The sequence below is a fragment of the Micromonospora sp. KC723 genome, assembly GCF_004348595.1.
Classification (GTDB): domain Bacteria; phylum Actinomycetota; class Actinomycetes; order Mycobacteriales; family Micromonosporaceae; genus Micromonospora.
In genome coordinates, this window is sequence record NZ_SMKD01000026.1 from 1 (window position 1) to 52472 (window position 52472).

Below are 52472 nucleotides of genomic sequence, written 5' to 3' on the forward strand. Positions count from 1 at the left end.
GCGATCTCCGAACCGACGACCTTCTCCCAGGCGCCGAAGACCGTCGCCTCGGCGGCCGGCTGCTGCCAGCCGCGCGCCTTCATCAACCGTTCCAGCACCACCCCGAGCGGCTGCGGACGGAGGCGGGGTCAGCCGTAGGTGTCGCGGGGGCCTCGGCCCCGGACCCGGCGCGGGCCGCGTGACCAGGACGGCGCGGCCGGGCCGTGGATGTGCAGCTTGCGGACCACGTTGTGGCCCACCTCGCCGGCGATTCGCTTGAGCAGGGACCCGGCGAGCAGGCGCAGCTGGGTGGCCCAGGCGGTCGAGCGCGCCTCCACGGTCAGCTCGCCGTCCTCCAGCTTCACCGGCCGGCTGTGCTGGGCGATCTCCGAACCGACGACCTTCTCCCAGGCGCCGAAGACCGTCGCCTCGGCGGCCGGCTGCTGCCAGCCGCGCGCCTTCATCAACCGTTCCAGCACCACCCCGAGCGGCTGCGGATCGCGCGGGTCCGGCCCCGGGCCGGAGTAGCCGCGCAGCCGCCGCTCCCCGCCGTCCCCGGATCCCACGCTCCGTCGGCGGGCCTTCGCCGCCCCCTCCCGGCGGGCCCGGGCCGCGTCCAACACCGCCCGGGCGAGCTGCGGCCCGGACGCGCTCCCGGCCGGGGTCGCCGAACCTGCGCCGCCGGCCCCGGCCGAACCCGGCCCGCCCGACCCCGGCTTGGCGGCCTCGGCTGGATTCGGCGGAGTGGTCCGGCGGGCGCTGCCACCCGCCGCCGGGGCGGCGCCGGCCCGCCGGGTGGGTGTCTCGCCTTCGCCCTCGCGTCCCGGTTCAGTCGACACGTCGTACCGTCCCCTCGCCCACCGTGTACCGGATGCCCCGCAGTGCCGCCGGCACGTCGTCGTCCACCGCGCAGGTGACCAGGAGCTGACCGGCGCCGCCGACCAACTCCGCCAGCCGTTGCCGCCGGCCGGCGTCCAGTTCGGCGAAGACGTCGTCCAGAACCAGCACCGGCTCGATGCCGTCGGCGCGCAGCAGGTCGTACCCGGCCAGCCGCAGCGCCAGTGCGAACGACCAGGACTCGCCGTGGCTGGCGTACCCACGGGCGGGTAGCGGACCGAGAGTGAGCGTCAACTCGTCACGATGCGGGCCGACCAGGGTGGTGCCACGTTCGATCTCGGCCGACCGGGACTCGGCCAGCGCGGCGGTCAACGCCTCGGCCAGCGCGGCACGCTCGGTGGTCGGCTCCGCCAACTCCACCGACGGCCGGTACGCGATACCGGCCGCGCCCCGGCCGGCCGCCACCGCGTCGTACGCCTTCGTCACGTGCGGCGCCAGCGCCGAGACCAACTCCAGCCGGCCGGCCAGCAACTCGGCGCCGTGGCGCGCGAGGTGGGTGTCCCAGACCGCGAGGGTGGACAGGTCCCCGCCCCGCGCGCCGCCCGTCTTGCGGGCCAGGTACGCCGTCCGCAGCAGGGCGTTGCGCTGCTTGACCACCCGCTCGTAGTCGGCGCGCACCCCGGCGTACCGGGGCTGCCGGAGCACGAGCAGGTCGTCCAGGTAGCGGCGGCGTTCCGCGGGATCGCCCCGGACGAGTTCCAGGTCTTCGGGGGCGAAGAGCACCAGCCGCAACGCGCCGACCACGTCCCTGGCCCGGCGGGCCGGTGACCGCCCGATCCGGGCCCGGTTTGCCCGGCCGGGAACGATCTCCAGCTCGACCAGGAGTTCCCGGCCCTCGTGCACCACCGCGCAGCGGATCACCGCCGACGAGGCGCCCATCCGGACCAACGGGGCGTCGGTGGCGACCCGGTGCGAGTCCAGGGTCGCCACGTAGCCCAACGCCTCGACCAGGTTGGTCTTGCCGACGCCGTTGGCGCCGATCAGGACGTTCGGCCCCGGCTCCAGATCGACGCCGACCCGCTCGTACGAACGGAAGTCGACCAGTTCGAGCCGGCGGACGTACACAGGCGGTGGATACCGGTCAGCGCTTGTGGACGGCGTGCCCGCCGAACTGCTGGCGCAGCGCGGAGACGGCCTTCATCGCGGGCGAGTCGTCCTGCCGGGAGGCGAACCGGGCGAACAGCGCGGCGCTGATGACGTTCAACGGCACGGCGAGCCGGACCGCCTCGTCGACCGTCCAGCGGCCCTCGCCCGTGTCCTCGGTGTAGCCGCTCAGCTCGGCCAGCTCCGGGTCCTCGTCGAGGGCCCGGTCCAGCAGGTCGAGCAGCCAGGACTGGACGACGGTGCCGTCACGCCAGGACTTGATCACCCCGGGTACGTTCGTCACCATCTCGGCGGCGGAGAGCAGTTCGTAGCCCTCCGCGTAGGCGTGCATGAGGCCGTACTCAATGCCGTTGTGCACCATCTTGGCGTAGTGGCCGGCGCCGACCGGGCCGGCGTGCACGAAGCCGTACTCGCCAGCCGGCTTGAGCGCCTCGAAGACCGGCATCAGCCGCTCGACGTGCTCCTGGGCGCCGCCGACCATCAGGCCGTAGCCGTTCTGCCGGCCCCACACGCCGCCGGAGACACCGACGTCGAGGTAGCCGATGCCGTGCTCGGCGAGGCGCTCGGCACGGGGGGCGTCGTCGCTGAACCGCGAGTTGCCGCCGTCGATCACGATGTCGCCCTCGCCCAGCGCGCCGGCCAACTCGTCGATGGTGGCGTCGGTGACGGCCGCGGGCACCATCACCCAGACCGCGCGGGGGGACTCCAGCTTCCCGGCGAGGTCGGCCAGGCTGGCGGCGTCGCTCAGCTCCGGGTTGCGGTCGTAGCCGACCACCTCGTGCCCGGCGGCGCGCAACCGCTCGCGCATGTTGCCGCCCATCCGGCCGAGTCCTACCAGGCCGAGCTGCATCTGCTCCTACCTCCGTGCGTCTGGTCTGCTGGGGCTGCCGGTCAGCGCGACACGCGGATCGGCATGATGAGGTACCGGTACCCCGGGATGACCTCGCCATCCTCGCCGGCGGGAGAAATCACCGCGGGCTTGAAGGCGTCGACGAACCTCAGCAGTGCGTACTGGGCGCCCAGGTTGGCCAGACCGTCGATCAGGTACTGCGGGTTGAAGCCGATGGTCAGCGGGTCGCCGGTGAAGGTGGCCTCCATCGCCTCGCTGGCCCGCGCCTCCTCGGTGCCGCCGGCCTCGACCACGAGCCCGTCGGAGCTGAAACTCAACAGCACCGGTGTGGTCCGCTCGGCGACCAGCGCGACGCGCTTGACTACCTCGATCAGCGTGCTGACCGGCACCCGCGACTCGGCGTTGTGGGTGGCCGGGAAGAGCGAGCGCACCGGCGGGTAGTTGGCCCCGTCGAGCAGTCGGCTGGTGGTACGCCGGGTGCCGCCGGCGAAACCGATCATGCCCTCGCCGGCGGAGCCCTGGGAGAGTGCCAGGGTGACCTGCCCGCCGAGCGGACCGAGCGCCTTGGCGGTGTCGTGCAGGGTGCGCGCCGGGACCAGGGCGTTGAGGCTGACGTCGGGATCGTCCGGGTGCCAGTCCATCTCGCGCAGGGCGAGGCGGTAGCGGTCGGTGGCGAGCATGGCGAGCGTGCCACCGGTGAGCTCGAGGCGGACGCCGGTCATCATCGGCAGCGTCTCGTCCCGGCCGGCGGCGACGGCGACCTGGGCGACCGCGGCGGCGAAGGCGGCCGCGTCGACGGTGCCGGTGCTCTCCGGCATCTCCGGCAGGGTGGGGTAGTCCTCCACCGGCATGGTGGGCAGGGTGAACCGCGCGCTGCCGCAGACCAACTCCAGGTGAGCCCCGACGGCGGCGATGTCCACCGGTTTGGCCGGCAGCGCCTTGGTGATCTCGGCGAGCAGCCGGCCGGAGACCAGGGCGGCGCCGTCGGCGTCTCCCTGCACCTCGACGGTCACCTGGCTGGAGACCTCGTAGTCGAAGCCGGAGACCTGGAGGTTGCCGTCGGTGACGCGCAGCATCACCCCGGCGAGCACCGGTACGGACGGCCGGTTGGGCAGGCTCTTCGCGGTCCACGCCACCGCTTCGGCGAGCGCGTCGCGCTCCACTCGGAACTTCATCAATGCCTCCGCGTCGACGTCAGCGACAACTCTCTCATGCCGACCGCTGCCCACCGTCCCGCCCGACCGTGCGGGTACCCATCGCACCTTAGGGCGCGTGGGCATCGGCTGTGCGCCCGACCCCGGGAATCCAGGTGCCGGGGCGACCGCCGACGGCAGCGTTCCGGCCCGATCCACAGGAAGTCCAACGGTGATGATTGGTTTTTGTTGTTCAGAAGAAAAACCTCATCGTCTTCATCGCACCTGTGCAAACTGTGGAGAACCGGCGTCTGCCCAGCTCAAACAGGTTATCCACCGGTGGGTTGGCTGTGGAGAACCGGGGGGTAAACCTCCCTGGCGGTCCACAGCCCGAGTTGTCCCCAGACTTGTCCACCGTTGTCCACCGGTTGTCCACCGGTAATCCACCGGGTTTCTCCCCAGTGCTGTGGACAGCGACGACAAGGGTTCCGGACGTCGTCCCCAGAACCTTCCACAGGTCCCCCACAGGTCGACCGTCGACGGTGGACAACTCCACGGTCGTCCCCAGGCGTCCACAGCACTGTCCCCAGGGTTTGTCCACAGTCTGTGGGTAACCGGCTCCGGACCCAGCGTGGTTATCCACCGCCTGTGGAACAGGGGATGTGGACAACCGGACGGTCCTGTGGACGAACACGACCCCGGATCCTGGGCCCTCCAGCCGGTCGAGGGTCAACCCGCACCTGTCCACCGACACGAAGACGCCCGGCCGACGGTCCCGGCCGGGCGTCGCGGGTGCTGGCGACGTGGCGTACGCCTCAGGTGTTCTGCTTGATCCGGTTGGTCAGCTCGGCGATCTGGTTGTAGAGCGAGCGGCGCTCGGCCATCTGCTGGCGGATCTTGCGGTCGGCGTGCATGACCGTGGTGTGGTCCCGGCCGCCGAACGCCTGCCCGATGCGGGGCAGCGACAGGTCGGTCAGCTCCCGGCACAGGTACATGGCGACCTGGCGGGCGTTGACCAGCACCCGGGAGCGGGAGTGGCCGCGCAGATCCTCCAGGCTCACCCCGAAGTAGTCGGCGGTGGAAACCATGATCTGGTCTGCGGTGATCTCCGGACCGGCGCCGTCCGGGATGAAGTCGCGCAGCACCTCCTCGGCCAGCGACAGCTCGACGTTCGACCGGGTGAGGCTGGCGAAGGCGGTGACCCGGATCAGCGCCCCCTCCAGTTCCCGGATCGAGTTCGACACCCGGGAGGCGATGAACTCCAGCACGTCCGGCGGGGCGTACAGCCGCTCCTGGGCGGCCTTCTTCTGCAGGATGGCGATCCGGGTCTCCAGGTCCGGTGGCTGGATGTCGGCGAGCAGGCCCCACTCGAACCGGGTCCGCAGCCGGTCCTCCAGCGTCGCCAGCTGCTTCGGCGACCGGTCGGAGGTGATCACGATCTGTTTGTTGGCGTTGTGCAGGGTGTTGAAGGTGTGGAAGAACTCCTCCTGCGTCCGCTCACGGTTCTCCAGGAACTGGATGTCGTCGATCAGCAGGATGTCGACGTCGCGGTAGCGGCGCTGGAACGCGCTGGTCTTGTCGTCGCGCAGCGAGTTGATGAAGTCGTTGGTGAACTCCTCGGTCGAGACGTACCGGACCGAGCGGGCGTTGCCCAGCGTGGTGGCGTAGTGCCCGATGGCGTGCAACAGGTGGGTCTTGCCCAGCCCGGAACTGCCGTAGATGAACAACGGGTTGTACGCCTTCGCCGGCGACTCGGCCACCGCGACGCTCGCCGCGTGGGCGAACCGGTTGGACGAGCCGATGACGAACGTCTCGAACATGTACTTCGGGTTGAGCCGGTTGCCGCCGCCCTCCGCGCCGCCCGGGCGTCGGTCGGCCGTGCCGCCGGGACGCCGGTCCACCGCCGACCGGCCCGGGCCGCTGTCGGTACCCCCGTCGCGCGGACCGTGCGGGTCGCGCGACGACCGGGCGTCGCCCCGGTACGCCGGCTCGAACCCTCGCCCGTCGGCCCCCGGCGGGTTCGGCGCGGGGCGCTCGTCGAAGCCCCGCCGTTCCGCTGCGGGGTGGTTCACTCGCATCGACTCGGCGAAGCCCGCGCCGAACAGGGTGTCCTGACCGCCGTCCCGGCTCGCCGGGATTCGGTGCGGGCGGTGCCCGTCCTGGTCGGCCGGCTGCTCCGGCGGCCTCGACCCCTCGCCGTACGTGTCCGGATAGCCCGGCCCGGCCTGGGGCGCCTCCGGGAAACCGACCGCCGGGTCGGGAAAGGGCGCGGACCCGGCGGCGAAGTCGTCCCCGGGTGCCTCCGGCTGGGCCTCCGGGACGCTGCGGTACACGGTGCCGGCGGGGCGGCCGGAGACGTCCTCGGCGACCCGGACGGTGACCGCGACCTGGATGGGGCGGCCGAGCCGGCGGGTCAGCGCCTCGGTGATCGCCGGCCGGAGCCGGGACTCGATGACGTCCCGGGTGAAGGCGTCCGGGACGGAGAGCAGAGCGGTGTCCTCGACGATCGCTCGCAGCCGGGTCAGCCGCAGGTACGCGCGCTGCTGGGCGGAGATGATCTCGTCGGCGAGTTCGTCCGTCGCCGCGGTCCACACCGCGGCAAGGTCGGTCGTACCGGCCACCGTCGTGCCACCCCCTCGCCTCTGCTCCCGGCCGCCGCTGTGGTCCAGTCGGCCGTTCCGGGCCCGCCACCGCGTTCGAGCGGGTGGTTCCTCACCCCACCGGGCGGCTCACCGACCGGCATCCACAAGTTATCCACAGCCTGTGTGTACCGATGATTGTGCCGCCCGCCGGACGCGGGTCGGACCGTGCCCCCCTTGTGCCGAGGGGCGTTGAAGCGGGTTCACCGTGCCGAACGATTGACTGCCCCGTCCGGTCTTGCCCGTCAGCGACAACCCGGGTCCCGACGCTGACCGCAATCGCGCACGGTAACAGCGACGAAGGGCCGCCATCAACCGCCGTTGTCGTACGCCGGTTGTCGGCATCAGTGAAAAACGCCGGTTCGGTCGCCTCCCCGCCCTGCTCGTGCCCCGGTGCAGAGGTTTTGACGGTCATTGCTCCCCTGCGTAGGCTGGAGCGGCTGCTCTGTCGCCCTCTGCTAGGGTGATGGGTGCTTGCTGCCCGCGGTCGGATCCCCGCACCGTCGAGGTCCCGCGCCGCCGGGCAGCACCGATCGGAGGCCACCCGCCGAGGTGGCCTGGACCACCACACGACCCCGGCGATCCCGCGCCGTGGACGTACGAAAACGGAGAGCCTGACGTGAGCAAGCGCACCTACCAGCCGAACAACCGCCGGCGCGCGAAGACCCACGGCTTCCGGCTGCGCATGCGCACCCGTGCCGGCCGCGCCATCATCTCGACCCGTCGCGCCAAGGGCCGCGCCCGCCTGTCGGCCTGAGCCGACCGGGCCCGTTCCGGGGACGTGGGCAGTCGTGCTGGCGGTCGCACAGCGACTGCGGCGTAGCACCGACTTCGCCGCAGCGGTCCGGGGTGGTCGACGCGCCGGCCGTGGCGCCGTCGTCGTGCACCTGACTCTGCCGACCCCCGAACCTGCCGCGACGACCTCGCCGAAGCCGGCGCGGGACGCCGGCGCGGAGCCGCCCTCCGCGCCGACCCGCGCCGGCTTCGTCGTGTCCAAGGCGGTGGGCCCGGCCGTGGTCCGGAACAGGGTCCGCCGCCGGCTGCGGCACCTGGTCCGCGAACGACTGGCCGCCCTGCCCCCGGGCGGCACCCTGGTGGTACGCGCGCTGCCCGCCGCGGCCGAGGCGTCGTACTCGGGGCTGGGAGCCGACCTGGACGCGGCGATCGCCGCCGCGCGGGCGCCCCGGGAGCGGCGGACGCGATGAGCAACGGAACCGCCCCACCGCGGCCGACCAGCCTGGGTGCCCGGGTGCTGAGCGGCCCCATCGTCGCGTACCGTCGTTGGATAAGCCCGGCACTGCCGGCCCGCTGTCGGTTCTACCCGTCGTGCAGTGCGTACGCCCTCGAGGCGGTGGCCCGGCACGGTGGGCTCCGGGGAGCCGGCCTCACGGTCCGGCGGTTGTTGCGCTGCCACCCCTTTCACCCAGGTGGACATGACCCGGTGCCGGAGCCGGGCGGCCGCCGCCGTGCCGATGTGACTGGAGCCTGAGTGTTTAGTCTCGACTGGATCTACTACGCGATCTCGTGGATCCTGCTGACCTGGCATTCGGCCTGGGATGCCATCGGGGTGCCGATCGGTGCGGTGATCGGCACGAACTGGGCGTGGATCCTGGCCATCGTCTTCCTGGTGGTCACCGTCCGGGTGATCCTGTTCCCGGTCTTCGTCAAGCAGATCAAGTCGCAGCGGGCCATGCAGGCGCTGCAGCCCAAGGTCAAGGAGCTGCAGGAGAAGCACAAGGGTGACCGGGAGACGCTCCAGAAGGAGATGATGGAGCTCTACCGGAAGGAAAAGGCCAACCCGTTGATGGGCTGCCTTCCGATGTTCCTCCAGATCCCGGTCTTCCTCGGTCTCTTCCACGTGCTGCGCCGGCTCGACCCGGCCAAGTCGAACAAGACCCTCTACGGCTGGACGGTCGACCAGTTCGACAGCGCGGCGACCGCCAAGCTCTTCACCGCCCCGATCGCCGGCAAGTTCGGTTCCACCGCGGAGGAGCTGGCCCGTCTCGGCGCCAACGGCACCACTGTCAAGATCATTGCTGGCATCCTGGTCCTGGTCATGATGGGCACCACCTATCTGACCAGCCGGCAGATGATTCTCAAGACCGGTTGGGCGGAGGACCCGCAGCAGCGGATGATCCAGCGACTGATGCTCTACGGCATCCCCCTGTCGCTGCTGGTCTCCGGCGCGATCTTCCCGATCGGTGTGATCATCTACTGGGTCACCAACAACCTCTTCACCCTCGGCCAGCAGCAGTGGGTGCTGCGGAAGTTCCCGCCCCTGGTCACCAACACCAAGCCAGGCGCCACCACCCCCCGCAACCCGGTGCAGCCGGCCAAGACCGGTGGCTTCCTCAGTCGGAACAAGCCGGCCGCCCAGGCCCCCGCCGCCCCGACCACGCCGAAGATCGCCGGGCCGAAGCCGGGTGCCAAGCCGACCAACCCCAAGAAGGGCGGCCGGCCGGCCAAGCGGCAGGGCTGACCCACCGGGCCGCCGTCGGGACACCCGTACGGCGGCCCTCCGGCAACCGGGCAGCCGCCGAACGGCGGGCGCCGTGGCCGGAACCGCCGCGCGCCGCGCGGTCACGGGCGAAACTGCCCGTACAGACGTGCCCGTGGACACCGGAGTCTCCCGCCGGGCGTCCACCGGAAACCAGCGGACCCGACGGTCCGGCCGAGCGAGTACGGAGATGAGACCGTGACCGACACCAGCATCCCCAGCGCGGAACAGTCCGTGGACGAGGAGACCGTGCCGACCACCGCCCCCGGCGACGACGAGCCCACCGAGGCCGAGGCGAGCACCCCGAAGAAGGCCGCCAGCGAGAGCGAGCTGTTCGCGCAGAGCGAGATCGCCGCCGACTACATCGAGGGCCTGCTCGACATCCTCGACTACGACGGCGACATCGACGAGTTGGTCTCCGGTGGCCGTCCCGTTGTCGAGGTGGTCGGTGGCCGGCTGCAGAACCTGGTCGGCCAGCGTGGTGCCACCCTGGAGGCCCTTCAGGAACTGGCCCGGCTCGCGGTGTTCCGGCAGACCGGCACTCCCAGCCGGCTGCTGCTCGACGTCGGCGGTTACCGCGCCACCCGGCGCAAGGAACTCGCCGCGGTCGCCCGCAACGCGGTCGAGAAGGTCAAGGAGCACGGCGAGCCGGTCCGCTTGGAGCCGATGTCCGCGTTCGAGCGCAAGTGCGTGCACGACGTGGTGAACGCCATCAGCGGTGTGGAGAGCGAGTCCGAGGGCGTCGAGCCCAACCGGCGCATTGTCGTCCGGCCGGCGGACTGACCGGGGTGACCCACGACGACACCACGCCGGGTGCCGTGTCCGGCCCGGGTGGTACGCCCGGGCCGCCGGCCGCCCGGCCCCTGCCCTCGCCGGCCGACGCCGTCCTCCCGGCGCACCTGGCCCCCGCCGCAGGGACGCTCTTCCGCGACCGCCTCGATCTGGCCGCCGCGTACGCCGAGCTGCTCGCCACCGACGGGGTGATCCGTGGCCTGATCGGGCCCCGCGAGGCGCCCCGGATCTGGGACCGGCACCTGCTCAACTGCGCGGCGGTGGCCGAACGCATCCCCGAGGGTGCCACCGTCGTCGACGTCGGTTCGGGAGCCGGGCTGCCCGGTGTGGTGTTGGCCATCGCTCGTCCCGACCTGCGGGTGACCCTGGTCGAACCACTCGCCCGGCGGACGTCCTTCCTTGTCGAGGCGGTCCAGCAGCTGGGCCTGGCCAAGATGGTGCGGGTGTTCCGCGGACGGGCCGACGAGGCGGCCTCGGGCGCCACCGGACTCGGTCCGCTGAGCGCCGACATCGTCACGGCCCGAGCGGTCGCCCCGCTCGACCGGCTCGCTGACTGGTGCCTGCCGCTGACGGTGCCGGGTGGGCGGCTGCTCGCGCTGAAGGGGTCGTCCGCCGCCGACGAGATCGCCGAGCACGCGGCCACGGTCGCCCGGCTGGGCGGCGGTGAGCCCGAGGTGCACCTGTGCGGGGTCGGGGTGATCGATTCGCCGACCACCGTCGTGGAGATCGTCCGCGAGCGGGTCGTGCGTCCCCCGGCAGCGAAGAAGACCCCCAAGCGGTCACGGGGCGGCCGTAAGCGGTCCGGCTGAGGCCATCTGGTTCGCGCCGGCTTGCCGAACCGACGCGGACCGGGCGGACGTCCCTGCTGTACCGCATCGGGTGGCAGCGCCGGTTGCCCGACCTGAGTCGGGCCCCCGGCCGTACGGTGAGCTCCCGGCTGACCGTACGGAGAGGCGGAACCGCTGCCCGTTCCGACGTGGCGGTATGGAGCCATCCGGAGAACGGAGATGGACCCGCCGCGCCCGTCCCCCGTAGGCTGGCCGCGCGTCGATAGGGTGGAGCGGGCGGGCGCCGGGCGCACCGAATCCCGACCGCTCCCGCCGGGCCGTACGCTCCGCGGTGCGAGCGCGCGTGCGGCCAGTAGACGGGGTGCGGACCGACCATCCGGAGCGGGCAGGGATGACAGGTGCATGACGACGGCAGGTACGACGATCCACGGGTGAACCGCCCCGAGGGCTCTGTTCCCCGTGTGGACCCTGTTTCACGTGAAACCGAGCAGTCGGGCTGGACCACCGACGGCCAGCCCGACCTTGTCCGTCCGCCGGACCGGGATGTGGTGGCCGGCACTGCCCTGCCTGCGGTCGGGGCGGCGCGACCCTCGCCCGAGTCGTACCTGCCGCCGCCGTCCACCACGGATGGTGCCGGCCGCCCCGCGAACGCCGCGACCGGGCGGGTCGCTCCCGTGCGCCGCAACGCCGGCCTGCCCGCCCGCCTCGAGTCCCCGATCGGCGGGAACGTGCCGCCGCCCGTACCGCAGCAGCCGCATCCAGATGTCGTGCCGGAGCAGATGCACGTCGCCGTCGACACGTCAGGCCCGCCCACCGGGGCCGTCGCCGACGCCGTTACCGCTGCCGCGTACGTTTCACGTGAAACCCCGACGCGCGAAGAGGATGACCCACCGTTGGCTATGGAGGCGATGCGCGCCGTGCAGATCCTTAATCCGAGTGGCGAGGTGACCATGCCTCGTCCCGAGCGGACGCGGGTGATGTGCGTCGCGAACCAGAAGGGTGGCGTGGGGAAGACCACGACCACGGTCAACCTGGCGGTGGCTCTGGCCCTGCACGGCAACCGGGTCCTGGTGGTCGACCTCGACCCACAGGGCAACGCGTCGACCGGACTGAACGTGCCCCACCACACGGGCGTGCCGGACGTCTACGACTGCCTCATCAACAGTGTGCCGCTGGAGGAGGTCGCCCAGGAGGTGGAGGGCATCCCCAACCTCTACTGCGTGCCGGCCACCATCGACCTCGCGGGCGCCGAGATCGAGCTGGTCTCGGTCGTTGCCCGGGAGTCCCGGTTGGCTCGGGCCATCGCCGCCTACCCGGGGCACTTCGACTACGTCTTCATCGACTGCCCGCCCTCGCTCGGCCTGCTCACGGTCAACGCCCTGGTGGCGGCGCAGGAGGTGTTGATCCCCATCCAGTGCGAGTACTACGCCCTGGAAGGGCTGAACCAGCTCATCAACAACATCAACCTGGTCCGCCAGCACCTGAACCCCAAGCTGGAGGTCTCCACGATCCTGCTCACCATGTACGACCGCCGTACGCGGCTGGCCGACGCCGTGGAGCAGGACGTCCGGAACCACTTCGGCGACAAGGTGCTCCAGGCGGTCATCCCGCGCAACGTCCGCGTTTCCGAGGCACCCAGCTATGGCCAGTCGGTGATGACCTACGATCCGGGTTCGCGGGGAGCCACGAGCTACTTCGAGGCCGCCCAGGAGATCGCCGAGCGCGGCGTCAAGGAACCGGTGAGCCGGAATGCGTAGTGGGGACAAGTCGCTGGGAGGCGTCGCATGAAGAACCGACCCCGTGGCGGTCTGGGTCGAGGACTCGGGGCGCTGATCCCGACCGGGCCGGCACCGGACGCGCCCGGTGCGGTCGCCACGATGCCCGAGCCGGAACCGATCGTTCCCGGTTCGGAGGCACCCGCAGCGACGCCCTCCATCCCGGTGCCCGTCCCGGCTGTCCAGCTCGAGCCGGAGCTGAGCCCGGTGCCGGGTGCCCGCTTCGCCGAGATTCCGGTCGACGCGATCGTGCCCAACCCGAAGCAGCCACGGCAGGTCTTCGACGAGGAGGCCCTGGAGGAGCTGAAGACCTCGATCCTGGAGGTCGGTTTCCTTCAGCCGATCGTCGTCCGAGCCCTCGACGGCGACAAGTACGAACTCGTCATGGGCGAGCGCCGGTGGCGCGCAGCCCAGGCGGTGGGCCGGGAGAACATCCCGGCGATCGTCCGCGACACCAAGGACGACGCGATGCTCCGGGACGCGCTCCTGGAGAACATCCACCGGGCCAACCTCAACCCGCTGGAGGAGGCGGCCGCGTATCAGCAGCTGCTCGACGAGTTCGGTGCCACCCACGAGGAGTTGGCCCGGCGGATCGGCCGGAGTCGGCCACAGATCTCGAACACCATCCGTCTGCTGAACCTCCCGCCCCAGGTGCAGCGGAGGGTCGCCGCCGGCGTGCTCTCCGCCGGCCATGCTCGGGCCCTGCTGAGCCTCGACGAGCCGGAGGCGCAGGAACAGCTCGCCCTTCGTATCGTCGCCGAAGGGCTCTCCGTACGCGCGACCGAGGAGATAGTGGCGGTCGCGCTCGCCGAAGGGACCGCCAAGGCCCCGGCGGCGAAGAGACGGCCCAAGCCCGTTGCTCCCGCACTCACCGACCTGGCCGACCGTCTCTCCGACCGTTTCGACACCCGGGTGAAGGTGGACATCGGCCGGAGCAAGGGGAAGATCACCATCGAGTTCGCCACCGTCGACGACCTGGAGCGGATCGTCGGCATCATCGGTGTGGGCCAGGAAGCGGAACCCGAAGAGGACTGACCCTGTCAGGTAACAGCTCGTCCGGCCGTGTCCTCCCACTGGGAGGACACGGCCGGTTTCATGCCCGACGGAGACGCCGACAGCCCGTCGGAGCGTCCGGTGCCGCTCCCCGCCTCCGTGATGAGGGCTAGGGAACATTGCTCACCAGCACAGGGCGATGCCCAACGGTGGTGTCACGCGAGGACGTCCCGGTGGCCGGGCGTCGGTGCCGGCACAGGAGGTTGGCCGCCCCATGCCGACCGTCGCTGGTCACGGCGCGGCTTCGAGGAACTCCGACAGCCGCAGGGCGAGCCGCCTCAGCTCCCTGCTCGCCTCGATTCCGAACAGCAGAGTGGCGGACCAGGGCGCGAACGCCGGCGCGATGTCCGCTGCTCGTAGGGTGACTCCGAGTGAGACGCGCCCGATTCCGTCGTGCGCCGCTTCGAGGGTGAGCTGTCCCCGAGCGGAGGTCCAGTACCGCACGCCGTCCCAGCCCCGCCAGCCGGAGGCCAGCGTGCCGAAGAACTCGGACAGCCTGGTTGTCTGCGGGTTGACGAAGATTCCGTCGAGCTCGACCACCGCCGCCGCCGTCATGCCGCCGCCGTGCAACTCGGTGGGCAGGGCGAGAACGTATCCGTCGCCGTAGGGGTCCTCCGGCGGGTGCAGCACCCAACGCGAGCCGGCACCCGACTGGAGGACGAAGGGGTCACTCATCGCGGCCAGCGTAGGCCCTGCCGACCGTCGTTGTCGCTCCCGTGACGGACCTCGGTACCAGCCCTGCCCGCCGCGTCGCCCTGGAACGAGGGTTGTCTCGGCTGGCGCCACCGGACATGGTGATCCGTTCCACGTGAAACGCCGCACCGCAAAGTGTCGCTGGCCGCCGCATCGTTTCACGTGAAACCGGCCCCTGCCGCTCTCCGCACTGCTCGACGCTCGCCGGCCGGACGGGCTGACGGCGGTAGGGAGCGGTTACCTGGGACTCCGGTGACAGTCGGCTGAACCGGGCTTTCCCGCACTGGCTGGCCGCGCGGCGACTGCCGGAAATCGAGGAGCGATCAACAGCCGTTCGATCGCTTCGATCGTTGAAAGACAGGAGCCTTCCTTCGCTGTTCCATCTTGTGGATGAGCCCAAGGTTATCCACAGCGGTTTTCCACAGGCCGGCCTCGTTTCACGTGAAACACGCTGTCCGACAGTGCCCTGACCTGTGGATGACGGGGTGTGCTGGTGTTCTCATCAGCCTGTGGACAACTCCTCTCCAGGGGCCGGCGATGGCGTACAGCACGCGGGTGGAGGAACCCGGCGGTCGATGCCGTTCGGGGAGGGACAGGGATCGCGGACTCGGCTAGGGTCAGCGTCGTGCACGACACCCCTCCCGCGCTTCCGGACTTCACCCAGTGGCCGTCGTTCCCCTTCGAAGGCGACCTCCGCGTCAAGCAACTCGACGACCCGGTGTCGGTCGAACCGCCCCGCAAGGGTGAGGGACTTCGGGAATGCACCGCCTGCAACGCCCCCGACGATGCCTACATCTGGGTTGGTGAGCGGTGGCGGGTCCGTGCCATGGACCGCCCCACCGGCCTGCCGATGGTGCTGATCCTGGAGTCCCGCTCCCACCTCGACCTCGGCGATCTGCCCAACCTGCTCGCTGCCGAGCTGGGGGTGATGACCGTACGCCTGGAACGCGCCATCCGGTCACTGGACGGTGTCGCCCGCGTACACGTCAACCGGTGGGGGGACGGTTCGGCGCACCTGCACATGTGGTTCCTGGCCCGCCCGTACGGGCGACTCCAGCTGCGCGGCACGTTCCTCTCCCTGTGGGACTCGATCCTGCCGCCGATCTCCGAGTCTCAGTGGCGGGAGAACCTGGCCATGGTGGCCGCCTGGCTCGCCGAGTTCGGTGGACGTCCACTGGCCGAGCCGCCGCGCATCCAGTGGCAGGCCCCCTCCCGCCTCGCCGAGTCGGCCGACGGGGTGGAGCCCGACGTCGAGGGGACCGTGTCGGTGATCGAGTCTGAGGAAGAGACGCCCGTTGCGGTGGACGGGAACACCGACGGCTACGACGCCGAAAAGGTTGAGCCTGCCGACGAACCCGACCCAGCCGGTGTCACTCCGACGGTGGACGAACCGACTCCCGCGGACGGGCAGGATGGCGTCCCTGGCCGGCCGTCGGCAAGAAGCGCCGACACCGGTCCGGGCGGCGACAGCGGCAATTGGCGATCCGCCGCCGACTGACGACCACCGGTCACCACACGTCGCTTGGCGCGACGGTCAGGACCGCCGGGCGGCGGCCCGACCGACCAACGAGCCGAGCACCTTCCCGAAGTCCAGCCCAGCCGCCTGGATGGCGAGCGGCAGCAGCGACGTCTCGGTCATGCCGGGCGAGACGTTGACCTCCAGCACGTGTGGTCGACCGTCGGCGTCGACGATCAGGTCGACCCGGGATAGGTCCCGTAGGCCCAGTGCGCGGTGTGCGGCCAGAGCCACCTCGGTGACCCTCCCGGTGACCGAGGCGTCCAGCCTGGCGGGGGCGTGCCAGGTGGTGCGGCCGGCGGTGTAGCGGGCCGCGTAGTCGTACACACCGTTGCGGGGCACGATCTCCACCGGCGGAAGGGCCTGCGGCCCATTCCCCAGGTCGACCACGGAGACCGCCACGTCCATCCCGGACACGTACCGTTCGACCAGCGCCGTCGAGTCGTACGCGAAGCAACCCACCATCGCGGCCGGAAGGGCAGCGGCGTCCCGGACCACCGCGGCGCCCAGGCCGGATCCGCCCTGGGCCGGCTTCACCATCAGCGGCAGCCCCAACCGGTCCACGATCCGGTCCAGCACCGCCACCGCGCCCAGTTCCGAGAAGCGGTCGTGCGGCAGGGCCACCCAGTCGGGGGTCGGGATGCCGTTCTCCCGCAACACCGCCTTGGCGGACGGCTTGTCCCAGGCGAGCCGGGAGGCCCGGGCGTCACAGCCGACGTACGGTACGCCACACAGGTCGAGCACGCCACGCAGGGAACCGTCCTCGCCGGTTGCGCCGTGCAACGCGATCACCACGGCGTCCGGCGGGTCGGCGGCGAGTGCGGGCAGCAGCGCCACGTCGGCGTCCCGCAGTTCCGCCTCGACCCCGATCGTGCGGAGCGCGTCGAGCACCCGGCGGCCGGACCGCAGCGAGACGTCCCGCTCGTAGGAGAGGCCGCCGGCGAGCACGAGAACGTGCAGGTCGCCGCTGGCGGCAGGGCCGGTCATGGGGGATCGGACGGCAGAGGTGTCAGCCATGCCCGAATCATGCCAAGTCAGGTCCGGGCACGTCCGCACCACCCTGCCGGCGCCTGCCGGCCGAGGTGACTGGCCCGAAGACCCGACGCATGGCGATCTCCTGCTCCATGACCCCGGCCAGCCGGCGGACGCCCTCCCGGATCCGTTCCGGCGGCGGGAAAGAGAAGTTCAGCCGGATGTTGCCGGTCCCGGAACCGTCGGCGTAGAAGCCGGTACCCGGGACGTAGGCGACCCGCGCGGTGATCGCGCGCGGCATCATCGCCTTGGCGTCGAGCTCGGCCGGCAGGGTCGCCCACACGAAGAGGCCACCACCCGGATTCGTCCAGGTGGTGCCCTCCGGCATCAGGTCCTCCAGCGCGGTGAGCAGGGCGTCCCGCCGCTCCCGGTAGACCTCCCGGTAGACCTTCAGCTGCTCCCGCCACGGCATGGTCGACAGGTACGTAGCGACGGCGGCCTGGGCGAACCCGCTGGGACAGAGGATCTGCGCCTCGCTGGCGATCACCAGTTTGTCGCGGACCGCGTGCGGGGCGAGGATCCAGCCGACCCGCAGTCCGGGAGCGAACGTCTTGGAAAAGGTGCTCAGGTAGAAGACCCCGTCCCGGCGGCGGGCCCGCAGCGGCGCGGGGGCCTCCCCCTCGAACCCGAGTTGGCCGTACGGGTCGTCCTCCACCACCAGCAGCCCGGCCCGCTCGCAGATGTCCAGCACCCGTTCGCGACGTTCCTCGCTCAGCGTCACGCCGGTCGGGTTCTGGTAGGTGGGGATGGTGTAGAGGAACTTCACCCGCCGGCCGGCGCGGGCCAGGTCGGCGATCGCCACCTCCAGCGCCTCCGGCACCAGCCCCTCGTCGTCCATCGGCACGTGCACGACCTGGGCCTGGGCGGCCTGGAACACCCCGAGTGCGCCCACGTACGTCGGGCCCTCGGCGAGCACCACGTCCCCCGGGTCCAGGAACAGGCGGGCCACCAGGTCCAGCGCCTGCTGCCCGCCGACGGTCACCACCACGTCCTCCGGCGAAGCGCCGCAGGACGCGTCGATACCGGAGAGGGCCATCACCTCGCAGATCCGCTCCCGCAGCTCCAGGGTGCCCTGGCCGATGCCGTACTGCAGGGTGGTGACGCCCTGCTCGGAGCCCAGCTTGCCGAGCATCTCGCCGACCGCGTCAAGGGGCAGCGCGGCGATGTAGGGAGCCCCGCCCGCCAGCGAGACGACCTCCGGCCGGCTGGCCACCGCGAAGAGGGCCCGGATCTCCGAGGCGGTCATTCCCCGGACCCGCCGGGCGTAACGGTCGGTGTAGTCGTCGAGCGTCGTGCCGGTCATGACATCACCTCGATCGGGTGTCGGTCGGGCTCCTGCCCGCTGGGTCCCCGCAGTGCCGGCCACCGTGACGGCGCGGGACGCCGGTCGCTCGATCCTAGTCCGCTTGTGCTGCCCGTGGACCCGTGATTTCGGGTACGTCCACATCCCGGACCGGTCACACCCGGCTCAGGTGGGCATTCGCGCGTCCCCTCCCGTACTGGCGGCGGTCGGCGTACGATCGCTCGTCGGGGGGAGGACGGCTGCGTGGCGCGCCGTTCCACCCCCGAGCCTACTGTGGGGGCCCACCGATGTCGCGACGCCTGGTCAGCCTGACCCTGGACACCTTGGAAGACCTGCCCCGCCCGTGCCGGGAGTGCGTGTACTGGGAGCTGGATCCGGTCTCCGCGGACCGGGCCTGCGCCGCCGGCGATCCGGGGCTGGAGAAGGAGGCCTGGGTCTCCCAGACGCTGCTGGAGTGGGGTTCCTGCGGCAAACTGGCGTACGTCGACGGCATGCCGGCCGGGTTCGTCATGTACGCCCCGCCCGCATACGTCCCCCGCTCGATGGCCTTCCCGACCTCGCCGGTCTCCGCCGACGCGGCCCTGCTGATGACGGCGAACGTGGTGCCGGCCTTCGCGGGGGGCGGACTGGGCCGGATGCTCGTCCAGGGGGTAGCCCGGGATCTGACGAAACGGGGCATCAAGGCGATCGAGGCGTTCGGCGACGCCAAGTTCGGCGACGACGCGGGCGAGGCGACCCGGGCCTGCGTCGCTCCGGCCGACTTCTTCCTGTCGGTGGGCTTCAAGACGGTCCGCCCGCACCCCCGCTACCCCCGGCTGCGCCTGGAGCTGCGGACCGCGCTGAGCTGGAAGTCGGACGTCGAGTACGCGCTGGAGAAGCTGCTCGGCTCGATGAGCCCCGAGACGCTGCTCCGTCCGGTCCGGCCGGCCCCGGCCACCCACGCCGCCGGCTGAGCCGGGCGCACGGCGGCGGCGCGACCGAGTGGGCGGTACCCCGGCGAGCCGTGTGGTCAGTCGACCACCGCGCCGGCGGCCACCACCGCGCGCAGCTCGCTGACATCGATCGAGCCGGTGGGCACGTCCCGTTCGACGGGGAAGAACATCCGCTGCACTGCCGCCACGATCGCCTCCACGACCCGGTCCCGGAAGCGCGGCTCGATCAGTCGTTCCCGGTCCCGTGGCGAGGTGAGGTAGCCGACCTCGACCCGGACCGCCGGCATTCTCGTCAGCCGGAGCAGATCCCATGCCTTGGCGTGGGTGCGGCAGTCCCGCAGTCCGGTCCGCGCCACGATCTCCCGCTGCACGAGCCCGGCCAGCCGCTCACCCGTGGCGGAGGTGACGCCGTTGTTCGTGCCGTAGTGGTAGGTGGCCACCCCTTCCGCCTCGGGATTGGGGTGCCCGTCGGTGTGCAGCGAGAGGAACACGTCCGCGCCGAGGGAGTTGGCCAACTGCGCCCGTTCGGTGTCGGGCAGGCACCTGCCGGGGGCCGGGCCGCGGGTGAGCTGCACCCGTACGCCCACGGCGGCGAGCCGGCCCTCCAACCGGCTGGCCAGGTCGTGCACCAGCTCCGCCTCGGTCCAGCGCAGCGGCCCGTCCGACACCACCACGCCCGGGTCGGTGCCGCCGTGGCCAGGGTCGATCACCACCGTCCGCCCGACCAGGGTAGGTCCGGACTGCCGGATCGCGTCGGACTCGCGCAGCCACTGCGGTCGGCCGCCGACCACCTTGCGCCCGAGCCGGCGCAGTGCGCTCATGGTGTGCGGCCCGCATGCGCCGTCCGATCTCAGCCCGACCTCACGCTGGAACTGTGCCACCGCGCGGGAGGTGCGGACGCCGTAGATGGCGTCGGCGCGGCCCACGTCGTACCCCATCTCCAGCAGGCGTTCCTGGAGTGACCGGACGTCCTCGCCGCATAGGGGCTCGGGTACCGCGTGGTAGAGGGTGCGGGCGCCCAGCCGCCAGCGTGCCGCGTCCAGTGCCCGCCAGGTTTCCGCGCCGACCCGCCCGTCGACGCTGAGCCCCCGGGACTGCTGGAAGGCCCGCACGGCACGTTCGGTGGCCGGGTCGAACGCGGCGTCGGTGGACGGGGGGAGCAGGTCGAGGCCGGTGAGGATCCTGCGGATCTCCGCCACGGCCGGCCCACGGTCACCGGGTCGGATCGGACGCACGCACGACCCCCTCTGCTGCTGGCAGGGCGTGTCAGAGACGCCCGGGACTTGCGGCGAAAGGCGCGCTCCGCGCCCAACGGATGCCTACGGAGCCTACCGTGGCCGGTCCTGGCCAGGCTGGCGGTTCGCGCAGGTCAGAGCCGAGAAAGCGCGATCCCCGCACCCATCGGATGCGGGGATCGGGTGCGGGGACGGCTCAGAGCGCGGACTCGATCAGCCGGACCAGCTCGCCCTTGGGCTTGGCGCCGGCGATCGACTGCACCGGCTCGCCGTTCTTGAAGACGGTGAGGGTCGGGACCGACATCACCCGGTAGGCGCGGGCGGTCTCCGGGTTCTCGTCGATGTTGAGCTTGACGATGGAGACCTTGTCTCCCATCTCGCCCGCGATCTCCTCCAGCAGCGGCGAGACCTTACGGCACGGCCCGCACCACTCTGCCCAGAAGTCCACCAGCACCGGCTTGTCGGACTTCAGCACGTCGGTGGCGAAGTTCGCATCGGTGACGACCTTGGTTGCTCCCACTAAGACCCTCCTCCTCAGGAGTTCGTTTCCGTTGTTCAGCTCTGGATCGTGGCGATGAAACGCTCGGCGTCGAGGGCCGCGGCGCAGCCGGTGCCGGCGGCCGTGATGGCCTGCCGGTACGTGTGGTCGACCAGGTCACCGGCGGCGAAGACACCCGGGATGCTGGTCCGGGTGCTCGGGGCCTGGACCTTGACGTAGCCCTCGTCGTCCAGCTCCACCTGGCCCCGGAACAGTTCGCTGCGCGGGTCGTGCCCGATCGCCACGAAGACGCCGGTCACGTCGAGCACCTTGGTTTCGCCGCTGTGCACGTTGCGGACCCGGACCCCGCTGACCTTGCCGTCCTCCCCGAGGATCTCCTCGACGGTGGTGTTCCACTCGACCTTGATCTTGTTGTTGCCGAGCGCCCGATCCGCCATGATCTTGCTGGCCCGGAACGAGTCCCGCCGGTGGATGATGGTGACCGACTCGGCGAACCGGGTGAGGAAGCTGGCTTCCTCCATGGCGGAGTCACCGCCGCCCACCACCACGATGTGCTGGCCCCGGAAGAAGAACCCGTCACAGGTCGCGCAGGACGACACGCCGTGGCCCAGGTACTCCTGCTCGCCCGGCACACCCAGCGGACGCCAGGCCGAACCGGTGGTCAGGATGACGGCCTTCGCCCGGTAGGCGGTCTGGCCCACCCAGACGGTGCTGACCGCGTCCGAGCCCACCATGCCGGTGTCCTTCAGCTCGACCCGGGTCACGTCGTCGGTGAGGAACTCCGCGCCGAACCGCTCGGCCTGCTTGCGCATGTTGTCCATCAGCTCGGGGCCGAGGATGCCGTCGGCGAAACCGGGGAAGTTCTCCACCTCGGTGGTGGTCATCAGCGCGCCGCCGGACTGCACACCCTCGATGACGAGTGGCTTCAGGTTGGCACGCGCGGCGTAGACCGCCGCCGTGTAGCCGGCCGGCCCGGAGCCGATGATGATCAGGTTGCGGACCTCGTCCACTGCCGTCTCCCGATGTGTGTGTTCGGCATCGGCGGCGCACCGATGTCGATCCCGAGTGCCGACGACTCAGCGACGCCGGCGACTGACTTGCAGAACGTCATCGTACGAAGCGGGGATTCCCGAGCCGGTCGTCCGGTGGGTCACGTCACGCGGCGACGGGCTGACCGGGGCCTCACCCTACCCGCGCCTGGTAACGGGTGTCCGCGCCGGACCCCGGCACGCCGCACTCGGCCCCGCTCACCCACACCCACCGTTCCCCGGCCGGGTCGGCGAACCGGAGCACCAGCGCCGGCTTGCCCCGGAACGAGGCGTAGTCGACGAGTGTCACGGTGATCGGCCCCTGCCCGTGCGCGGCGGCCACCTCGGCGAGGCAGGCGTCCAACGCCGACGGGTCACCGAGGCGCTCCAGGTTGCCGGGCCCCGCCACCCGGCCGCCCTGGACGGCGCTCTCCCCGGAGCCGCTCTCCTGTGGGGTGAGATCGGGGGCCGGGCTGGCGAACGGCCGCACGCTCGCGGCCGTTCCCTCGGCCAGCGACTCCGGCGTCCAGTCGAGACCACTGTGCTGCGGCTTGTCGGTCATCCGGTAGGGCGCCCGGTCAACGCCGGCTCCGCCGGCGGCTGCCGTGTCGGCGGCGTCCCCGGCTCCGGAGCGGTCGAGCAGGTGGTCGATGCCGAGCCCCATGACGGCGAGCGAGGCGGCGGCGACCGCCACCGGGGCGACGAGCCGCGTCCAGCGCCGACGTCGCCGGCCCGGCCCGCTCACGTCGTCCCGCCGCGACGCGGGGGTACGCGGCGTCGCCCGACCGCCCTGAGCGGGGAAGACCGGGCCGGCGGTCCGCCGGGTGTCGGATCGGCTCTCCGCCGGAACGCCCGACCGGGTGCCGTCGAGCGGGTCAGCGGGCACCGCGTTGTCGGGCCCGGCGGCGGAATCCGGCGCGGCGGGAGCCGGCCCCGCCCCGGCGATGGCGGCGGTGAGCCGCTCCACGACCGCCAGTGGCATCGGCGGAGCCAACTCGGCGAGGTCGGCGAGGTCGGCGCCCACCCGGGTGAACGCGTCCGTCAGGGCGGCGTACGCGCCAGCCCAGGCGGGATCCTCCTCGACCAGCCGGGCGACGGTCGCCTCCTCCGGGGTGCCGTCCAGCGCCCCGCCGAGGTAGTCGGCGAGCAGGTCGTGGTCGACCCCGCTGAACTCCCCGGTTGTCACGTGTCCTCCTGGTTGGCGTCCCGCCGGGAGCGCCCCGACCCCGATCCGACGCCCTCCGCAGCCCGTGGGTTCCCCACGGTGACCCCCGGCACGTTTCCGTCGGTGCGGGCGCCCGAGGGGGCGGGGTCCACCCCGGTCCGCAGGTGTCCGAGCTGCACCGCCAGCCGGGCCCGGCCCCGGGCGCAGCGGCTCTTGATCGTCCCCTCGGCGACGCCGAGGATCCGGGCCACCTCGGCCACCGGGTACCCCTGCACGTCCACCAGGACGAGCGCGGCCCGCTGTTCGGCCGGGAGTGTGGCCAGGGCCTCCCGGACCACCAGCGCGGTGTCGTGGTCGGTGGCGGGGGCGGCCGGTTCGACACCACCGGTGCCGTCCTCGGTGCGGGTGCCGTCGGGCAGCGGGACGGTGGGGTGGGACTGCCGGCGGCGGATGCGGTCCAGGCAGGCGTTCACCACGATCCGGTGCAGCCAGGTGGTGACGGCAGAGTCGCCCCGGAACCGCGCGGCGGCCCGGTGGGCGGACAGGAGGGCGTCCTGGAGGGCGTCGGCGGCCTCCTCGCGGTCGCCGAGGGTGCGGAGCGCCACCGCCCAGAGCCGGTCCCGGTGCCGGTGGAACAGTTCGGTGAAGGCGGCCCGGTCACCGGCGGCGTGGGCCCGGAGCAGTTCGAGGTCGGACGCCTCGGCGGCCGGGAGGCCGCCGGTCACCGGGTCGGGCGTACGCCCGCCGCGACCGGTCATCACCACGTCCGTACGAGGTGGTGCCGGTCCCGCGGCGGACGGTTCACGAGCCCTGAACCGTGATCTCCTGGACGCCGAGCTTCCACCCGTCGCCGCTTTCCTTCTCCGGAAGCTCGGTGATCCAGAAGAGGAGGTACTGGTACTTCTCCTCCGGGTTGAACCCGTTGAAGGTCATCGTGGTGCCGTTGTGTTCCTCGAACGGCTGCCCGATCCGGTTCGCGTAGGCGGCCACGAGTTGCTTGTCGCCGTTGGAGCTGGACGGGAAGTCGGCCCCGCCGGCCCGCAGTTCGGCGGAGGCGCCCCTGGACGAGAGGACCGCGCGCACCGACTTGACCGAGTGCGGTTCGCCCAGGTCGATCCAGACCCCCATGCCCTTCTTCAGGTTGCCGAACCTGCCGGAGCTCCGGTAGGTGGCGGTTTCCCAGCCACTGTCCTCCTCGCCGTCGATCACCCGCTCGGCGTTGCGCAGCTCGTCGCGGTCTCCCTCGGGGTCGACAACCCGGACGTCCCTGATGATGAGCTGGCGGACCGGCGCGGCGGGCGAGCTGGCGTCCCCGACGGCCGGGGCGCTCACCGACGGGCCGCCCGCGGTCTGGGTCTTGGGCGACTCCTCGTCGCCGAAGATGCTGATGCCGACGAGGAGGCCGACCAGGGCGACCGCGAGCAGGCCGGCGATGCCTATGGCGACCTTCCGGCCACCGGCGGCGGCAAGCGGCGACGGCTCGTCGCCCGGGTCCGCGGTGAACCGGATGGTGCCGGTCTGGTCGAGGAAGTGGTCCTCGGCGGGGACGTCGAGGCGACCCAGTTCGGCGGCGAGCACGTCCGAGGAGGGCGGGGCGATCTCGGCGTCGAGCAGGTCCATGGTGAGGTCGTCGAGGTACGCCGGGACACCCGCCCGGACCTGTCGGGGCGCGGCGATGGAGCCGCTGGCGTCGCGGACCGCGTCCACGATGCCCGCCCGGCCGTGCCCCGCCGTCGCGCCGCGCAGCGGCGCCTCCGCGTGCGGCCAGTGCCCCGTGAGGGCGAAGTAGAGGATGCCGCCGACCGCCCGGACGTCGTTCTCCTGGCTGTCGGCGCAGTCGGTGCGCGCGTCGGCCAGCACCACCCGGCCGTCGTCGCTGATCATCACGGTGCCGGGGTGGACGTTCCCGTGCACCATGCCGGTGGCGTGCACGGAGGCGAGCGCGCTGGCCACGGCGTTGCCGATGGCGGTGGCGCGGGCCGGATCCAGCGGGCCCTCGGCGACCAGCTCGCGCAGCGAACGCCCGTCGACCCACTCGCGGACCACGTAGGCCCGCTCGCTCTCGTCGATGGCGTCGTAGACGCCGACCAGGTTGGGGTGGATGACCCGGCTTGCGGCCACGGCGGCCTGGAGCATCTCGGTGGCGGAGTCGCCCCCGGGGTAGCGCAGCACCACCGCGACCGGCCGGCGCAGCACGACGTCGACCCCCCGCCAGACGAGCCGCCCGGCGCTGTCGTTGTTGATGTGCTCGACCAGCTCGTACCGCTCGGCGAGGATCTCACCGGCCGTGGGAGCACCGAAGGTCATGACCGGAGCGGATTCTTCCGCCTCCTGACCCTCGCCGACCTGGGTCACCCGTCCTCCCTCGGTGATCGTGTCGATCGATGGACCCGCGCTGCTGGGCATGTGGCTTCCCGCTCTGCCTTCGAAGGAACCGGCCGGCGGGTCGACGTGGGCGTCGGCCACCTGCCGTGTCCGTCCAGAGCGACCTTACCTGGACTGCCCGTCATACCGACATGTCATCTTCCCGCCGCCCACGGCGACGTGCCGGGAGTGACCGACCTCGCCCGGTTCCGACCGTTGTCAGCCACGTTGCTGGCACATGTACTAGCCAATCTACGGGTTGACCGCAAGTAGTCGCCGCAGGGGCCGGCCTGGGTGTCGCGCTCCGGCGACGTGACGCGGGATCCCACCGAACGGTCAGGGGCGGTCGGCCATACGGATGGTTATCCACAGGACTTTCCGGTGGTTGAGCGGGAGAACGGCAAGTTATCCACAGCCGTGTCCCCAGGCTGGTGATCCTCGTTCACCCTCCGTGGCGTCTGTCCGGCGCGGCTCAGCGGCCGAGCTTGCGGCGGACCATGCCGACCACCTCGGTGATCTCGCCGATCCGCAGCGCCGTCGCCAGGCCGAGGTAGGTCACCCCGATCACCGCCCCGCCGACCAACAGTTGGACCACCGCCTCGAGCCAGCTCAGGTCCGCCGGATCGCCGGGAAGCAGGTTGACCACCAGCAGACCGACCAGGGCCGCGCCGAGCGCGGCGACCACGACCCTGCCCATCGTCCGCATGATCCTGCCGAGCCCGATCCGGCCCACCCGGGGGCGCAGCAGCAGCGCCGACAACACCGCCGCCGCCACGTACGAGACGGCGTTGCCGAGCATCATCCCCGCCGCCGCGAACACGGGCGAGAAGACGACGAAGAGCCCGACCTGGAGCAGCACCCGCAGCACCACCACCGGGATGTTCACCAACGCCGGGGTACGCGTGTCCGGCAGCGCGTAGAAGGCGAACGTGAAGAGCTGGCTGATCGCGAACGGCACCAACCCCACCGCGGCGACCAGCAGCACCGTCGAGGTGGCCACCGCGTTGTCACCGGTGAACGCGCCGTACCGGAAGACGACCACCGAGATCGGCGCGGCCAGCACCGCGTAACAGACCGCGACCGGCGCTAGCACCGCGGTGACCATCCGGGTACCCCGGGACAGGTCGGCGGTGACGTCGTGGAACCGGCCGTCCGCGGCGGCGGCGCTCATCCGGGGCATCAGCGCCGTGATGATCGAGACGGCGATGATGCCGTGCGCCATCATCAGCAGCAGGAACACGTTGTTGTAGATCAGCAGACCGGCGCTGTCCTCGCCCGCCGCCCGGGTGAGCAGGTTGACCACCACGAACAGGCCGAGCTGGTTGACCGCCACGTAGCAGAACATCCAGCCGCCGAGTCGCGCCAGCTCGCGCAGCCCCAGCTCACGGAAGTCGAACCGCAGCTTCCACCGGAAGCCCACCCGGCGCAGCGCCGGCAGCAGACCGGCGGCCTGCACCGCCACACCGAGCAGGGTGCCGCCACCGACCAGCAGGATCCGCCCCCAGCCCATGTCGCCCGGTTGGATCGCCTGGGCGCCGTAGACCACGATGTAGAGACCGAAGGTGCCGATGACCACCAGGTTGTTGAGGATCGGGGCCCACATCGGGGCGGCGAAGTGGCCCCGGGTGTTCAGCACCGCGGCGATCAACGCGCTCACGCCGGTGAAGAACAGCATCGGCAGCATCAGGTACGACAGACTGGTGACCAGACCGGTGTAGTTCTCGTCCTTGCCGCCGGCGTACAGGCTGGTCAGCACCGGGGCCAGCAGCAACGCGACCAGCACGGCTGCGGCCAGCGCGAGCACCGCGAGCGTCAGCAGCCGCTGGGCGTACGCCTCGCCCCGGTCCGGGTCGGACCTGCGGCGGCGTACCAGCACCGGGATCAGCACACTGGTCAGCACCCCGCCGAGCAGGAACTCGTACACCTGGTTCGGCAGGAACTGCGCGGTGGTGTAGACGTTGCCGACCAGGTTGCCGAGCGCCGCGCCGATCATCAGGTTCCGGACGAAGCCCGTACCCCGGCTGACCAGGCTGCCGATCGCCATCACCGCGCTGTTCGCCGCGGCGCTGGTCTCCGCCACCACCTCCTGCGGCGGCGCGGTGGCCGCCACCCCCGGCTGGTTCAGCGGCTCCGCCGAGATGAAGGTCGCGTCGTCACCCGGCCGCGGGCCGCCTCCCTGCGCGGCGTTCGCGCTGCGGTAGAGCCCGCCGCTCATCTCCAGCCTCCCGGGGTACGTCGGAGCCGGCTTCGGCCCGCACGCCATGACCATAGTCAACCCGGACCGCATACCCGCGCCCGGCGGATCGGATCGCGTCTCGGCCCGATAGGCTGGCGATCCCATGTCCGAAGCCTCCGCTCCCCACGCCGCCGACCGCCGCGAACTCACCGCCGCGCAGCGCAACGCCGTCGCCGAACTGCTCCGCGTCTCCCCGGTCGCCGACGAACTCGGCCGCAGGTTCGCGCACGCCGGCCACGAACTGCACCTGGTGGGCGGTTCCGTCCGCGACGCCCTGCTCGGCCGGCTCGGTGACGACCTCGACTTCTGCACCGACGCCCACCCGGACGAGACGATCAGGATCGTCAAGGGTTGGGCCGAGTCGATCTGGGAGACCGGCCGGGAGTTCGGCACCATCGGTTGCCAGCGCGACGGGCTGCGGCTGGAGGTCACCACCTTCCGCGCCGAGGCGTACGACCAGGTCAGCCGCAACCCGATCGTCGAGTACGGCACCAGCCTCGCCGACGACCTGAAGCGGCGGGACTTCACCATCAACGCGATGGCCGTCAGCCTCCCCGACCACCGGTTCACCGACCCGTACGGCGGTGTGGACGACCTCGCCGCCAAGGTGATCCGTACCCCGGGCACGCCCGGGGAGTCCTTCGGCGACGACCCGCTGCGGATGTTGCGGGCCGCCCGCTTCGCCGCGCAGCTGCGTTTCGCCGTGCACCCGGACGTGCGCGAGGCGATGACCCGGATGGCGGCGGACCTGGACCGGATCACCGCCGAGCGGATCCGCGACGAGTTCACCAAGCTGCTCTGCGGAGCCGACCCGATCACCGGGCTGCGGCTGCTGGTCGACACCGGGCTGGCCGAGCGGTTCCTGCCCGAACTGACCGGGCTGAAGCTGGAGATCGACGAGCACGCCCAGCACAAGGACGTCTACGAGCACACCCTCACCGTGGTGAGCAACGCGATGTCGTACGAGACCGACGGCTGCGACTTCGTCCTGCGGATGGCCGCGCTCATGCACGACGTGGGCAAGCCGGCCACGAAGGCGGTCGGCCCGGACGGCCGGGTCAGTTTCCACCACCACGAGGTGGTCGGCGCCCGGCTCACCAAGGCCCGGATGAAGGCGTTGCGCTATCCGAAGGACGTCACCGCGCAGGTCGCCAAGCTGGTCGGCCTGCACCTGCGTTTCTACGGGTACGGCCGGGGCGAGTGGACCGACTCGGCGGTACGCCGGTACGTGACCGACGCCGATGACCTGCTCTCCCGGCTGCACAAGCTGACCCGGTCGGACTGCACCACCCGCAACCGCCGCAAGGCCGCCCAGCTCGCCGCCGACTACGACGCTCTGGAGGAACGAATCGCCCGGATCGCCGCCGAGGAGGATCTGGCCCGGGTCCGCCCGGACCTGGACGGCAACGCGATCATGGAGTTGCTCGGCGTACCGCCGGGGCCGGTGGTCGGGAAGGCGTGGCAGCACCTCAAGGAGCTGCGCCTGGAACGCGGCCCGCTGGACCGCGACGAGGCCGAGGCGGAGCTGCTGCGCTGGGCCCGCGATCAGGGCATCGTCTCCTGAGCCCCGGGCCGGCGACGCCGGCACGTCTCGCGGAGGCCGCCGTCGGCCCGTGATCGACTTCCGTTCGGGGTGTCGCCCGCCCCCGGGTGCGGCATCCCGACTCGATCAACGGCGTACCGGAGGGACGCGAAGGGTCGCCCGGCCCGGCCGGACGACCCTGTCGTCGTACCCGTCAGCGGGTTTCGACCGCGCTGCCCTCGACCGGCGGTTTCCCGTTGCCCGACGACGCGCCACCCAGCCTGCCCAGCAGGCCGGCCAGGTCGATGCCGGTGAGGTCGGAGCCGAGCTGGAGCCCCTGAGCCACGTTGCCGGCCACCGACTTCGTCAGCGACGACGCGCCGTCGGTGGAGATCACCGTCATCTTGTCGATCGCCCCGATCGGGGCGCTGGCCGCCTCGACCACCTGCGGCAGCACCTTCACCAGCAGGTCCAGCACGGCCGCCTCCCCGTACGCGGCGAACGCCTCGGCCTTGCGGGCCATCGCGTCCGCCTCGGCCTGCCCCCTGGCCAGGATGGCCGCGGCCTCGGCCTGGCCCTCCCGCTCGACCGCCTCGGCGATCGCGGAGCGCCGGCGCTGCTCGGCCTCACCCTCCTTGGCGCCCTCGATCGCGTTCGCCTCGGCCAGCGCGGCCCGGCGGGCCCGCTCGCCCTCACCGGTGAGCCGGGACTGCTCGGCGGCGGCCTGGGCGGCGGCGATGGTGGCCTGCCGCTGCGCGTCGGCGTTCAGCACCGCCGCGTTGCGCGCCGCCTCGGCCTCCTGCTCCACCTTGTAGCGCGCCGCGTCGGCGGGCTTGCGCACCTCGGTGTCGAGCTGGCGCTGCTTGAGTTCGGCGTTGCGCTCGGCCACCTTCTGCTGCTCGGAGAGGATGGCCTGGTCCCGCTCGGCCTGGGCGAGCGGTCCGGCCGCCGCCGACCTCGCCTTGGCGGCGTCGATCTCCGCCTGGATGGCGGCCTGCTTGAGTGAGAGGTTCCGGTTCGCCTCGGCGATCGCCTCCTCGGCCAGCAGCCGCTCCTGCTCGGCCTGCTGCCGGGCCCGGGCCTCGGCGATGGCCGCGTCCTTGAGCACCCGGGCGGCCTCCGGCCGGCCCAGATCCTGCAGGTAGGAGCCCTCCGCCAGGATGTCCTGGAGCTGGAAGGTGTCCAGCACCAGACCCTGGTTGGTCATCGAGTGCTCGGCCTCCTCGGCGACCGCGCTGGCGAACGCCGCCCGGTCCCGGATGACCTCCTCGACGGTGAGCCGGCCGACGATCGAGCGCAGCGCACCGGCCAGCACCTCCCGGGTGAAGTTGTCGATCTCGTCCTGCTGGTGCAGGAAGCGCTGGGCTGCGGCGCGGATGGCGTCCTCGGTGCCGCCGACCTTGACGATCGCCACGCCGTGCAGGTCGGTACGGATGCCCTGCTTGCTGACCGCCCCCCGGATACCGACGTCGATGCGGCGGCTGGACAGGTCCAACGACTGGAGCTTCTGCACCACCGGCAGCACGAACACCGAGGCGCCGAGGACGACCTTCTGTCCGGACATGTCGGTGGACCGGCCGCCGTCGGCGGTCTGGGTGGTGCGGCCCTTGCGCCCGGTGACGATGAACGCCTCGTTCGGGCCGGCGACCTTGATCCGGGAGAGCACGAAGAAGACGAGGACGAGAACGAGAAGGACCGCGCCGCCGATGGCGAAGAGAAGGGGCATGTGACCGTCCTGTTTCTGGATGAGGGGGTTCAGTAGGTCTCGACGTGCACGCTGGTCTCGCTCAGCGCCTCGACCACGAAGACCTGCGCGCCGATCGGGATCGGACGGTCCGCGCGGGCGTTGAGCTTCACCGGCTGGCCGGCGACGCGTAGCCGGACCTCGCCGTAGCCGTCGACGGGCACCGGAGTGACCACCAGGCCGATCGCGCCGACCAGGTGGTCACGGGTGGGGGTGGGGTCGGTCCGCATGTTGCGCGCCGCCCGGCTGAGCCGCGCCGCCAGCCACGCGGCCGGCGCCGCCGCCAGCGCGCCCCCGGCCGCCGCCGCCCCGACCATCACCGGGGTACGCCCACCGACCAGCTCGTTGACGATGGCGGCGCCGAAGCCGAACGCGCCGAGAAACCCGGCGACCACCTCGAGGGAGACCGGACCGTCGACGTCGGGATGACCGAAGTGCAGCAGCTCGCCGCCGAGCAGCGCGAGCGCCAGCACGCCGACACCGACCGCACCGATGATCAGGAAGATGATGGTCCCGGTGGCCATGCCCGGCACGGTATCGACGGCGCGCAAGGAAGCGGACTGGCCGAACCGTCAGCGCGGCGCGACGGTCACCTCGAAATCGACCAACTGCCGGGGCAGCGGCTGGCGGATCAGCTCCCGCCCGGTCGGGTCGGCGAGCACGAAGTCGTTGGACCCGAGCGGGCGGCGGTAGAGCAGCCGGTCGTCGGTGACCCAGGCCACGTCGGCGCTGGGCAGCGGATTGAGCACCCGGCCGGTGGCTGTCTCGACGAGCAGTGGCTCCTGCTGGCCTTGGACGACCACGCGCGTGCCATCCGGTGACCAGGACCATGGGCCGGCCGGGTCACCGGGCACCGGCACGAGACGGGTGCGCCGCCCGTCGTCCGCCGAGAAGAGTCGTACGCCCAGGCGGGCGTCCCGCTGTGACTCGCCGTGCGATTCCCCGGTCTGTGGCAGCGCGACCTGCCTGCCGTCCCGCGTCCAGGTGAATTCGCAGAAGTCGGAGCAGCCTTCTGTTCCGTTCACGTGGACCTTCTTCGTGCCGTCCGTCTTCATGACGATGAAGCCGAAACGGTCGACCTGGCGGGTGGTGAAAAGCAGCCGTCGGCCGTCCGGAGACCATTGTGGGACGGAGAGCGCCCGGCCCACCTCGTACCAGTTGGTTTTCCCGTTCGCCAGGTCGAACAGGCCGATTTCCCGGGGCCGATCCAGGTCCCTGACCGCCACGAGCGAACCGGTGGGTGCCGGAAAGATGCCGTCGTAGCGGTCGGTCCGGAAGTAGTGGCCCCGGGCTCGGTCGAGGAGCATGCCCGCACCCGAGCCACCTCTTGCCTGTGCCCGGGTCACGATCCAGCCGCCGGGCAGCACCAGAGGTTTCGCGGTCCAGTCCGGACCCGGGGTGGGCAGCATGGTCGGCGAGGGCGTGACCGTCACCGGCGGCGTAGCGGGGCTCGGAGCCGGGGCGGGCCGGAACAGTACGAACGGTAGGGCCACCGCGACAACCGCCACCAGGGTGGCACCGGCTGCGGTGGCACGCCGGCGGCGGCGCAGCCGACGACCCCGTCCGAGCGCCTTGACGGCCAAATCGGGCGTCGGGCGTACCCCGTCGGCGAGGTCGCGCACGGCGGCCCGCAGCGTCTCGTCCAGCATCCTGCTCATTGCGTCACCTCCGCGCGGGTCGTCATCTCGTCCAGCCCCGGCACCAGTTGCCGGAGCCGAGCCAGGGCCTTGGCGGTCTGGCTGGCCACCGTGCCGGCCCGGCAACCGAGGATCGTCGCGGTCTCCGCGACGCTCAGATCCTCCAGGTAGCGCAGCGTCAGCACGGCGCGTTGTCGCGGCGGCAGTGCGCGCAGAGCTTCACGTAGCAGTAGCCGCAGCTCGCTGTCGTGACTGCTGTCGCACACTCCGGGCCGCTCAGGCAACTCGGCCATTGGCACCTCCCGGCGCCGGGACAGCCGCCGCCAACCGGAGACCTGGTCGTGGTAGAGGATCCGCTTCACGTACGGCTCTGCGTCGCCCCTGATCCGGGGCCACCGGGCGTACGCCTTGGCGAGCGCGTTCTGCAGCAGGTCCTCGGCGGCGTGCTGGCTACCCGCGAGCGCGTACGCGACGCGCAGCAGCTTGTCGCCCCGCTCGTTGACGAAATCGGTGAACTCCCCGTCGGTCACGTCAGCCACCGTCCACCTCCGATGTTCAGACGCGTGACCGTGGCCGAAGTTTGCCTGGTTGGCGCGATGGGTGACCGACCATGAGAACTAGCCGTTGACAAGATGGTTCGGGGGAAGGCATCTTGGCATTGACAAGAAAGGGGTCGCCGATGTCGTCGGACACACTCACCACGGCCGGAATACTCCTGATCACCGTCGTCGCGGTCGAGTACGGCGGGTTGACCCTGCTCACCCACCTGGCCCGCCGAAAGCCCGGCTACCTGGACAACCCCGTCCGCCGGGGAATGTGGACGGCGGGCCACGCGCACGCCGGCGTGCTGGTCCTCTTCGCCCTCGTCGCGTTGCCCTACATCGACCAGGCCGACGTGTCGGGCGGGACACGGACGCTGATCCGGTCGCTGTTCGTCGCCGCGCCGATCCTGATGCCGCTCGGCTTCTTCCTCTCCGTCGTGCGACCGACTGACACCCGGCCCAACACGCTGATCTGGCTCACGGTGGCGGGCGGAGCGAGCCTGAGCGCGGGCGCCCTGCTGCTCGGCATAGCCCTGCTGTGACCGGCCGCGACAGGATCTGCCCAACCCGCCGGTTCGGTTGGTGTCGCAGGCGAAGGGCAGAATGGCCCGCATGCGCTGGACCGTGCTCGACTCGCCGATCGGGGAGTTCTCCGTGGCCACCGACGGCGCGGCGGTGCGTGGCGCGCACTTCGGGCGGGTCGCGGCGGCAATCGAGCAGCCCGTCGACGAGCTGGACCGGCAGGTCGTCGCGGAGTTGCGGGCGTACTTCGCGGGGGAGTTGGAGGGCTTCACGGTGCCGGTGGAGCCGCCTCGCGGCTCCGATTTCGAGCGCGCGGTCTGGCGGGAGATGACCCGGATTCCGTACGGGGAGACGCTCACCTACGGCGAGGTGGCTCGCCGGGTCGGCGACCCGGGAGCTGCCCGGGCGGTGGGGGTGGCCTGCAACCGCAACCCGATCCCGGTGCTCGTGCCCTGCCACCGGATCGTCGGGGCGGGCGGAAAGCTGGTCGGCTTCGGTGGTGGGCTGGACCGCAAGGTGAAGCTGCTGGAGCTGGAGGCTCGGGTCGCCTTGCAACGTGCCTGGTCCTGATCAGGGCCCCATGATCCTTGGCGGTTCGGCGGCCCGTCTTCCGGCGTGTCGACTCGGGCAGGCGTCAACGATCCGGGCAGGACACGACGAGGGCCGGACCCGTCAGGACCCGGCCCTCGGTGTGCTGCTGGTCAGCGCGTCAGCGCTCGACCTCACCGGCGATGAACGCCTCGACGGCGGCGTGCGCGTCGTGGTCGGCGTACTGCACGGGCGGGGACTTCATGAAGTAGGAGGAGGCCGAGAGGATCGGGCCACCGATCTTGCGGTCCAGGGCGATCTTCGCGGCCCGGACGGCGTCGATGATGACGCCGGCCGAGTTCGGCGAGTCCCAGACCTCGAGCTTCAGCTCGGCGTTGAGCGGGGTGTCACCGAAGGAACGACCCTCCAGGCGGATGTACGCCCACTTGCGGTCGTCGAGCCACGGCACGTGGTCGGACGGGCCGATGTGCACGTCGCTCTTGGCCATCTCGTGCGGCACCTGGGAGGTGACCGACTGGGTCTTCGAGATCTTCTTCGAGACCAGCCGGTTGCGCTCCAGCATGTTCATGAAGTCCATGTTGCCGCCGAAGTTGAGCTGGTACGTGCGCAGCAGCTCGACCCCGCGGTCCTCGAAGAGCTTCGCCAGCGCGCGGTGCACGATGGTGGCGCCGACCTGGCTCTTGATGTCGTCGCCGACGATCGGCAGGCCCGCGTCGGTGAACTTCTGCGCCCACTCGGGGTCGGAGGCGATGAAGACCGGCAGGGCGTTGACGAACGCGCAGCCGGCGTCGATCGCGGCCTGGGCGTAGAACTTGTCGGCCTGCTCGGAGCCGACCGGCAGGTAGGAGACGACCACGTCGACCTGGGCGTCGCGCAGCGCCTTGACCACGTCGACCGGCGGGACGTCCGACTCCTCGATGATCTCGCGGTAGTACTGGCCCAGCCCGTCGAAGGTCGGGCCGCGCTGCACGGTGACGCCGGTCGGCGGCACGTCGCACAGTTTGATCGTGTTGTTCTCGCTGGCGACGATCGCCTCGGCGAGGTCCATGCCCACCTTCTTGGCGTCCACGTCGAACGCCGCGACGAACTGCACGTCCGAGACGTGGTAGTCGCCGAAGGTGACGTGCATGAGACCCGGGACGCGGTCGGTCGGGTCGGCGTCGCGGTAGTACTCCACGCCCTGCACGAGGGACGAGGCGCAGTTTCCCACACCGACGATGGCGACGCGGACGGAGCCCATAGCGTCTGCCTCCTTCTTCTTCATCACGGCCGCTCTTTCCTGGACTCTCCAGGCGGAGGCGGGCTGTCGGTTTCTCGTCGGCCGCCGGCCGTCCCGGTGCCCGGGACCGTCGGGGCACGGCCGGAGCGCTCGTTGGCGATGAGCTCCTCCAGCCAGCGGACCTCGCGCTCACAGGCGTCGAGCCCGTGGCGTTGCAGTTCCAGGGTGTACGCGTCGAGGCGCTCGGCCGCCCGGGCCAGCACGTCACGAAGTCCCTCGCGACGCTCCTCGATCGTGCGGCGGCGACCCTCCAAGATGCGCAGGCGGGTCGCCTGGTCGGTCCGGGAAAAGAACGCGAAGTGCACACCGAAACCCGTGTCGTCGTACGTCTCGGGCCCCGCCTGCGCGATCAGCTGGGCGAAGCGTTCCTTGCCCTCGGCGGTGATTTTGTAGACCACCCGACCTCGTCGGCTGGTCAACGCGGGAACCTCCCCGGCGGTCGCGGGTGTCTCGGCGGCTTCGGTGATCCACCCTGCCGCCTGCAGCCTGCGCAGCGTCGGGTAGAGCGAGCCGTAGCTGATCGCCGCCCGGATCGCTCCGAGTTTGGCCGTGAGTTCCTTGCGGAGCTCGTAGCCGTGCATCGGGGATTCCTGCAGCAGACCGAGGATGGCGAGTTCGAGCACGAGCCATCCTCTCCTACCCCGGCGCAGGGCCGTTAACCGTTGCGATGTATCGGACCGATACATCGCACGTTAGTACCTCGCTCGGGGACAGGGCAAACCCCTGATTCGGGAGGTTCGCGTCACGCATGGTTACGGCGGTCGCCTCGTCCGTCCGGACCGCGTACCCTTTGCCGCATGCGTACGCAGCGCCAGGTGGTCGACTACTCGCTCCAGAAGCGGGCGGTGCTGCGTGAACTCCTCGCCGGTCGGGTCGGCGCGTACGACGTCTGTGACGCCTCGCCGTACCTGAAGAACGCTGCCCGGTTCCACGGCGAGCCCACAGAGGAACGCTGCCCGATCTGTCGGAGCGAGAACCTCACCCACGTCCACTACATTTACGGCGACGAACTCAAGCAATCCGCCGGTCAGGCGCGCGCCCTGGCCGAGTTGCCCGCGTTGGCGATGACGCTGCGTGAGTTCCAGGTCTTCGTGGTGGAGGTGTGCCTCGGCTGTGACTGGAACCATCTCGTCGAGCAGTTCCTGCTCGGGCGGGACGGGCTGGCCGAGGAGGGGGTGGAGCAGGGAGCGGTGGGTGGTCTGACCGCCCCGGCTCACGGCTCCGTGCGCGGGCGAAGGCGAGAGGCGCAACGGTGATTCTGGCTCGACCGGTCCATCTCGGCACCGTCCACGACGGTCCTGCGGATCTACCGCTCGACAGCCTGATTAGTCCGATTGGTACGGATGCGGCGGTGTCTCCCCGGTATCCCCGGGGCGCGGTGCCACGTGTGTCAACTCACGGCAACCCGGTGGTGGCGCCCCCGCGTCCCACCGCGACCGGCAGGGTGTGAGGAATGAACTCGTACGGCGATCCCAGTTCCCCGCGTGCGCGGGCCCAGGTGCCGGGTTCGGACGGCAGCTCCGGCGCGGCCCCCTCGGGACGTGCCTCGGTCGGCTCGGGCGGCATGCCCGCCGGCCGGGCATCGGCATCGGTGCCGCCGCGCCAGCCCGGTGCCGCCGGCTCGGCGTCGGTGGGGCGGGCCGCGCCCGGCCGCGCCTCGGTGCCGGTCTCCCCGGCCCCCGGAGATCGTGTCGGAGCGGGTCGTGCCTCCGTGCCGGTGTCCCCGGCCCCTGGCGGTCGTGTCGGAACGGGTCGTGCCTCCGTGCCGGTTTCCCCGGCTCCCGGCAGGGCGAGCGTCGGTTCGGCGTCGGTCGGCGCCCGCGCGGCGGTGGCCCGGGCGGGCGTCGCGCCGGTTTCGGGCGGGGGCCCTGGCGACCCCGGCAGGCCGGGGCGCGGCGGGCGTGGCACCGGTGACCCGGCGGCGGTGGCCCGGGCGAAGAAGCGCAAGCGCGTCAACATGCTCATCGCCTCGTTCGCGGTCTTCATCATGCTCGCCGGCATCGGTGTGATCGGCTTCACCTACTACTCGACCAGCGTGGTGCTGCCCAACCAGATCAAGCTGCCGCTGGCCACCACCATCTACGCCAGCGACAACAAGACGCAGATCGCCAAGGTCGGCGAGCAGAACCGCACCTTCGTCTCGATCAAAGACATCCCCGAGTGGATGCGGAACGCGGTGGCGGCGGCAGAGGACCGGAACTTCTACCAGCACTCGGGCGTCGACTACAAGGGCATCGCCCGCGCCGCCTGGAACAACCTCACCGGTGGCGACAAGCAGGGCGCCTCGACCATCACCCAGCAGTACGCCCGCAACGCCTACGAGAACCTGAAGGACGACTCGTACGGCCGCAAGGTGAAGGAGGCGATTGTCGCCTCGAAGCTCAATGATCAGTTCACCAAGGACCAGATCATGGAGCACTACCTGAACACGATCTACTTCGGGCGCAACGCGTACGGCATCGAGGCTGCGGCGCAGGCGTACTTCGGCAAGTCCGTGTCAAAGGTCGACGTGGCCGAGGCGGCGGTGCTGGCGGCGCTGATCAAGCAGCCGGAGCCGAGCGCCACCCACCAGGGCTACGACCCGGCGGTCAACCCCACGGCCGCCAAGGAGCGGTGGAACTACGTCATCGGCGCGATGGTGGAGGAGGGCTGGCTCGACTCGCCGAACCACCCGGCGCGCCCCACCGCGTACCCGGAGAAGACGCTGCAGACGCCGAAGGAGTCGCGGGCCGGGCAGAAGTTCGGTGTGAACAACCCGATCGGCAACGTGATCAATTACCTCGTGCCGGAGATGCGGGAGAAGAAACTCTGCACCGACAACGAGGCGGAGGCGACCGACCGCAAGCCGCTGTGCGCGACGATGCTGCGCGAGGGCGGTTACCGCATCCGCACCACCATCGACCCGAAGTACCAGAACGCCATCCTCAAGGCCGCGCAGCGCAGCACCAAGGGCTCGGAGTTGGACGGCGCGCGGAAGAACATCATGGCCGCGGTCGTGTCGATCGATCCGCGAAACGGCCGGGTGGTCGGCTACTACGGCGGTGACGACGGCACCGGCACCGACTACGCCGGCAAGAACACCGACTCGGCCGGCAACATCACCGGCGGCCACTCGCCGGGCTCGAGCTTCAAGATCTACACGCTGGCGGCGGCGCTCGAGGCGGGCAAGTCCATCGAGTCACGCTGGAAGGGGCGGGCCTTCACCCCCGAGGGCGTCAAGTACAAGGTCAGCAACGCGGGCACCGACAACCCGAGTTGCGGAGACTCCTGCACCCTGCGCGAGTCGACCCTGAAGTCGCTGAACGTGCCCTTCTACCACGTCAGCGAGGACATCGGGCCGGACAAGATCGTCGACATGGCGAAGAAGGCCGGTGTGACCATGATGTGGCAGACCGACACCAACCCGCCGAAGGGCCACGACCTCACCAAGGCCAAGGCCAGTGACCTGGCCCCGGACCCCTTCTACCACGTGGTCTCCTACGGCCAGTACCCGATCACGGTGCTCGACCACGCCAACGGCATCGCCACCTTCGCCAACAAGGGCGTCTACAACAAGGCGCACTTCCTGCTCTCGGCCGAGAAGCAGAACAGGGACACCGGCAAGTGGGAGAAGCTCGGCGGCGAGCAACTCAAGCCGCAGCAGCGGATCAACCCGGACGTGGTGGCCGACGTCAACGACGTGCTCAAGGACTACCCGGGCCGGATCAACCACCGGCTGGACGGCGGGCGGGAGGCGGCCGCCAAGACCGGCACCTGGGAACTGGGGGGCGGCAGCAGGCGTAACGGCGACGCCTGGACGGTCGGCTACACCCCGCAGCTCGCCACCGCGGTCTGGGTCGGCAACAAGGGCAAGCGGGAAGCCCTCATGCTGAACAACGGCAAGGACATCACCGGTTCCTCGATGCCCGGCGAGATCTGGGAGCGGGTCATGGACGCCTCCCTCAACGGCGCCGAGAAGCTCACCTTCCCGCCCGCCGCGAATATCGGCGACCCGAACTCCGGCAACGGGGAGGCGCTGCCACCGCCTGAGCCGCCGGCCGGCCCGTCGAATTGCCCACCGCTCGACCTGGTCTGCCAGCTTGGCGGCGGCAACAACGGCGGCGGCAACAACGGCGGTGGCAACAACGGCGGTGGCAACAACGGCGGCGGCAACAACGGCGGCGGCGACGGCGGCGGTAACAACGGCGGCGGCGACGGCGGCGGTAACAACGGCGGCGGCGACAACGACCGGACGACCGGACTTGGCACGGGCAACCCGGGCGGGGGCACCGGCGGCGGCCTCCTACCGCCGGCCACACCCCGCAGCCGCGAGTAGCCATCGCGTTCGACGACGGCGGCCGGACCCCGGGGTCCGGCCGCCGTCGTCTTTCCAGGACCGGCCCCCTGCCGCCGATGTTCGTCGACTTTGAGGTTCGTACCCGCCGGGGCGGGACGGAATGCCCCGGCGTACGGCAGGATGCCTCTCCATGAGCACCCAGTCGACGGCCGGCATCGACGACGCCGGGAGCAGCGACCACCCGTCCCGTTCGGACGGTTTCGTCCGGGGCCTCTCCGAGGCGATCGGTGGTCCCCTCGGCGACCACGCCGTCGCCCTGGACCGGCCCGCCAGCCGGGAACGGCGGTTCTGGACGGCGGCCCGGATCGTCCTGGCGCTGACCTGCCTGACCCTGGCACTGCACTGGGTGCAGAAGTCGCCCTGCCAGGACGGTGCCTGGCAGAACAACGTGCAGTACACCCGGCTCTGCTACACCGACGTGCTCGCCCTCTACTACGCCGAAGGGCTCAACGAGGGGAAGGTGCCCTACCGGGACCACCCCGTCGAGTACCCGGTGCTCACCGGCTACTTCATGGGCGCCCTCGGCCTGCCGGTGCACGCCCTCGGCGTCAACGACCCGCAGCTCAACCAGGGCCAGTGGTTCTACAACCTGAACGCGCTGACGCTCGGCGCACTGGCGGTGGCGACCGTCGCGGTGATCCTCGCCCTGCGCCGCCGGCGACCCTGGGACGCCGCGCTCTTCGCGTTGGCACCCGCGCTGCTGCTCACCGCCACGGTCAACTGGGACTTCCTCGCCATCGGGCTGGCCGCCTTCGGTTTGGCCGCCTGGGCGCGACGCCGCCCCGCGCTGGCCGGCGTGCTGCTCGGCCTGGCCGGCGCGGCCAAGATGTGGCCGCTGTTCGTGCTCGGCCCGATCCTGGTGCTCGCCCTACGTGCCGGGAAGCTGCGCGCCGCGCTGACCACCATCGGCACCGCCCTGGTGGCGCTCGTCGCGGTCAACCTGCCCGTCGCCATCCCGTACCGGGAGAACTGGGACCGCTTCTTCGAGCTGAACAGCGAACGGCCCATCGACTGGGGGACGCTGTGGTACATCGGGCGGTACCTGGACGGCAAGGTGAACACGGGGGTGCCCGGTGACCAGGGGCCGTTCCAGTGGTTGAACGCCAACATCCCGACCCTGAACTACCTGTCGTACGCCCTCTTCGGGTTGGCCTGCCTCGGCGTGGCCGCGCTGGCGCTGCTGGCGCCACGCCGGCCCCGGCTGGCCCAGCTCGCCTTCCTGGTGGTCGCCGCGTTCCTGATCTTCAGCAAGGTGTGGTCGCAGCAGTTCGTGCTCTGGCTGCTGCCGCTGGTGGTGCTGGCCCGCCCCCGCTGGGGGGCCTTCCTCGCCTGGCAGCTCGCCGAGGTCTGCTACTTCGTCGCGTTCTACGGTGAGCTGCTCGGCGCGGCCACCAGCCGACCGGTCTTCCCCGAGGGCGTGTTCGTGCTCGCCGCGACGCTGCGCCTGGGCACCGTCGTGCTGCTCTGCGTGCTGGTCGTCAAGGACATCCTGCACCCGGCGCGGGACGCGGTGCGCCGCACGTACGCCGACGACCCGGACGGCGGCGTCCTCGACGGCGCACCCGACGCCTCCTGGCTCACCGCCCGCCGCGCCGCCCACTCACCGGAGCAGCTCTCCGTTTCGGCGAACACCTGACCCGACGCGGACGGACCGGCTCAGAGGCGGAACACGACGGCGTCGCCGACCTCCTCGCGGGTGATGCCGAGCTGGTCGACCGGGGCGTCCACGGTGGTCTCCCACGGCGTGCCGACGATCTGGTCGCGCAGCAGCACCACGTTTCGGACGCCGAGGGTGCGCAGGTACCTGACGCTGGTCTCGTCGGGGAAGGCGGCCGTGACCCGGCGCACGTCGACGAGTTGCGTCGGGGTGAAGCCGCTGCCGCCGTTGACGACGTCCTGGAACCGACTGGTCGTCCAGAGCATCACCGGCTGGTCCAGGTTCTGGCTGCTGGGCAGCACCAGCATCGGGCCGTCCACGGTACGCATCGCGGCCGGCTGTTCGGGCACCACCGGATGCGGCGTGACGTTCAGGCCCTCCACCGCGACCAGCAGCACCGGCAGCACGGCCGCCAGCCGCAGCCAGGGCGAGGGCCGTGCGGGGACGCCCGCGACGGCGACCTCCCGGAGCCGCTCGGCGAACGCGCTGACCGCGCCCGCCGCAAGCAGGCCGAGCAGCAGGGTGGTCCAGAGCATCAGCCGGCCGGGGGTACGCAGCCCGTTCCAGCCGGGCAGGTGGTCGAAGAGCAGGGCGTACGTGTAGGTGCCGCCGAAGAACCGGGTGCCCATCGACAGCACCATGCCCACCAGCACGCCGGCGAGCAGCAGCAGCCGGTGCCGTAGCCGCCACACCGAGAAGAACAAGCCCCCCAGGGCGAGCGCGTACAGCACGAAGCCCGGCAGCAGCGTCATCTCCGGGGGCCAGGACAGCAGCTGGCGCGCCCCCTCGTGTGACCCGCCCCAGATCCGCGACTCCGCCGGGGCGGTGAGGAAGCCGATCGCCGGCGGGGAGTAGATGTCGATCTCACCCAGGGTCCGTTCGGCGTTCGGGTGCAGCTCGGCGACCTTGAAGTAGGGGATCGCCAGCAGCAGGCCCACCCCGGCGAAGAGCAACCCACCGAGCAGGTCCGCGACGAACAGCCGCCGCCCGAACGGGCGCCGTACCGGCCGGACGACCCACCGCCGCAGCGCCCAGGTCGCCGCCGCGACCAGCACGATGCCCGCGAGGACGTACGCGAACACCAGGCCGATGCCGAAGCCCAGGCTGAGTTGCCAGGCGGCCACCACCCATCCGGCGTACGCCCAGCCCGTGTGCCGCCGTTCCGGCCGGTACCCGTGGCGCAGCGACCAGCCGTGCCCCCGGGCCAGCATGGCCAGCGCGAGCGGGATGCCGCCGTTGGAGACGATGTGCAGGTGGCCGGCCTGGGCGAGCAGCCACGGGGCGTAGGTGTAGCTGACCCCGGCCACCGCGGCGCCGGCCCGGCCCGCGCCGAGCTGGCGGGCAAGCGCGTACGCCCCGAACGTGGCGAGCGCGTGGGCCAGCACGAACATGATGTTGTAGCGGAGCAGTGCCGCCTCCGGCCCGGTGCCGATCATCCCGGCCGGGGCGTAGCCGAGCAGCATGTCGGAGAAGGCGAAGCTCCAGCTCTCCGGGAAGAACGTGTTCGAGTGGAACAGTCGGCTCGGTTCGGTGCGCAGGGCATGCCCGGACCAGGCCATCTGCCAGGCCTGCAGGCTCGGGTCCCAGTAGTCCTGCGGCAGCGTGTACCGCGGGTAGCGCAGGGCCGGCCAGGTCATCCCGACGGCGAGGGCCAACGAGCCCACAGCGGCCAGCATCCACTCGTGCGCCAGCAGCCGTCCGACCGCGCGCGCCGCCCGGACCGGGCGGCCCGGCACCGGCGCTGCGGCGGGTGCGAACGCCGACCAGCGGTCCGCCGGCTCCGCGTCCTGCCGCTCGGCCGCCCGCCCACCGTCCTGGGCGACGGTGGCGTCCTGTACCGCGTCGGTGGTGCCGGTGGGCGCGGCGTCCCCGGTGGTGCTCCCGCCCGGGTCGGCGCCGGCCGCCGCGCTGCCCGTCGCCGCGCTGCCCGTCGCCGCGCTGGTCGTCGGGGCGTCCGCGTCGGTGCCGGCTGCGGTGGGGCCGGGACGGTGCGCGCCCGTGGCGTCGTCCGGGCCGGTCGCGGGATCCGGGCCGTCGGCTTGGGCGGTCGCGGGGTCCGGCCCGTCGGCCCGGCCAATCGGCTGCCCGCCGTCGGTGGTGTCGGTCGTCATCGGTTCAGGCTCCCGTACCGAGTCGCTCCCGCAGGAAGGCGATGTCCGCCGCCTGCCCCGGCACGCCGCCGGGGGTCTCGACGATCACCGGCGCTCCGGCCGCCCGGATCACCGCGACCACCAACTCCGGGTCGATGGTGCCGCCGTCGAGGTTGTCGTGCCGGTCCTGGCCGGAGTCGAAGCCGCCCTTGGAGTTGTTGGCGTGCACCAGGTCGATCCGCCCGGTGATCGCCTTGACCCGATCGACCAGGTCGAGTAGTTCCTCGCCGCCGGCGTGGGCGTGGCAGGTGTCCAGGCAGAAGCCGACCTCGTGGTCGCCGAGGACGTCCCAGAGCCGGGCCAGCGCGTCGAGCCGCCGGGCGCAGGCGTTCTCGCCGCCGGCGGTGTTCTCGATCAGGACCGGCACCGGGAAGCCGCCGGAGTCGGCCGCGTACGCGAAGGTCTTACGCCAGTTGTCGAAGCCCCTGGCGAGGTCGTCCCCGGCGTTGACGTGCCCGCCGTGCACGATCAGGCCCTTCGCGCCGATCTCCGCCGCGGCGGTGGCGTGGCCGAGCAGGAGTTTGCGGCTGGGGATCCGGATCCGGTTGTTCAGGGTGGCCACGTTGATCACGTACGGGGCGTGGACGTAGAGGTCGACCTCGGCGGCGCGGAGCCGGTCGGCGTCCTCCCGGGGTTTCGGGGCCTTCCAGCCCTGCGGGTCGGAGAGGAAGAACTGCACCGCCTCCGCGGCGCGGGCGGCCGCCTCCGCCAGCGGGTCGGCCTGGTCGACGTGGGCTCCGATACGCATGCAGGCGAGCCTACGTCGCATCACCGACGTCTGGGGTGACGGTCGTGGGGAGTCGTGGCGCGTGCGCGTCACCGACCGGGCGGGCGGTCGTTGAGCGGAGTGGGATCGACGGTCGGCTTTCCGGTTCGTGCGGCGGGTGTCGTGGCGGTCGATCCCGTGCGGGGTCACCCCCGGTCGTGCGGCCCGGCACGTCGGGGGGCGGGACCGGCCCGCGACGATCCGAGGATCAGCGACCAGGTCGAGGGACGAATAGCAGCAATCCCGCCATATCGGCACGAGATTCGTTGTACCGTCGGATGACAACAGGAGAAGCTCCGCGGGGCGTCTCGATCCAACCTCATCGGTGTGGTCGTTCCTCCCCAGGTCCCACCCAAGGAATGCGGACGGGACGCCCCGCGGCCCCCGTGGACAGGGGTCCGTCACCGGCTTCTCGGCGCCGGTGACGGACCCCTGTCGCCGCGCCCACCCCGGCCGGCACGACCTGCCCGGGCATGATCGTCCGGACCGGGTATCCTGGTCCGGTTGTCCGCGTCCGGCCGGGTTCCCCCGGCCCGGGAGCGGGCCACGACGCAGACCTCCTGCCACGGAAGGACCGTGGCCGCCAAGCCCACAGGAGGTGAGTACGTCTTGCGTCATTACGAAGTCATGGTGATCCTCGACCCCAGTCTCGAGGAGCGCACCGTCGCCCCGTCGCTCGACACGTACCTGAACGTGATCCGGACCGCGGGTGGCTCGGTGGAGAAGACGGACGTGTGGGGCCGCCGGCGCCTCGCGTACGAGATCAACAAGAAGGCCGAAGGCATCTACGCCGTCATCGACCTCCAGGCGACGCCGGAGGCGGTGGCCGAGCTGGACCGCCAGCTGCGGCTCAACGAGTCCGTGCTGCGTACCAAGGTCATCCGGCCGGAGATGCGCTAAGCATTCAACCCGGTTCGCCCGGATCAGCCTCACCGGTGCTGTCGGAGGGCTCTGAGAGCCTGTACGGCAGAACGATGAGTGCGCGAGGAGATGGTCATGGCAGGAGACACCACCATCACGGTCATCGGCAACCTGACCGATGACCCCGAGTTGCGGTTCACCCCCTCTGGGGCCGCGGTCGCCAAGTTCCGGGTCGCCTCGACGCCCCGGTTCATGGACAAGGCGTCCGGCGAGTGGAAGGACGGCGAGCCGTTGTTCCTCGCGTGCACGGTCTGGCGTCAGGCCGCCGAGCACGTCGCCGAGTCGCTGCAGCGCGGCGCCCGCGTGATCGTGTCGGGCCGGCTGCGTCAGCGGTCCTACGAGACCCGCGAGGGTGAGAAGCGCACCGTCATCGAGCTCGAGGTCGACGAGATCGGCCCGTCGCTGCGCTACGCCACGGCGAAGGTGCAGAAGATGTCGCGCTCCGGTGGCGGTGGCGGTGGCGGCGGCTTCGGTGGTGGTGGTGGTGGCCAGGGTGGCGGCGGAGGCAACTTCGACGACCCCTGGGCTTCTGCTGCCCCCGCCCCCTCCCGCGGTGGTTCGGGCGGAAACTTCGACGAGGAGCCTCCGTTCTAATGGCGCCGAGCGCCCGCGATCGCAAACCAGGAGCACGAGCAATGGCCAAGGCTGCGGCACTTCGCAAGCCGAAGAAGAAGGTGAACCCGCTCGACAAGGACGGGATCACCTACATCGACTACAAGGACACCGCGCTGCTGCGCAAGTTCATCTCCGACCGCGGCAAGATCCGCGCTCGGCGGGTGACCGGCGTCACGTCGCAGCAGCAGCGGCAGATCGCCCGTGCGGTCAAGAACGCCCGTGAGATGGCGCTTCTGCCGTACACCGCGACGGCACGCTGAGAGGAGGCGCCGAAATGAAGATCATTCTGACCCAGGAAGTTTCCGGTCTCGGTGCCCCCGGCGACGTCGTCGAGGTCAAGAACGGCTACGGCCGTAACTACCTGCTGCCGCAGGGCTTCGCGATCGCCTGGACCAAGGGCGCCGAGAAGCAGGTCACCCTGATCAAGCGGGCCCGCTCGGCCCGTGAGATCCGCGACCTGGGCCACGCCAACGAGGTCAAGGGCCAGCTCGAGGGCCTCAAGGTCAGCCTGAAGGCTCGCGCCGGTGACGGCGGCCGGCTCTTCGGCTCGGTCACTCCGGCCGAGATCGTCGACGCCGTCAAGGCGGCCGGTGGCCCGGCCCTCGACCGCCGCCGGCTGGAGCTGCCCGGTCACATCAAGTCGACCGGCTCCTACCCGGTGCGGATCAAGCTGCACCCCGAGGTGACCGCCAAGTTCGACCTCACCGTCGTCCAGGGCTGACACCCGACCGTACGACGACAGAGCCCGCACCGGACTCCCGGTGCGGGCTCTGTCGCGTCCGTCGACCACACGGCACGCTGACCGGCCACGATCTGCGGCCCACCAACCGGACCACTGCCGTACGGTCCGCCAACCTCGGCCGGCTCAGCCGATCGGCTGGCCGGTGACCGCGCTGATCATCACGGTCGACAGGCCACCGCCCACCACCGCCGACGCCAGCGCCACCGTCGCCGGCCGCCAGGTCGTCCCGACCCGGCGCAGCAGGCCGGCGACCACCAGGCTGCCCATGAACGCCAACCCGTACCGTGGCGCCCCCGACACCAGGGAGCCGAGCGCCTGCGTCCGGGGCGAGTCGCACCCACCCCCGCTGATGTCGGTGACACAACCGGCCGGCACCTGACCGCTGAGGGTGAGCACCCACAGCAGGGCCAGCACCGCCGGCACGACGTAGCACGCGGCCGTCAGGACCAACGGACGCAACGGACCCCCCGGATCCGGGTCGAGCAGGTCGTCCTCCAGCCGGCGGTTCCATCCCCCGCCCCCGACCGACTCGATCCGATCCCGCCAGGACTGCGCGGAGACGGGTGCCGCCCGACGCCGCGGCGCCGCCCGGGGCCGCGGCGCGGTGTACGCCACCGCCGGTGAACGCGGCGCCGACGCCGGTGGGTCCACCCACCTCGGATCGTCCTCGGCGAGTCGGGTGCCGGACCAGAAGGTCTCCGGCTGCGCCGACCAGGGAAAGCCCTCGCCCGTCGTCGGCTCGACCGAACGCGGGGCGTCAGCGCGGTCACCGCGCTCAGTGCCGTCCTCGTCCCAGCGACCGACGTCCGCGCTGCGGGACCGCCGACCGGCTCCGGTCCGGTCCCCCCGCCCGGCGTCCGTCCGGTCCCACTGCGCGGTGTCGGTGAACCGGTCCCACTGCGCGGTGCTGTCCTCCCAGCCCGCCGCGCCCGGCTGGCCCCAGCGCCCCTCCCCGGCACGCTGCCAGGTGTGCACACCCGACGCGTCCCACGGGTCAACCGCCGGCCGGTACTCCGGCTCCGGCTCCGGCTCGGCACCCAACTCAGCCCGGCTCCACGAACCGGTGGTCGGCTCGGCCTGACTCCAGGACTCTGTGGTGGGCTCGGCCCGGCTCCACGAGCCCGTCGTCGGCTCCGCCTGACTCCACGGGTCGGTGGCCGACTCCGCCCGCCCCCAGGGGTCGCTGGTGAGCTCGGCCCGGCTCCACGTGTCACTGGTCGGTTTCGCTCGTCGCCAGGAATCGGCTGGCCGCGGCGAGGACGTCTCGGAGGCGCGCCGGCTGCGCCGGGTCGGCCGTTCCGGCTCACGCTCGTCCGCGTCCGACCCGCCCTCGGAGTCATCCAGCCCGGACCAGACCACCTGTGGACGGCGGGAGGCGGACCGGCGGGGACGGGCCGTCGGCGATGCCCCGGAAACGGGGGCGTCCTCGACGTCGTCCTGGGCGCGGCGACTGCCCACGTACCCCTGCTCCGGTGGACGGCCGAACGTCCACTCGCGGGTGTGGTCATCCACTTCGGCAGACGCGCCGATCGCGCGCGGCTCACCCCTGGTCCGCTCGCCCCGCACACCCGCCGCGCGGCGAACCGGCCGGGAGACCGGGCGGTCGTCGTCATCGTCGTCCGGTGCGGCGTGCCGGCCCCGGCCGTCGGCGTGGGCGATTCCCGATTCCACCGCCCAGGGTGGCAGGTAGGGGTCGGAAGGCTCCTCCTGGCCACGCTCGATCGCCCGCCGTCGACTGGGCGTACGGCGGCGTTCCGCGCGGGCGGGGTACGGGCCGGCGGGGACCGGCTCACCGGGGTCGTCCCACGAGGTGATCGACTGACGCTCGCGCGGGCTGCCCTCCCCGCGCTCCCAGTCCCGGTAACTCACGGCCGGAGCGTGACCCTTCTCAACCGAAAGTGCAATCCGCTGTCCAGGTGTAGCCGTTTGCAGGAGATAGTACGGGAAGAACCACCCCGAAGCCTTAACGGAAAATAACCGTCCACAGGGTGGGGACCGAGTTTTAGCAGGTCAGTGGACCTTTGCGGGGAATTCCCCATCGGTTTTCCACAGGCTGTGCACAGGCTGCGCACATGCTTGCCCGCCCGCGTCCACAGGTTGTCCCGAGGCTCGTCCACCGGTGCTGTTGGAGGCCTGACCTCGGGTTCCGTATCGTGGGGCACCGACCGGTCGCGCGATGGCCCCCGATCGACCGGACCGGTCCGTTCGGAAGTCGCCGCACCCGGCCCAGCTGGGACTCGACCTGCAATGGAGGGGGATCCGTGTCGGTCACCGACGACATGCGGGCGGAGCCCCGGGCCGGCGGCCAGCCCCCCGCGGCGCGGGACGGCCAGTTCGAGAAGACCCCACCGCAGGACGTCGCCGCCGAGCAGTGCGTCCTCGGTGGCATGCTGCTGTCCAAGGACGCCATCGCCGACGTCGTCGAGATCCTGAAGACCAACGACTTCTACCGGCCGATCCACGCGACCATCTTCGACACCATCCTGGACATCTACGGCCGGGGCGAGCCGGCCGACGCGATCACCGTCGCGGCGGCCCTGGCCGACTCCGGCGACCTGGCCCGGGTCGGCGGAGCCCCCTACCTGCACACCCTCATCGCCAGCGTGCCCACGGCCGCGAACGCCGCGTACTACGCCCGGATCGTCGGCGAACGTGCCGTGCTGCGCCGGCTGGTCGAGGCCGGTACCAAGATCGTGCAGCTGGGCTACGGCACCGCCAACGGCGGCAGCCGCGACGTCGACGACATCGTCGACCTCGCCCAGCAGGCCGTCTACGAGGTGACCGAGAAGCGGGTCAGCGAGGACTTCGCCGTGCTGGCCGACATGCTCCAACCCACCCTGGACGAGATCGAGGCGGTGGGCGCGCAGGGCGGCCTGATGACCGGTGTGCCGACCGGCTTCACCGACCTCGACCGCCTGCTCAACGGCCTGCATCCGGGGCAGCTCATCATCGTCGCCGGCCGGCCTGGCTTGGGGAAGTCAACCGCGAGTATGGACTTCGCCCGGAATGCCGCCATCCGGTACAACCAGGCGTCGGCGATCTTCTCGCTGGAGATGAGCAAGGTCGAGATCGTCATGCGGCTCCTCTCGGCCGAGGCCCGCGTCCCGCTGCACGTACTGCGCAGCGGCCAGCTCTCCGACGACGACTGGACCAAGCTGGCCCGATGCATGGGCGAGATCAGCGAGGCCCCGCTCTTCGTGGACGACACGCCGAGCATGAACCTGATGGAGATCCGGGCCAAGGCGAGACGGCTGAAGCAGAAGCACGACCTCAGGATGATCGTGGTCGACTACCTCCAGCTGATGACCTCGCCCAAGCGGACCGAGAGCCGGCAGCAGGAGGTGGCGGACCTCTCCCGTGGCCTGAAGCTGCTGGCCAAGGAGGTCGAGTGCCCGGTCATCGCGGTGAGTCAGCTGAACCGTGGTCCCGAGCAGCGTACGGACAAGCGGCCGCAGCTGTCCGATCTGCGTGAATCGGGTTGTCTGACCGCCGACACCAGGTTGATGAGGGCGGACGACAACTCAGAGGTCACCCTCGGAGAGCTGCTGGCGACCGACGCGAGGAAGGTTCCGGTCTGGGCGCTGGACGAGAACCTCCGCTATTCGCCACGAACCATGACCCATGTCTTTCCGAGCGGACGACGGGAGGTCTTCCGGCTGACACTGGCGTCCGGCAAGCGGATCGACGCCACGGCCAACCACCCCTTCCTCACCGTCGCCGGCTGGATCCCGTTGGGAGAGTTGGCACCCGGGACCCGTCTGGCGGTGCCACGGCACGTACCAGCACCTATGGCCATCCGGCCGTGGGAGGACGCCGAGGTGGTGATGCTGGCGCACCTGCTGGGCGACGGCACGATCGCCCGCCACCAGCCGATCCGGTACGCCAGTCGGGACGAGGCGAATCTGCGCGCGGTAGCCGAAGCCGCGAAGCACTTCGGCATCACGGCGGTACGGGACGAGTACGAGCAGGCGGGGGTGACCACGCTCCGGCTGCCCGCTCCGTGCCGCTCGGCACGTGGCCGCGATCCGATCGCCGAATGGCTGGACGGCCTCGGGCTTCTCGGTCTGCGGTCCCACGAGAGGTTCCTGCCCGAGCGCGTCTTCAGCATGCCCAAGGAGCAGGTGACCCTGTTCCTCCGGCATCTGTGGGCCACCGCCGGTCCGGTCTTCGTGAACAGCTCCAGCCGAGGTGGGCCGATCTCCTTCTCGTCCGCGAGCCGCCCGATGCTGGAGGGCATCTCGCGACTCCTGCTCCGGTACGGGATCACCGCGCGACTCACGACCGTGCCCCGCACACGTCACCAACCCCAGTACACCCTCGACATCTCCGGCAGGGACGACCAGTTGCGGTTCGTCCGGGAGATCGGGGTGCACGGCGAACGGGAACGGCACTGTGCTGACCTGCTCGTCGCACTCGAAGCAGCCGGGAGCAACACCAGCGTCGACACGGTGCCGCGAGAGGTATGGACCACGGTACGTGAGATCCTCGCCGACCAGGGTACGAGCCATCGCGAGCTCGCCGCGGCGGTCAATTCCCAGTTCCACGGAAGCGCCTCGCGGAAGCCCGTCCCGAGCCGGCCGAGGCTCGCGCGGATCGCATCCGTACTCGATGCCGTCGACCTCGACCTGCACGCCACCAACGACATCTTCTGGGACGAGATCGTCTCGATCGACTCCCTCGGTGAGCAGGACGTCTTCGACGCGACGGTGCTCGGCACCCACAACTTCATCGCGAACGGCATCGCCACCCACAACTCGATCGAGCAGGACGCCGACGTGGTGATCCTCCTGCATCGCGACGACTACTACGACAAGGAGTCGCCGCGCGCCGGCGAGGCGGACTTCATCGTCGCCAAGCACCGAAACGGCCCGACCGACAGCATCACGGTGGCCGCCCAGTTGCACCTGTCCCGCTTCGTCGACATGGCCGTTGTCTGATCCGCCAGGCGAACGTCAGCGCGGGCGCGGCCTCGACGGACGGGAAAGTGGCCGGTCAGCCGAGCAGCGGGAACCAACCAGCCGCCTCGCCCAGCTCCCACCGGTCCCGGTCGGTGAGCGGCTCGCGGCCGGTGGCCTTGCGTAGATACTCCGTGTCGTCCCAGCCGGCGGGGCGGACCGCCTCGTCGCTGAGCAGGCCGTCCATGGTGGTCACCGCGACCCGGGTGGCGAGCGGGCCGGGCGACGGCGCGTCGGGCAGGTCGACGACCAGGTCGAGATGGTGGATGACGGCCTCGGTGGTCAGGGTGGCCAGGAGGTCCGCCACCCGTAGCACCCGGCCCTGGGTGGTGACGTGGGCGGACGGATCGGCGACGGTGGCCGCGCGGACGGCGGCCGGAGCCGTGTCGCACCAGAGCCGGACGATCCCGGTGGGCCGGTCGAAGGCGGCGGCGCAGAGGCGGGCCCACCAGGCGTGCCGGGCATGGTCCCCGCCGGGCGGGAAGGACCGCCAGTAGCTGACGTCGTCCACGTCGGGTGGCCCGTCGGCGGGGCTGGCCAGGGCGACCAGGGCGCGTTGGGCGTCGCAGAGCAGATGGAAGAGCAGGTCGGCGACGAGCCAGCCTCGACAGCGGGTGGGCCGCTGCAGGTCGGCGTCGTCCAGCCGGGAGACCACGTCGGTGATCCCCTGGTACGCCTGGGCCAGCGCCTCGTGCTGCGCGATCGGCGTCATGGGTGCAGCCTGCCACGGCCGGGCCCGATCGGCTCAAGACGCGACAGCCTCCGGGAGTGACCCGGAGCGGGGGCGGTGGCCGCCGTGGGCCGGGCGACCCGGCCCACGGCGTGCGACTCAGCCGAACATCTCGTCGAGGAAGCTCTTGTGCTTCTTGCGCTTGTAGTGCCCGTGGTAGCCGTGGTGCTGCTGCTGTTGGTGCGCGGCGTGGCCGTACGCCGGCTGCGGCGGGTAGCCGGGTGCGGGCGGCGGGGCATAACCCGGCTGGTGCGCGGGCGGCGGGGCATAACCCGGCTGGTGCGCGGGCGGGGGC

The 52472-nt window shown here is 71.4% G+C and carries 48 protein-coding genes and 1 pseudogene; 21 read left to right on the forward strand and 28 right to left on the reverse strand.

The genetic code is table 11. From position 1 onward, the window contains the following. From E1165_RS30680 to dnaA, 6 genes are all read right to left on the reverse strand, one after another. On the reverse strand, positions 1–101 hold a 101-nt coding region (locus E1165_RS30680), incomplete at its 3' end, for a DciA family protein (protein ID WP_371687315.1). Between the two features lie 27 nt (positions 102–128). Beyond that, complete coding sequence (locus tag E1165_RS08760) at positions 129–818, reverse strand: DUF721 domain-containing protein (protein ID WP_243704666.1); 690 nt, start codon at positions 816–818, stop codon at positions 129–131. After that, positions 808–1941: a DNA replication/repair protein RecF gene (gene recF / locus E1165_RS08765; protein WP_132389541.1), complete on the reverse strand. Its 1134-nt coding sequence runs from the start codon at positions 1939–1941 to the stop codon at positions 808–810. Before recF ends, E1165_RS08760 begins: the two co-directional genes overlap by 11 nt. A 16-nt stretch (positions 1942–1957) precedes the next feature. Continuing rightward, positions 1958–2830 (reverse strand): phosphogluconate dehydrogenase (NAD(+)-dependent, decarboxylating), encoded by an 873-nt coding sequence (gene gnd, locus E1165_RS08770; RefSeq protein WP_132389543.1) that lies wholly within the window; start codon positions 2828–2830, stop codon positions 1958–1960. A gap of 41 nt (positions 2831–2871) precedes the next feature. Next, positions 2872–4005: a DNA polymerase III subunit beta gene (dnaN, locus tag E1165_RS08775; protein ID WP_132389545.1), complete on the reverse strand. Its 1134-nt coding sequence runs from the start codon at positions 4003–4005 to the stop codon at positions 2872–2874. A 773-nt stretch (positions 4006–4778) separates the two neighbouring features. Further along, positions 4779–6584, reverse strand: coding sequence for a chromosomal replication initiator protein DnaA (gene dnaA / locus E1165_RS08780; RefSeq protein WP_132389547.1), 1806 nt, complete (start codon positions 6582–6584; stop codon positions 4779–4781). 637 nt (positions 6585–7221) lie between these two features. Here dnaA and rpmH point away from each other — a divergent pair. From rpmH to E1165_RS08820, 8 genes are all read left to right on the forward strand, one after another. Then, a complete protein-coding gene (gene rpmH, locus E1165_RS08785) occupies positions 7222–7359 on the forward strand; it encodes a 50S ribosomal protein L34 (RefSeq protein ID WP_013736606.1) in 138 nt (45 codons plus the stop codon). A gap of 34 nt (positions 7360–7393) precedes the next feature. After that, entirely contained in the window at positions 7394–7807 is a 414-nt protein-coding gene (gene rnpA, locus E1165_RS08790; RefSeq protein WP_132389549.1) for a ribonuclease P protein component, read from the forward strand. Then, entirely contained in the window at positions 7804–8091 is a 288-nt protein-coding gene (yidD, locus tag E1165_RS08795; protein ID WP_132389551.1) for a membrane protein insertion efficiency factor YidD, read from the forward strand. Before rnpA ends, yidD begins: the two co-directional genes overlap by 4 nt. After that, positions 8092–9081, forward strand: a complete 990-nt coding sequence (yidC, locus tag E1165_RS08800; RefSeq protein ID WP_132389553.1) for a membrane protein insertase YidC — start codon at positions 8092–8094, stop codon at positions 9079–9081. It abuts the gene before it with no gap. A gap of 216 nt (positions 9082–9297) precedes the next feature. Then, a complete protein-coding gene (locus E1165_RS08805) occupies positions 9298–9882 on the forward strand; it encodes a R3H domain-containing nucleic acid-binding protein (RefSeq protein ID WP_132389555.1) in 585 nt (194 codons plus the stop codon). Positions 9883–9962: 80 nt separating this feature from the next. Further along, positions 9963–10700, forward strand: a complete 738-nt coding sequence (gene rsmG, locus E1165_RS08810; protein WP_132389613.1) for a 16S rRNA (guanine(527)-N(7))-methyltransferase RsmG — start codon at positions 9963–9965, stop codon at positions 10698–10700. Between the two features lie 671 nt (positions 10701–11371). Continuing rightward, complete coding sequence (locus E1165_RS08815) at positions 11372–12436, forward strand: ParA family protein (protein WP_371687316.1); 1065 nt, start codon at positions 11372–11374, stop codon at positions 12434–12436. 27 nt (positions 12437–12463) lie between these two features. Then, positions 12464–13489, forward strand: coding sequence for a ParB/RepB/Spo0J family partition protein (locus E1165_RS08820; RefSeq protein ID WP_132389557.1), 1026 nt, complete (start codon positions 12464–12466; stop codon positions 13487–13489). 249 nt (positions 13490–13738) lie between these two features. Here the strand turns inward: E1165_RS08820 and E1165_RS08825 are convergent, their stop codons facing one another. Next, complete coding sequence (locus tag E1165_RS08825) at positions 13739–14182, reverse strand: DUF6228 family protein (protein WP_132389559.1); 444 nt, start codon at positions 14180–14182, stop codon at positions 13739–13741. A 643-nt stretch (positions 14183–14825) separates the two neighbouring features. Between E1165_RS08825 and E1165_RS08830 the strand changes: the two genes are divergently transcribed. Then, positions 14826–15698: a hypothetical protein gene (locus tag E1165_RS08830; protein ID WP_243704667.1), complete on the forward strand. Its 873-nt coding sequence runs from the start codon at positions 14826–14828 to the stop codon at positions 15696–15698. A 36-nt stretch (positions 15699–15734) separates the two neighbouring features. Here E1165_RS08830 and E1165_RS08835 read toward each other — a convergent pair whose 3' ends face one another. Both E1165_RS08835 and E1165_RS08840 read right to left on the reverse strand, forming a co-directional pair. Next, entirely contained in the window at positions 15735–16733 is a 999-nt protein-coding gene (locus tag E1165_RS08835; protein ID WP_132389561.1) for a D-alanine--D-alanine ligase, read from the reverse strand. A gap of 7 nt (positions 16734–16740) precedes the next feature. Continuing rightward, positions 16741–18051 carry a PLP-dependent aminotransferase family protein gene (locus E1165_RS08840; protein WP_132389563.1) on the reverse strand — a complete coding sequence of 437 codons (1311 nt, stop codon included), beginning with the start codon at positions 18049–18051 and terminating at the stop codon, positions 16741–16743. 287 nt (positions 18052–18338) lie between these two features. Here E1165_RS08840 and E1165_RS08845 point away from each other — a divergent pair, with 287 nt between their 5' ends. After that, positions 18339–19004, forward strand: coding sequence for a GNAT family N-acetyltransferase (locus E1165_RS08845; RefSeq protein ID WP_132389565.1), 666 nt, complete (start codon positions 18339–18341; stop codon positions 19002–19004). Between the two features lie 56 nt (positions 19005–19060). Here E1165_RS08845 and E1165_RS08850 read toward each other — a convergent pair whose 3' ends face one another. The 7 genes from E1165_RS08850 to murJ form a co-directional block, all read right to left on the reverse strand. Continuing rightward, positions 19061–20218 carry an N-acetylmuramoyl-L-alanine amidase gene (locus E1165_RS08850; protein ID WP_132389567.1) on the reverse strand — a complete coding sequence of 386 codons (1158 nt, stop codon included), beginning with the start codon at positions 20216–20218 and terminating at the stop codon, positions 19061–19063. Between the two features lie 196 nt (positions 20219–20414). After that, complete coding sequence (trxA, locus tag E1165_RS08855; RefSeq protein ID WP_132185265.1) at positions 20415–20738, reverse strand: thioredoxin; 324 nt, start codon at positions 20736–20738, stop codon at positions 20415–20417. 35 nt (positions 20739–20773) lie between these two features. Beyond that, positions 20774–21727, reverse strand: coding sequence for a thioredoxin-disulfide reductase (gene trxB, locus E1165_RS08860; protein WP_132389569.1), 954 nt, complete (start codon positions 21725–21727; stop codon positions 20774–20776). Positions 21728–21899: 172 nt separating this feature from the next. Then, positions 21900–22931, reverse strand: coding sequence for a hypothetical protein (locus E1165_RS08865; protein ID WP_132389571.1), 1032 nt, complete (start codon positions 22929–22931; stop codon positions 21900–21902). Next, positions 22928–23668: an RNA polymerase sigma factor SigM gene (gene sigM, locus E1165_RS08870; RefSeq protein WP_132389573.1), complete on the reverse strand. Its 741-nt coding sequence runs from the start codon at positions 23666–23668 to the stop codon at positions 22928–22930. The genes E1165_RS08865 and sigM overlap by 4 nt, the downstream gene beginning before the upstream one ends. 43 nt (positions 23669–23711) lie before the next feature. Next, positions 23712–25316 (reverse strand): protein kinase family protein, encoded by a 1605-nt coding sequence (locus E1165_RS08875; protein ID WP_132389575.1) that lies wholly within the window; start codon positions 25314–25316, stop codon positions 23712–23714. 430 nt (positions 25317–25746) lie between these two features. Beyond that, positions 25747–27489 carry a murein biosynthesis integral membrane protein MurJ gene (murJ, locus tag E1165_RS08880; RefSeq protein ID WP_132389577.1) on the reverse strand — a complete coding sequence of 581 codons (1743 nt, stop codon included), beginning with the start codon at positions 27487–27489 and terminating at the stop codon, positions 25747–25749. A gap of 124 nt (positions 27490–27613) precedes the next feature. Between murJ and E1165_RS08885 the strand changes: the two genes are divergently transcribed. Then, complete coding sequence (locus E1165_RS08885; RefSeq protein WP_132389579.1) at positions 27614–29074, forward strand: CCA tRNA nucleotidyltransferase; 1461 nt, start codon at positions 27614–27616, stop codon at positions 29072–29074. 172 nt (positions 29075–29246) lie between these two features. Here the strand turns inward: E1165_RS08885 and E1165_RS08890 are convergent, their stop codons facing one another. Genes E1165_RS08890 through E1165_RS08905 form a run of 4 tightly spaced genes read right to left on the reverse strand, consistent with a single transcriptional unit; the run spans position 29247 to position 32952 of the window. Continuing rightward, positions 29247–30758: a flotillin family protein gene (locus E1165_RS08890; RefSeq protein ID WP_132389581.1), complete on the reverse strand. Its 1512-nt coding sequence runs from the start codon at positions 30756–30758 to the stop codon at positions 29247–29249. A gap of 29 nt (positions 30759–30787) precedes the next feature. Continuing rightward, positions 30788–31300 (reverse strand): hypothetical protein, encoded by a 513-nt coding sequence (locus tag E1165_RS08895; protein ID WP_132389583.1) that lies wholly within the window; start codon positions 31298–31300, stop codon positions 30788–30790. 48 nt (positions 31301–31348) lie between these two features. Beyond that, a complete protein-coding gene (locus E1165_RS08900; RefSeq protein WP_132389585.1) occupies positions 31349–32434 on the reverse strand; it encodes a PD40 domain-containing protein in 1086 nt (361 codons plus the stop codon). Then, positions 32431–32952: a SigE family RNA polymerase sigma factor gene (locus E1165_RS08905; RefSeq protein WP_132389587.1), complete on the reverse strand. Its 522-nt coding sequence runs from the start codon at positions 32950–32952 to the stop codon at positions 32431–32433. Before E1165_RS08905 ends, E1165_RS08900 begins: the two co-directional genes overlap by 4 nt. 140 nt (positions 32953–33092) lie before the next feature. Here E1165_RS08905 and E1165_RS08910 point away from each other — a divergent pair, with 140 nt between their 5' ends. Both E1165_RS08910 and E1165_RS08915 read left to right on the forward strand, forming a co-directional pair. Then, positions 33093–33497: a hypothetical protein gene (locus E1165_RS08910; protein ID WP_132389589.1), complete on the forward strand. Its 405-nt coding sequence runs from the start codon at positions 33093–33095 to the stop codon at positions 33495–33497. A 70-nt stretch (positions 33498–33567) separates the two neighbouring features. Continuing rightward, complete coding sequence (locus E1165_RS08915) at positions 33568–34047, forward strand: methylated-DNA--[protein]-cysteine S-methyltransferase (RefSeq protein WP_132389591.1); 480 nt, start codon at positions 33568–33570, stop codon at positions 34045–34047. Between the two features lie 139 nt (positions 34048–34186). On the opposite strand, the gene E1165_RS08920 is transcribed toward E1165_RS08915, so the two are convergent. Both E1165_RS08920 and E1165_RS08925 read right to left on the reverse strand, forming a co-directional pair. Beyond that, complete coding sequence (locus E1165_RS08920) at positions 34187–35266, reverse strand: inositol-3-phosphate synthase (RefSeq protein ID WP_132389593.1); 1080 nt, start codon at positions 35264–35266, stop codon at positions 34187–34189. 23 nt (positions 35267–35289) lie between these two features. Beyond that, entirely contained in the window at positions 35290–35928 is a 639-nt protein-coding gene (locus E1165_RS08925) for a PadR family transcriptional regulator (protein ID WP_132389595.1), read from the reverse strand. 174 nt (positions 35929–36102) lie between these two features. Here E1165_RS08925 and E1165_RS08930 point away from each other — a divergent pair, with 174 nt between their 5' ends. Beyond that, positions 36103–36561: a DUF5318 domain-containing protein gene (locus E1165_RS08930; protein ID WP_132389597.1), complete on the forward strand. Its 459-nt coding sequence runs from the start codon at positions 36103–36105 to the stop codon at positions 36559–36561. Positions 36562–36700: 139 nt separating this feature from the next. On the opposite strand, the gene E1165_RS29805 is transcribed toward E1165_RS08930, so the two are convergent. Beyond that, positions 36701–37264: a hypothetical protein gene (locus E1165_RS29805; protein ID WP_243704668.1), complete on the reverse strand. Its 564-nt coding sequence runs from the start codon at positions 37262–37264 to the stop codon at positions 36701–36703. On the opposite strand from E1165_RS29805, the gene E1165_RS08935 reads away from it, so the two are divergent. Further along, positions 37230–39620 (forward strand): transglycosylase domain-containing protein, encoded by a 2391-nt coding sequence (locus E1165_RS08935; protein ID WP_243704669.1) that lies wholly within the window; start codon positions 37230–37232, stop codon positions 39618–39620. The genes E1165_RS29805 and E1165_RS08935 overlap by 35 nt on opposite strands. A gap of 151 nt (positions 39621–39771) precedes the next feature. Beyond that, the gene (locus tag E1165_RS08940) at positions 39772–41277 is read left to right on the forward strand and encodes a glycosyltransferase family 87 protein (RefSeq protein WP_132389601.1); all 1506 of its coding nucleotides are present in this window, start codon (positions 39772–39774) and stop codon (positions 41275–41277) included. Positions 41278–41297: 20 nt separating this feature from the next. On the opposite strand, the gene E1165_RS08945 is transcribed toward E1165_RS08940, so the two are convergent. Both E1165_RS08945 and E1165_RS08950 read right to left on the reverse strand, forming a co-directional pair. After that, positions 41298–43409, reverse strand: coding sequence for a hypothetical protein (locus E1165_RS08945; RefSeq protein WP_243704670.1), 2112 nt, complete (start codon positions 43407–43409; stop codon positions 41298–41300). Positions 43410–43413: 4 nt separating this feature from the next. Then, positions 43414–44196 carry a deoxyribonuclease IV gene (locus tag E1165_RS08950; protein WP_132389603.1) on the reverse strand — a complete coding sequence of 261 codons (783 nt, stop codon included), beginning with the start codon at positions 44194–44196 and terminating at the stop codon, positions 43414–43416. A 627-nt stretch (positions 44197–44823) separates the two neighbouring features. Between E1165_RS08950 and rpsF the strand changes: the two genes are divergently transcribed. The 4 genes from rpsF to rplI all read left to right on the forward strand — a co-directional run bounded on the left by rpsF (position 44824) and on the right by rplI (position 46471). Further along, a complete protein-coding gene (gene rpsF, locus E1165_RS08955) occupies positions 44824–45114 on the forward strand; it encodes a 30S ribosomal protein S6 (RefSeq protein WP_120328341.1) in 291 nt (96 codons plus the stop codon). Positions 45115–45192: 78 nt separating this feature from the next. Further along, positions 45193–45729 carry a single-stranded DNA-binding protein gene (locus E1165_RS08960; RefSeq protein WP_207916788.1) on the forward strand — a complete coding sequence of 179 codons (537 nt, stop codon included), beginning with the start codon at positions 45193–45195 and terminating at the stop codon, positions 45727–45729. Positions 45730–45770: 41 nt separating this feature from the next. Beyond that, positions 45771–46010 carry a 30S ribosomal protein S18 gene (rpsR, locus tag E1165_RS08965; protein ID WP_007073789.1) on the forward strand — a complete coding sequence of 80 codons (240 nt, stop codon included), beginning with the start codon at positions 45771–45773 and terminating at the stop codon, positions 46008–46010. A 14-nt stretch (positions 46011–46024) separates the two neighbouring features. Next, complete coding sequence (gene rplI / locus E1165_RS08970) at positions 46025–46471, forward strand: 50S ribosomal protein L9 (RefSeq protein ID WP_132389607.1); 447 nt, start codon at positions 46025–46027, stop codon at positions 46469–46471. Between the two features lie 144 nt (positions 46472–46615). On the opposite strand, the gene E1165_RS08975 is transcribed toward rplI, so the two are convergent. After that, positions 46616–48361, reverse strand: coding sequence for a hypothetical protein (locus E1165_RS08975; protein ID WP_132389609.1), 1746 nt, complete (start codon positions 48359–48361; stop codon positions 46616–46618). 410 nt (positions 48362–48771) lie between these two features. On the opposite strand from E1165_RS08975, the gene E1165_RS08980 reads away from it, so the two are divergent. Continuing rightward, positions 48772–51429 carry a replicative DNA helicase gene (locus E1165_RS08980; RefSeq protein WP_132389617.1) on the forward strand — a complete coding sequence of 886 codons (2658 nt, stop codon included), beginning with the start codon at positions 48772–48774 and terminating at the stop codon, positions 51427–51429. 55 nt (positions 51430–51484) lie between these two features. On the opposite strand, the gene E1165_RS08985 is transcribed toward E1165_RS08980, so the two are convergent. Continuing rightward, the gene (locus tag E1165_RS08985) at positions 51485–52159 is read right to left on the reverse strand and encodes a maleylpyruvate isomerase N-terminal domain-containing protein (RefSeq protein ID WP_132389611.1); all 675 of its coding nucleotides are present in this window, start codon (positions 52157–52159) and stop codon (positions 51485–51487) included. 117 nt (positions 52160–52276) lie between these two features. Beyond that, positions 52277–52472, reverse strand: a pseudogene (locus E1165_RS08990) (hypothetical protein); the annotation flags it as partial.

What these genes read in the sequence shown, in the direction of transcription:
- E1165_RS08835 (WP_132389561.1), bottom strand. Translation starts at nt 16,733, where the DNA reads ATGGCTGACACCTCTGCCGTCCGATCCCCCATGACCGGCCCTGCCGCC.
- E1165_RS08910 (WP_132389589.1), top strand. Translation starts at nt 33,093, where the DNA reads ATGTCGTCGGACACACTCACCACGGCCGGAATACTCCTGATCACCGTC.
- rplI (WP_132389607.1), top strand. Translation starts at nt 46,025, where the DNA reads ATGAAGATCATTCTGACCCAGGAAGTTTCCGGTCTCGGTGCCCCCGGC.
- E1165_RS08985 (WP_132389611.1), bottom strand. Translation starts at nt 52,159, where the DNA reads ATGACGCCGATCGCGCAGCACGAGGCGCTGGCCCAGGCGTACCAGGGG.
- E1165_RS08820 (WP_132389557.1), top strand. Translation starts at nt 12,464, where the DNA reads ATGAAGAACCGACCCCGTGGCGGTCTGGGTCGAGGACTCGGGGCGCTG.
- E1165_RS29805 (WP_243704668.1), bottom strand. Translation starts at nt 37,264, where the DNA reads ATGTTGACGCGCTTGCGCTTCTTCGCCCGGGCCACCGCCGCCGGGTCA.
- E1165_RS08885 (WP_132389579.1), top strand. Translation starts at nt 27,614, where the DNA reads ATGTCCGAAGCCTCCGCTCCCCACGCCGCCGACCGCCGCGAACTCACC.
- E1165_RS08825 (WP_132389559.1), bottom strand. Translation starts at nt 14,182, where the DNA reads ATGAGTGACCCCTTCGTCCTCCAGTCGGGTGCCGGCTCGCGTTGGGTG.
- sigM (WP_132389573.1), bottom strand. Translation starts at nt 23,668, where the DNA reads ATGACCGGTCGCGGCGGGCGTACGCCCGACCCGGTGACCGGCGGCCTC.
- dnaN (WP_132389545.1), bottom strand. Translation starts at nt 4,005, where the DNA reads ATGAAGTTCCGAGTGGAGCGCGACGCGCTCGCCGAAGCGGTGGCGTGG.
- E1165_RS08945 (WP_243704670.1), bottom strand. Translation starts at nt 43,409, where the DNA reads ATGACGACCGACACCACCGACGGCGGGCAGCCGATTGGCCGGGCCGAC.
- E1165_RS08875 (WP_132389575.1), bottom strand. Translation starts at nt 25,316, where the DNA reads ATGCCCAGCAGCGCGGGTCCATCGATCGACACGATCACCGAGGGAGGA.
- yidD (WP_132389551.1), top strand. Translation starts at nt 7,804, where the DNA reads ATGAGCAACGGAACCGCCCCACCGCGGCCGACCAGCCTGGGTGCCCGG.
- E1165_RS08940 (WP_132389601.1), top strand. Translation starts at nt 39,772, where the DNA reads ATGAGCACCCAGTCGACGGCCGGCATCGACGACGCCGGGAGCAGCGAC.
- E1165_RS08920 (WP_132389593.1), bottom strand. Translation starts at nt 35,266, where the DNA reads ATGGGCTCCGTCCGCGTCGCCATCGTCGGTGTGGGAAACTGCGCCTCG.
- gnd (WP_132389543.1), bottom strand. Translation starts at nt 2,830, where the DNA reads ATGCAGCTCGGCCTGGTAGGACTCGGCCGGATGGGCGGCAACATGCGC.
- E1165_RS08950 (WP_132389603.1), bottom strand. Translation starts at nt 44,196, where the DNA reads ATGCGTATCGGAGCCCACGTCGACCAGGCCGACCCGCTGGCGGAGGCG.
- murJ (WP_132389577.1), bottom strand. Translation starts at nt 27,489, where the DNA reads ATGAGCGGCGGGCTCTACCGCAGCGCGAACGCCGCGCAGGGAGGCGGC.
- rpsR (WP_007073789.1), top strand. Translation starts at nt 45,771, where the DNA reads ATGGCCAAGGCTGCGGCACTTCGCAAGCCGAAGAAGAAGGTGAACCCG.
- E1165_RS08840 (WP_132389563.1), bottom strand. Translation starts at nt 18,051, where the DNA reads ATGACCGGCACGACGCTCGACGACTACACCGACCGTTACGCCCGGCGG.
- E1165_RS08980 (WP_132389617.1), top strand. Translation starts at nt 48,772, where the DNA reads ATGCGGGCGGAGCCCCGGGCCGGCGGCCAGCCCCCCGCGGCGCGGGAC.
- E1165_RS08890 (WP_132389581.1), bottom strand. Translation starts at nt 30,758, where the DNA reads ATGCCCCTTCTCTTCGCCATCGGCGGCGCGGTCCTTCTCGTTCTCGTC.
- E1165_RS08845 (WP_132389565.1), top strand. Translation starts at nt 18,339, where the DNA reads ATGTCGCGACGCCTGGTCAGCCTGACCCTGGACACCTTGGAAGACCTG.
- E1165_RS08900 (WP_132389585.1), bottom strand. Translation starts at nt 32,434, where the DNA reads ATGAGCAGGATGCTGGACGAGACGCTGCGGGCCGCCGTGCGCGACCTC.
- E1165_RS08915 (WP_132389591.1), top strand. Translation starts at nt 33,568, where the DNA reads ATGCGCTGGACCGTGCTCGACTCGCCGATCGGGGAGTTCTCCGTGGCC.
- E1165_RS08895 (WP_132389583.1), bottom strand. Translation starts at nt 31,300, where the DNA reads ATGGCCACCGGGACCATCATCTTCCTGATCATCGGTGCGGTCGGTGTC.
- E1165_RS08930 (WP_132389597.1), top strand. Translation starts at nt 36,103, where the DNA reads ATGCGTACGCAGCGCCAGGTGGTCGACTACTCGCTCCAGAAGCGGGCG.